At 53.0% G+C, this 57302-nt stretch carries 54 protein-coding genes and 3 tRNA genes (2 of these 57 only partly in view); 42 read left to right on the forward strand and 15 right to left on the reverse strand.

The genetic code is table 11. The features are described from left to right. Positions 1 to 728, reverse strand: partial view of a phosphoenolpyruvate carboxylase gene (locus tag FCN51_RS23850; protein ID WP_160257040.1) — the start only. The gene continues 2071 nt to the left of window position 1, outside the view; only the first 728 of its 2799 coding nucleotides appear in the window; it begins with the start codon at positions 726 to 728; its stop codon lies off the left edge, out of view. A 169-nt stretch (positions 729 to 897) separates the two neighbouring features. Here FCN51_RS23850 and FCN51_RS23855 point away from each other — a divergent pair, with 169 nt between their 5' ends. The 9 genes from FCN51_RS23855 (at position 898) to FCN51_RS23895 (ending at position 8908) form a co-directional block, all read left to right on the forward strand. Continuing rightward, positions 898 to 2196, forward strand: coding sequence for a DUF445 domain-containing protein (locus FCN51_RS23855; RefSeq protein WP_035362284.1), 1299 nt, complete (start codon positions 898 to 900; stop codon positions 2194 to 2196). 123 nt (positions 2197 to 2319) lie between these two features. Continuing rightward, a complete protein-coding gene (locus FCN51_RS23860; protein ID WP_003624091.1) occupies positions 2320 to 2784 on the forward strand; it encodes an SUF system Fe-S cluster assembly regulator in 465 nt (154 codons plus the stop codon). 3 nt (positions 2785 to 2787) lie between these two features. Beyond that, positions 2788 to 4278, forward strand: coding sequence for a Fe-S cluster assembly protein SufB (sufB, locus tag FCN51_RS23865; RefSeq protein ID WP_003624092.1), 1491 nt, complete (start codon positions 2788 to 2790; stop codon positions 4276 to 4278). A 13-nt stretch (positions 4279 to 4291) separates the two neighbouring features. Continuing rightward, positions 4292 to 5062, forward strand: a complete 771-nt coding sequence (gene sufC, locus FCN51_RS23870; RefSeq protein ID WP_019088379.1) for a Fe-S cluster assembly ATPase SufC — start codon at positions 4292 to 4294, stop codon at positions 5060 to 5062. Between the two features lie 17 nt (positions 5063 to 5079). After that, the gene (sufD, locus tag FCN51_RS23875) at positions 5080 to 6342 is read left to right on the forward strand and encodes a Fe-S cluster assembly protein SufD (protein WP_201762633.1); all 1263 of its coding nucleotides are present in this window, start codon (positions 5080 to 5082) and stop codon (positions 6340 to 6342) included. Further along, positions 6342 to 7589, forward strand: a complete 1248-nt coding sequence (locus FCN51_RS23880; RefSeq protein WP_003624095.1) for an aminotransferase class V-fold PLP-dependent enzyme — start codon at positions 6342 to 6344, stop codon at positions 7587 to 7589. The genes sufD and FCN51_RS23880 overlap by 1 nt, the downstream gene beginning before the upstream one ends. Then, positions 7586 to 8038: a Fe-S cluster assembly sulfur transfer protein SufU gene (gene sufU / locus FCN51_RS23885; protein ID WP_160257042.1), complete on the forward strand. Its 453-nt coding sequence runs from the start codon at positions 7586 to 7588 to the stop codon at positions 8036 to 8038. Before FCN51_RS23880 ends, sufU begins: the two co-directional genes overlap by 4 nt. Beyond that, complete coding sequence (locus FCN51_RS23890) at positions 8025 to 8513, forward strand: SUF system Fe-S cluster assembly protein (protein WP_003624097.1); 489 nt, start codon at positions 8025 to 8027, stop codon at positions 8511 to 8513. Before sufU ends, FCN51_RS23890 begins: the two co-directional genes overlap by 14 nt. Positions 8514 to 8539: 26 nt before the next feature. After that, complete coding sequence (locus tag FCN51_RS23895) at positions 8540 to 8908, forward strand: HesB/IscA family protein (protein ID WP_003624099.1); 369 nt, start codon at positions 8540 to 8542, stop codon at positions 8906 to 8908. On the opposite strand, the gene FCN51_RS23900 is transcribed toward FCN51_RS23895, so the two are convergent. The 3 genes from FCN51_RS23900 to FCN51_RS23910 form a co-directional block, all read right to left on the reverse strand. Next, positions 8862 to 10160 carry a class I SAM-dependent RNA methyltransferase gene (locus FCN51_RS23900; RefSeq protein ID WP_003624102.1) on the reverse strand — a complete coding sequence of 433 codons (1299 nt, stop codon included), beginning with the start codon at positions 10158 to 10160 and terminating at the stop codon, positions 8862 to 8864. The genes FCN51_RS23895 and FCN51_RS23900 overlap by 47 nt on opposite strands. A gap of 8 nt (positions 10161 to 10168) precedes the next feature. After that, the gene (locus FCN51_RS23905) at positions 10169 to 12079 is read right to left on the reverse strand and encodes a DEAD/DEAH box helicase (RefSeq protein ID WP_003624104.1); all 1911 of its coding nucleotides are present in this window, start codon (positions 12077 to 12079) and stop codon (positions 10169 to 10171) included. A gap of 179 nt (positions 12080 to 12258) precedes the next feature. Continuing rightward, positions 12259 to 12714 carry a hypothetical protein gene (locus FCN51_RS23910; RefSeq protein ID WP_003624106.1) on the reverse strand — a complete coding sequence of 152 codons (456 nt, stop codon included), beginning with the start codon at positions 12712 to 12714 and terminating at the stop codon, positions 12259 to 12261. A gap of 158 nt (positions 12715 to 12872) precedes the next feature. On the opposite strand from FCN51_RS23910, the gene FCN51_RS23915 reads away from it, so the two are divergent. The 28 genes from FCN51_RS23915 (at position 12873) to FCN51_RS24050 (ending at position 41610) form a co-directional block, all read left to right on the forward strand. Then, positions 12873 to 14348, forward strand: a complete 1476-nt coding sequence (locus FCN51_RS23915) for an NAD(P)H-hydrate dehydratase (protein ID WP_160257043.1) — start codon at positions 12873 to 12875, stop codon at positions 14346 to 14348. Between the two features lie 40 nt (positions 14349 to 14388). Next, positions 14389 to 14473: transfer RNA gene (locus tag FCN51_RS23920), tRNA-Leu, on the forward strand. An 89-nt stretch (positions 14474 to 14562) separates the two neighbouring features. After that, on the forward strand, positions 14563 to 15897 hold the full coding sequence (gene tig / locus FCN51_RS23925) for a trigger factor (RefSeq protein WP_003624109.1): 1335 nt from the start codon (positions 14563 to 14565) through the stop codon (positions 15895 to 15897). A 174-nt stretch (positions 15898 to 16071) separates the two neighbouring features. Beyond that, positions 16072 to 16734 carry an ATP-dependent Clp protease proteolytic subunit gene (locus FCN51_RS23930; protein ID WP_014456951.1) on the forward strand — a complete coding sequence of 221 codons (663 nt, stop codon included), beginning with the start codon at positions 16072 to 16074 and terminating at the stop codon, positions 16732 to 16734. Positions 16735 to 16854: 120 nt separating this feature from the next. Next, a complete protein-coding gene (gene clpX / locus FCN51_RS23935; RefSeq protein WP_014456950.1) occupies positions 16855 to 18120 on the forward strand; it encodes an ATP-dependent Clp protease ATP-binding subunit ClpX in 1266 nt (421 codons plus the stop codon). A gap of 198 nt (positions 18121 to 18318) precedes the next feature. After that, positions 18319 to 20841, forward strand: a complete 2523-nt coding sequence (gene lon / locus FCN51_RS23940; protein WP_003624115.1) for an endopeptidase La — start codon at positions 18319 to 18321, stop codon at positions 20839 to 20841. 145 nt (positions 20842 to 20986) lie between these two features. Further along, the gene (locus FCN51_RS23945) at positions 20987 to 21274 is read left to right on the forward strand and encodes an HU family DNA-binding protein (RefSeq protein WP_003624117.1); all 288 of its coding nucleotides are present in this window, start codon (positions 20987 to 20989) and stop codon (positions 21272 to 21274) included. Between the two features lie 86 nt (positions 21275 to 21360). Then, positions 21361 to 21435 (forward strand) — tRNA-Val (locus tag FCN51_RS23950). Positions 21436 to 21673: 238 nt separating this feature from the next. Next, positions 21674 to 21748, forward strand: a tRNA-Val gene (locus tag FCN51_RS23955). 233 nt (positions 21749 to 21981) lie between these two features. Then, positions 21982 to 22347 carry an NADH-quinone oxidoreductase subunit A gene (gene ndhC / locus FCN51_RS23960; RefSeq protein WP_003630526.1) on the forward strand — a complete coding sequence of 122 codons (366 nt, stop codon included), beginning with the start codon at positions 21982 to 21984 and terminating at the stop codon, positions 22345 to 22347. Positions 22348 to 22365: 18 nt separating this feature from the next. Further along, entirely contained in the window at positions 22366 to 22926 is a 561-nt protein-coding gene (locus tag FCN51_RS23965) for a NuoB/complex I 20 kDa subunit family protein (RefSeq protein WP_003625270.1), read from the forward strand. Then, complete coding sequence (locus tag FCN51_RS23970; RefSeq protein ID WP_014456948.1) at positions 22919 to 23578, forward strand: NADH-quinone oxidoreductase subunit C; 660 nt, start codon at positions 22919 to 22921, stop codon at positions 23576 to 23578. The genes FCN51_RS23965 and FCN51_RS23970 overlap by 8 nt, the downstream gene beginning before the upstream one ends. After that, positions 23578 to 24858 carry an NADH-quinone oxidoreductase subunit D gene (locus tag FCN51_RS23975; protein WP_014456947.1) on the forward strand — a complete coding sequence of 427 codons (1281 nt, stop codon included), beginning with the start codon at positions 23578 to 23580 and terminating at the stop codon, positions 24856 to 24858. Before FCN51_RS23970 ends, FCN51_RS23975 begins: the two co-directional genes overlap by 1 nt. Continuing rightward, positions 24855 to 25496, forward strand: coding sequence for a complex I 24 kDa subunit family protein (locus tag FCN51_RS23980; RefSeq protein ID WP_160257044.1), 642 nt, complete (start codon positions 24855 to 24857; stop codon positions 25494 to 25496). The genes FCN51_RS23975 and FCN51_RS23980 overlap by 4 nt, the downstream gene beginning before the upstream one ends. A gap of 11 nt (positions 25497 to 25507) precedes the next feature. Next, on the forward strand, positions 25508 to 26836 hold the full coding sequence (gene nuoF / locus FCN51_RS23985) for an NADH-quinone oxidoreductase subunit NuoF (RefSeq protein WP_160257045.1): 1329 nt from the start codon (positions 25508 to 25510) through the stop codon (positions 26834 to 26836). Positions 26837 to 26841: 5 nt separating this feature from the next. After that, positions 26842 to 28920, forward strand: coding sequence for an NADH-quinone oxidoreductase subunit NuoG (gene nuoG / locus FCN51_RS23990; RefSeq protein WP_160257046.1), 2079 nt, complete (start codon positions 26842 to 26844; stop codon positions 28918 to 28920). A gap of 5 nt (positions 28921 to 28925) precedes the next feature. Then, on the forward strand, positions 28926 to 29954 hold the full coding sequence (gene nuoH, locus FCN51_RS23995) for an NADH-quinone oxidoreductase subunit NuoH (protein ID WP_160257047.1): 1029 nt from the start codon (positions 28926 to 28928) through the stop codon (positions 29952 to 29954). Beyond that, positions 29954 to 30442 (forward strand): NADH-quinone oxidoreductase subunit NuoI, encoded by a 489-nt coding sequence (gene nuoI, locus FCN51_RS24000; RefSeq protein ID WP_003625281.1) that lies wholly within the window; start codon positions 29954 to 29956, stop codon positions 30440 to 30442. Before nuoH ends, nuoI begins: the two co-directional genes overlap by 1 nt. A gap of 18 nt (positions 30443 to 30460) precedes the next feature. Beyond that, complete coding sequence (locus FCN51_RS24005; RefSeq protein ID WP_080713392.1) at positions 30461 to 31192, forward strand: NADH-quinone oxidoreductase subunit J; 732 nt, start codon at positions 30461 to 30463, stop codon at positions 31190 to 31192. Beyond that, entirely contained in the window at positions 31189 to 31512 is a 324-nt protein-coding gene (gene nuoK, locus FCN51_RS24010; protein ID WP_003625283.1) for an NADH-quinone oxidoreductase subunit NuoK, read from the forward strand. The genes FCN51_RS24005 and nuoK overlap by 4 nt, the downstream gene beginning before the upstream one ends. A 6-nt stretch (positions 31513 to 31518) precedes the next feature. Next, positions 31519 to 33459, forward strand: a complete 1941-nt coding sequence (nuoL, locus tag FCN51_RS24015; RefSeq protein ID WP_160257048.1) for an NADH-quinone oxidoreductase subunit L — start codon at positions 31519 to 31521, stop codon at positions 33457 to 33459. 72 nt (positions 33460 to 33531) lie between these two features. After that, entirely contained in the window at positions 33532 to 34974 is a 1443-nt protein-coding gene (gene nuoN, locus FCN51_RS24020) for an NADH-quinone oxidoreductase subunit NuoN (RefSeq protein WP_020944123.1), read from the forward strand. Beyond that, entirely contained in the window at positions 34971 to 35714 is a 744-nt protein-coding gene (locus FCN51_RS24025) for a biotin--[acetyl-CoA-carboxylase] ligase (RefSeq protein WP_160257187.1), read from the forward strand. The genes nuoN and FCN51_RS24025 overlap by 4 nt, the downstream gene beginning before the upstream one ends. A gap of 2 nt (positions 35715 to 35716) precedes the next feature. Continuing rightward, positions 35717 to 36526 carry a type III pantothenate kinase gene (locus FCN51_RS24030; protein ID WP_003625287.1) on the forward strand — a complete coding sequence of 270 codons (810 nt, stop codon included), beginning with the start codon at positions 35717 to 35719 and terminating at the stop codon, positions 36524 to 36526. A 9-nt stretch (positions 36527 to 36535) separates the two neighbouring features. Continuing rightward, positions 36536 to 38179: a ribonuclease J gene (locus tag FCN51_RS24035; RefSeq protein ID WP_160257049.1), complete on the forward strand. Its 1644-nt coding sequence runs from the start codon at positions 36536 to 36538 to the stop codon at positions 38177 to 38179. Positions 38180 to 38325: 146 nt separating this feature from the next. Further along, complete coding sequence (proS, locus tag FCN51_RS24040) at positions 38326 to 39642, forward strand: proline--tRNA ligase (RefSeq protein WP_003625290.1); 1317 nt, start codon at positions 38326 to 38328, stop codon at positions 39640 to 39642. A gap of 5 nt (positions 39643 to 39647) precedes the next feature. Further along, complete coding sequence (locus FCN51_RS24045; RefSeq protein WP_035366220.1) at positions 39648 to 40895, forward strand: lipoprotein-releasing ABC transporter permease subunit; 1248 nt, start codon at positions 39648 to 39650, stop codon at positions 40893 to 40895. Further along, complete coding sequence (locus tag FCN51_RS24050; RefSeq protein ID WP_160257050.1) at positions 40888 to 41610, forward strand: ABC transporter ATP-binding protein; 723 nt, start codon at positions 40888 to 40890, stop codon at positions 41608 to 41610. Before FCN51_RS24045 ends, FCN51_RS24050 begins: the two co-directional genes overlap by 8 nt. A gap of 3 nt (positions 41611 to 41613) precedes the next feature. On the opposite strand, the gene FCN51_RS24055 is transcribed toward FCN51_RS24050, so the two are convergent. After that, positions 41614 to 42102, reverse strand: a complete 489-nt coding sequence (locus FCN51_RS24055) for a glutathione peroxidase (protein WP_160257051.1) — start codon at positions 42100 to 42102, stop codon at positions 41614 to 41616. A 272-nt stretch (positions 42103 to 42374) separates the two neighbouring features. Here FCN51_RS24055 and FCN51_RS24060 point away from each other — a divergent pair, with 272 nt between their 5' ends. Both FCN51_RS24060 and FCN51_RS24065 read left to right on the forward strand, forming a co-directional pair. Then, entirely contained in the window at positions 42375 to 43172 is a 798-nt protein-coding gene (locus FCN51_RS24060; protein WP_003625295.1) for an IclR family transcriptional regulator, read from the forward strand. 21 nt (positions 43173 to 43193) lie between these two features. Beyond that, a complete protein-coding gene (locus FCN51_RS24065; protein WP_160257052.1) occupies positions 43194 to 44027 on the forward strand; it encodes a DUF3108 domain-containing protein in 834 nt (277 codons plus the stop codon). A gap of 44 nt (positions 44028 to 44071) precedes the next feature. On the opposite strand, the gene glmS is transcribed toward FCN51_RS24065, so the two are convergent. Together glmS and glmU are read right to left on the reverse strand one after the other, a co-directional pair. After that, positions 44072 to 45895, reverse strand: coding sequence for a glutamine--fructose-6-phosphate transaminase (isomerizing) (gene glmS, locus FCN51_RS24070; RefSeq protein WP_020944118.1), 1824 nt, complete (start codon positions 45893 to 45895; stop codon positions 44072 to 44074). Continuing rightward, positions 45895 to 47271, reverse strand: a complete 1377-nt coding sequence (gene glmU / locus FCN51_RS24075; RefSeq protein WP_160257053.1) for a bifunctional UDP-N-acetylglucosamine diphosphorylase/glucosamine-1-phosphate N-acetyltransferase GlmU — start codon at positions 47269 to 47271, stop codon at positions 45895 to 45897. Before glmU ends, glmS begins: the two co-directional genes overlap by 1 nt. 82 nt (positions 47272 to 47353) lie before the next feature. Here glmU and FCN51_RS24080 point away from each other — a divergent pair, with 82 nt between their 5' ends. After that, on the forward strand, positions 47354 to 48052 hold the full coding sequence (locus tag FCN51_RS24080; RefSeq protein WP_160257054.1) for an HAD family hydrolase: 699 nt from the start codon (positions 47354 to 47356) through the stop codon (positions 48050 to 48052). Between the two features lie 13 nt (positions 48053 to 48065). Here FCN51_RS24080 and mobA read toward each other — a convergent pair whose 3' ends face one another. Genes mobA through FCN51_RS24105 form a run of 5 tightly spaced genes read right to left on the reverse strand, consistent with a single transcriptional unit; the run spans position 48066 to position 52891 of the window. Next, on the reverse strand, positions 48066 to 48872 hold the full coding sequence (gene mobA, locus FCN51_RS24085; protein WP_160257055.1) for a molybdenum cofactor guanylyltransferase: 807 nt from the start codon (positions 48870 to 48872) through the stop codon (positions 48066 to 48068). Next, positions 48869 to 49657: a sterol desaturase family protein gene (locus FCN51_RS24090; protein ID WP_003625306.1), complete on the reverse strand. Its 789-nt coding sequence runs from the start codon at positions 49655 to 49657 to the stop codon at positions 48869 to 48871. Before FCN51_RS24090 ends, mobA begins: the two co-directional genes overlap by 4 nt. Beyond that, positions 49654 to 50748, reverse strand: a complete 1095-nt coding sequence (locus FCN51_RS24095) for an LptF/LptG family permease (RefSeq protein WP_201762575.1) — start codon at positions 50746 to 50748, stop codon at positions 49654 to 49656. Before FCN51_RS24095 ends, FCN51_RS24090 begins: the two co-directional genes overlap by 4 nt. Further along, complete coding sequence (locus tag FCN51_RS24100) at positions 50745 to 51944, reverse strand: LptF/LptG family permease (RefSeq protein WP_160257057.1); 1200 nt, start codon at positions 51942 to 51944, stop codon at positions 50745 to 50747. The genes FCN51_RS24095 and FCN51_RS24100 overlap by 4 nt, the downstream gene beginning before the upstream one ends. After that, positions 51941 to 52891, reverse strand: a complete 951-nt coding sequence (locus FCN51_RS24105) for a metallophosphoesterase family protein (protein ID WP_201762634.1) — start codon at positions 52889 to 52891, stop codon at positions 51941 to 51943. Before FCN51_RS24105 ends, FCN51_RS24100 begins: the two co-directional genes overlap by 4 nt. 95 nt (positions 52892 to 52986) lie before the next feature. On the opposite strand from FCN51_RS24105, the gene FCN51_RS24110 reads away from it, so the two are divergent. Then, positions 52987 to 53967 carry a diacylglycerol/lipid kinase family protein gene (locus tag FCN51_RS24110; protein WP_160257059.1) on the forward strand — a complete coding sequence of 327 codons (981 nt, stop codon included), beginning with the start codon at positions 52987 to 52989 and terminating at the stop codon, positions 53965 to 53967. Positions 53968 to 53991: 24 nt separating this feature from the next. Then, positions 53992 to 54945: a hypothetical protein gene (locus FCN51_RS24115; protein ID WP_160257060.1), complete on the forward strand. Its 954-nt coding sequence runs from the start codon at positions 53992 to 53994 to the stop codon at positions 54943 to 54945. 5 nt (positions 54946 to 54950) lie between these two features. Here FCN51_RS24115 and spt read toward each other — a convergent pair whose 3' ends face one another. From spt to FCN51_RS24130, 3 genes are all read right to left on the reverse strand, one after another. Next, positions 54951 to 56165 (reverse strand): serine palmitoyltransferase, encoded by a 1215-nt coding sequence (spt, locus tag FCN51_RS24120; protein WP_003625318.1) that lies wholly within the window; start codon positions 56163 to 56165, stop codon positions 54951 to 54953. A 6-nt stretch (positions 56166 to 56171) separates the two neighbouring features. Further along, a complete protein-coding gene (locus FCN51_RS24125) occupies positions 56172 to 56423 on the reverse strand; it encodes an acyl carrier protein (protein ID WP_003625320.1) in 252 nt (83 codons plus the stop codon). 132 nt (positions 56424 to 56555) lie between these two features. Further along, positions 56556 to 57302 carry the 3' portion of a fatty acyl-AMP ligase gene (locus FCN51_RS24130; RefSeq protein ID WP_035362397.1) on the reverse strand. The gene runs 1020 nt beyond the window's last position, so 747 of the gene's 1767 nt are visible here — the last part of the coding sequence; the start codon falls outside the window, past its right edge; its stop codon occupies positions 56556 to 56558.

The following is a 57302-nucleotide window of genomic DNA, read 5'->3' on the forward strand; positions in this document are numbered from 1 at the left end:
TGGAACAGTTTCATACGCAAGCGCAGGCGCAGGGTGTCCCACCAGCCAATATCAGTGCGGCCATCGGTATCATAGCCAACCCAACTGGTTGCAATAACCGGGCAGGGCTTCAGGCTTGTCCATTCCTGCGGCCAACGTGTGGCGGCTTCTTCCAGCAGGGCAGTGGCCAGCAGATCCATGGCATCCCGAGCACGGGTTATGGCTTGCGCGGCCAGTGTAAATTCTTCTTCCAGCGTGGGTGGGGCAGCGCGTCTGTGCGTTTCAAAAAACGGTGCTTCCTGCGGGGGAATGGCTTGAGATGCACTTTCTGCCAAAGCCGCATACACAGGGTTGCTCAGGGCAAACGTGGGGTGCGCAGTAAAAACCGCGGCAAACTGAATGGCGGAGATGCGTGCCTGATACTCTGCAAAAGAACCGGTTGGGCATGCTTCGGCTATCGCACGTGCAACATTGCGGAGCTTCTCTTTAGTGGCTTCCGTTGTCGCGCCACCTACATAGCGATGCAGCTTACGGGCGCGCGCCAGAAAGGCTTCATCGCGCAGCTTTTGCACAAGGCTTGTAATATCTGTTTGCGAGATTTCCTCGCGGCTCAAAGCTTCTCCAAGTCGGAGCGCAATGCCCATTACAGGATTTGTGCCTTCAGCTGCTGTGCCAGCATCTGGGTGCGCAGTAGCGGACGCAAGGACACTGTCCAAACGGGAAGGAGAAGATGTGTTATCCATAGTCATAAGGGCGTCCTGAAGGTTCCTGTAATAAAACAGTTATAAAGCCGGAATGAATCGAAATAACAACGAAATAGCTTGAAAAGAGTGATGAACAACTTTTCACGTCTATGTTTTGTATGCAACCAGCTCACGCACTCTTGGGGGTGTTTGCGCACAGTGCTATTGAGGGGTTATGACATCTCATCCTCATCAGGACGCGGATTTCGCTGCCCGCCAGACACTGCGGCGATACAAAAATGCAGCTACAGGGCTGGTTGGCCTTATGGCTGGGGTAACGGTGCTGGGTTACGCAGCACCAGCCGCCGGATGGGTGAGGGACGGATTCTGGCTTGAAATGCTGCGGGCTGGTGCGCGGGCTGGCGTTGTAGGCGGTCTGGCGGACTGGTTTGCCGTGGTGGCGCTGTTTCGTCGGCCTATGGGGCTGCCCATTCCGCACACTGCTATTTTACCTGCGCAAAAGGATAGGCTTGGCCGGGCATTGGGGCGGTTTGTTGCCGGGCAGGTATTTACCCAAAAGGAAGTTGAGCGCGTATTGGGGCAGGTAGATCTTCCTGCTTTTATGGCGGATATGCTGGATGACCCCGGCACGCGGGATGCCTTGGTAAAATCCATAACACGCTCTTTGCCCCAGATGCTGGACAGGCTGGAAGATGGTCGCGCCAGCAACGCGGTTGCTCGGGTTATGCCCAAGCTGTTGGGGGGCAGTAATCTGGCGCCTATTATTGCGCGCGCCCTGCGTAGCCTTGTGGATGATGACAAGCATCAGGAAGTGCTCTCCTTCCTGCTTGAGCAGATCAAAGACGCGCTACAATCCAAGGAAGGCGCATTGCGCCAGATGATTGAAGAACGCGTGCGTGAGCAGGGTGGGCGTTTACTGGGGTGGGCCATAGGCGGTTCCATCGCCACCAAGGTTCTGTTGGCAGCGGCCAAGGAGCTTGAGCGAATCGACCCACAGAACTCCAGCATCCGTGAAGGCTTTACCAGTTGGGTGCGTGGTCAGATTGACCGCATAGAAACAGACCCGGAAAAGGGCAAAGAGTTTTCCCAAACCATCATGGGCGTGCTCTCCCATGAAAGTGTTGTGGGCTGGTGGGGAGATATCTGGCAGCGCTTCCGCCGCATGGTGGAAGCGGATGTGGAAGATCCGGAAGGTCGCATTGCATCGGTAGTGCAGGATGCACTTGAACGCATGGCTGCCCAGATGCGCTATGATCAGAACATGCGGCAACGGATTATGGATAGCGTGAACCGCACTGTTCTGAAGATGCTGCCGTTCCTGCGTGAGCGTATGGCGGAGTTTATTTCCCGCGTGGTTTCAAGCTGGAATGCTGTTGAAATAGCTGAAAAACTGGAACTTCGGGTTGGTAAGGATCTGCAGTTTATCCGGTTTAATGGTACCCTTGTTGGGTTTGGTGTGGGGGCGCTGCTTTTTGCCGTGTTACGGCTTCTGTTCGGGCTGAATGCCCAGTAGGGCGATCGATCACGTTTGCGCTGGATGCTTTTGTGCGCTTGTTTTGGGTTGACGCAAGGGCAGTGTGTCGCCATGTATCCGAAACAGGACCGCTCAGGTCTTTAATTGGGTCAAGGGCAGATAATGCTGAAACTTTCCCGCCTGGCGGATTATGCAATCGTCATCTTGGTGAAACTGGGTGAACAGGAAGGCGTTGTTACGTCTCCAACACTTGCAGCCATTACAGGGGTGCCAGAGCCAACAGTGGCCAAGGTGCTTAAAGTGTTGTCTGCACATGGTTTTGTGCTTTCCCAGCGCGGGGCAAAGGGCGGGTATCGCCTTGCCAGACCGTTGGCAGATATTTCTGTAGCCAGTGTTATTACAGCCGTGGATGGCAAGATTGCGCTAACAGCCTGTGTAGATGGCGGAGAGTGTGATACCGGCGTGTCGTGCGGTCTGTGTGGCAGCTGGGATACCATCAATCAGGCCATACGAACCACGTTGGAGGGCATTTCCTTGGAAAGCATGCGCAGCAAGGCATCGTGTTTTTCAAACATGCCACGATCCAATACGCAGCCCAGCGCTGCTATGCCACGTGAGGGGATCTGAACCATGCCGGCAGTTACTGAAACCCGCGAAGCGGTCGAAAAGCTCGGCCAGTCCACCTACAAGTGGGGCTTTGAAACAGATATTCAGATGGACCTTGCCCCGAAAGGGTTGAATGAGGACATCGTACGCCTGATTTCTGCGCGTAAGAACGAACCAGAATGGCTTCTGGAATGGCGGCTGACGGCATTCCGCAAATGGCAGTCCATGAAAGAGCCTACGTGGGCCAAGGTTTCTTACCCGCCGATTGATTATCAGGATGCGCATTACTATGCCGCTCCGCGCAAGAAAGAAGGCCCAAAATCTCTGGATGAGGTTGATCCGGAACTTCTGAAAACCTACGAAAAACTGGGTATTCCCCTGCATGAGCAGGCTCTGCTGGCTGGTGTGGAATTGCCTGAAGGTGAAACAGCACGTCCGCCAGTTGCCGTAGATGCGGTGTTTGATAGTGTTTCCGTTGTCACCACCTTCCGCAAAACGCTGGAAGAAGCGGGCGTGATCTTCTGCCCGATTTCTGAAGCCGTGCAGGAACACCCAGAACTGGTGCGGAAATATCTCGGCAGTGTGGTGCCAGTGGCAGATAACTTCTACGCCGCACTGAACTCTGCCGTGTTTACCGATGGTTCCTTTGTTTACGTGCCCAAAGGGGTGCGTTGCCCAATGGAGCTTTCCACCTACTTCCGTATCAATGCGCGCAACACAGGGCAGTTTGAACGCACCCTGATTGTGGTGGAAGATGGGGCTTCCGTTTCCTATCTGGAAGGCTGCACAGCCCCCATGCGGGATGAAAACCAGCTTCACGCAGCTGTGGTGGAACTGGTGGCAATGGAAGATGCCTCCATCAAATACTCCACAGTGCAGAACTGGTACCCTGGTGATTCCGAAGGGCGTGGCGGTATCTACAACTTTGTGACCAAGCGTGGCGCATGCCGTGGGGCACGCTCCAAAATTTCCTGGACACAGGTGGAAACAGGTTCTGCTATCACATGGAAATATCCATCCTGCATTTTGCAGGGTGATGGATCTGTGGGTGAATTCTACTCCGTGGCTGTTACCAATAACTGCCAGCAGGCAGATACGGGCACGAAGATGATCCACATCGGGCGCAACACCCGTTCTACCATCATTGCCAAAACGATCAGTGCAGGGCGGTCAGATAGCACGTATCGTGGTCTGGTGCGTGTGCAGCCCAAGGCTTCTGGTGCACGTAACTTCACTCAGTGCGATAGTTTGCTGATTGGCGATGAATGCGGCGCGCATACTGTGCCGTATATCGAAAGCCGGAACATGGCAGCGCGTATTGAGCACGAAGCCACAACATCCAAGATTTCAGAAGATCAGCTTTTTTATTGTCGCCAGCGCGGCCTGTCTGAAGAAGACGCGGTCGGGCTGATTGTAAATGGTTTCTGCCGGGATGTTCTTAAGGAACTGCCCATGGAATTTGCTGTGGAAGCACAGAAGCTGTTGCAGATCAGCCTTGAAGGCAGCGTAGGTTAAGGGAGTACAGAACATGAGCCAGTTTTTGGAAATTTCCGGTCTGTGCGCCCGGATTGATGCCGATGGGCAGGAAAAGCAGATCCTCCGCGGTGTGGATCTCACCATTCCGCCGGGTGAAGTGCATGCCATTATGGGGCCAAACGGGTGCGGCAAATCTACCCTTTCCTATGTTCTGGCTGGGCGTGAGGATTATGAGGTCACGGCCGGGGCCGTCACTTTCAAGGGGCAGGATCTGCTGGCTATGGAGCCAGAAGAGCGTGCCGCGGCTGGCCTGTTTCTGGCATTCCAGTCTCCTATCGAATTGCCGGGTGTAAATAACGCCAACTTCCTGCGTACGGCGGTCAACGCAGTGCGCCGCGCCCGTGGGCTGGAAGAACTGGATGCTGTTGCGTTCCTGAAAATGGCGCGTGAGGCAGCCAAGTCTCTCTCCATGGCGCCAGATATGCTCAAGCGTAACGTCAATGTCGGTTTCTCAGGCGGTGAAAAGAAGCGCAATGAAGTGTTGCAGATGACACTTCTTCAGCCTTCTTTCGCCATTCTGGATGAAACCGATAGCGGGCTGGACGTGGATGCCCTGCGTATTGTGGCGGAGGGGGTGAACCGTCTGCGCTCACCAGATTTCTCTGCTCTGGTTATTACACATCATCAGAAGCTGCTGGATTATCTGGTGCCAGACCGCATTCACGTTATGGCCAAAGGGCGGATCATTCTGTCTGGTGGGCCAGAACTGGCCAAGAGAATTGATCAGGAAGGCTACACCAAGTTTCTGGCGGAGGCGGCGTGAACGCGATCAGCAAAGATATGAGCGGCCCTCTGTCTTCGTTCGCGCAACGCCTGAACGATGTTGAGGGGGCAGAGCGGCAAGCAGCCATTGGCGCACTGCTCAGAACCGGCCTGCCAGACAGGCATGTAGAGGCATGGAAATATACCAGCCTACGCCCGTTGTCGGCGCAGGAATTTCAGGCTCCGCCCGCGCAATATGATGCAGTTCAGGCAAAAAGCCTGCTGGATAACCTCCTCAGCCAGCACGATGCCGTGCAGGCTCTGCCGCGCATTGTGTTTGTAAATGGCCGGTTTGTAAAAGACCTTAGCCTTCTGCCTGAAGGTGTGGATGTTTCCTTTTTCAGCCAGAATAGTCTGACATCAGATGTGCAAGCCAGCCCGGACAGAGATCCTCTGGTCGCACTGAACACGGCTTTGGTGGATGATGGGGCTATATTGCATGTTGCCAAGGGTGCGGATGCAGGGCGTGTGCTCCTGATCTCCTTGGGTGTTGCCGGGGATTCTGCCATTTCTTTCCATCCACGCCATAACGTGGTGTTGGAGGAAGGGGCGCATCTTGCCTTGCTGTCACTCAGCGCAGGCGTTGGGCCGTATTTCCATAACCCGGTTACGGAAGTAACGGTGGGGGAAAAGGCTAAGCTCTACCACACCACTTTGCAGACCGAAGGGCCGCAGGCCATAGCACTGGCAACAACCTATGTGCAGGTTGCTGGGCATGGCGTTTACAATAGCTTTGCCCTTGGTTTGGGGAGTTTGCTGTCTCGGCATGAAGTGCATGCACGGTTGAATGCACCCCATGCTCAGTTGCATGTAAATGGTGCGCAAAACCTTGCTGAACATCAGGTAGGGGATATTACCAGCGTCATCACCCATGCTGCTTCGGACTGCATTTCCCGCCAGACTGTGCGGAATGTGCTGGATGGTCATGCACGAGGTGTTTTTCAAGGTAAGGTGCTAGTTGAGCAGGTTGCCCAGAAAACCGATGGTTACCAGATGAATCAGGCGCTTCTGCTTTCTGAAAACGCAGAAATTGACGCAAAGCCTGAGCTTGAAATCTACGCGGATGACGTGCGTTGCAGCCACGGGGCAACAGTGGGTGCGTTGGATGATGACCAACTGTTTTATATGCGCAGCCGTGGTGTGCCAGAGGCACAGGCCCGCCATATCTTGATTGCAGCGTTTCTGGATGAAGCTCTTTCTCTGATTGAAGATGAAACGGCGCAGGAATATTGCCGCGCCATGCTGGCAATCCGTTTTTCTGCTGAAAGGAAGGCCGCGTAATGTCTCATCCTTCTATTACAGACACATCCGGGCTGGATCTGGCTGCTATTCGTAAGCAGTTTCCTATTCTGTCCGAAAAAGTGCACGATCGCCCACTGGTGTTTCTGGATAGCGCTGCTTCGGCCCAAAAGCCGGATGCCGTTATCAATGCCATGGTGCACACAATGCACCATCAGTATGCCAACATTCACCGCGGCCTGTATTGGCTAAGTGAACGTGCGACCGAGGCCTATGAAGCTGTAAGGGATCAGGTTGCGGGCTTTCTGAACGCACCGTCGCGGGAAGAAATTGTTTTCACCCGTAACAGCACAGAAGCCATCAATCTGGTTGCGTATTCCTTTGGTTCACTGCTTACGCCGGGGCAGGCTGTGGTTATTTCCGAAATGGAACACCACGCCAACCTGGTGCCGTGGCAGATGCTGCGCGACCGCATGGGCATTGAGTTGCGCATAGCCCCGATTACCGATGCCGGTGATCTGGATATGGAAGCGTTCGGTCAGCTTTTGTCTGATGGCAAAGTTGCGCTTGTTGCCATCACCCATATGTCCAACGTGCTGGGCACCATTACGCCAGCGCGCCAGATTGCCGATATGGCGCATGCAGCCGGAGCGCTGGTGCTGTTTGATGGGAGCCAGGCAGTCGTCCATCATCGGACAGATGTGCAGGCTCTGGGGGCAGATTTTTACACCTTTACCGGGCACAAGCTGTATGGCCCAACTGGCATTGGCGTTTTGTGGGCGCGGCGTGCACTGCTGGAAGATATGCCGCCATTCATGGGTGGGGGAGATATGATCTCCACCGTGACGTTTGAAAAATCCACATGGGCCAATGTTCCGCACAAGTTTGAAGCGGGTACCCCTGCAATTGTTGAAGCTATTGGCTTGGGTGCTGCCATTGAATGGGTGGAAAAGTTTGGTTTTGATGCCATTGCGGCGCACGAACAGGCTTTAACCAGTTATGCACTCCAGCGTCTGGCTACTGTTCCAGGGCTGAATGTTGTTGGGCAGCCCAAAGAGCGTGGGGGAGTTATTTCCTTCACCATGGCAGATGTGCACCCGCACGATATTGCCACTTTGCTGGACCGTAACGGTATTGCCGTGCGTGCAGGCCATCATTGTGCAGAACCGCTTATGCGGCGTTTGGGGCTAACAGCCACAGCACGCGCCAGCTTTGGTATTTATACCTTGCAGGAAGAAATAGATGTGCTGGCCGATACGTTGGTGCGTATCCGGGAATTTTTTGTGTGACACAAACCGTGCCGGATTCTGATGCCCTGTATGACCGTATGATTGTGGAGCGTGCACGCGCTCCACAATATGCGGGTAAACTCGAAGCACCTTCTGTGCAGGGCGAAGGCAAAAACCCCATGTGTGGGGACAAAACACGGGTGGATATCGCGCTAGATGCAACCCATATCCAGAGTGTGCGCCACACCACACGAGGGTGCGCCATTTGCGCAGCAGCAGCTGATTTAATGGCGCAACAGGTTTCTGGTTTGGATGTTGCGCAAGCTGTCAGCCTATCTGGTCGGTTTTCTGCCATGCTGGTGGGGGAGGCTTCTCCTGCAGCAACGGCGGATACTTCATTAGGGCCGTTAGAGGTTTTCCAGCCTCTGCGGTCTCACAAGGCACGGATACGATGTGCCGAACTGCCTTGGATTGCGTTAAAGGAGGCGCTTTCTCATGCCGACGTCTGAAGACGTGCATGCTCCCGTTCTGCCAGAGGTAGAAAAGGAAGCTAAAACAGCAGAGGCTTCTGCCGATGTGCTGCATGCTGATCATGCGCCTGCCGGAGATGAAGCCGGAAAAGTAGAAAGCTGGACACCGGATGAAGGGGCAGAACAATCTGCCAAGCCTCCGGCTGCCGGTGCTGTTTCGGAAGATGCGGTGATTGAGGCGATTGCCACAGTGCATGACCCGGAAATTCCGGTAAACATTTACGAACTCGGCCTGATTTACGCGATTGATCTGTATGATGATGGCCGCGTGCGTATTGAAATGACACTGACAGCCCCCAACTGCCCCAGCGCGCAGGAACTGCCTGTGCAGGTAAAGGAAGCAGTGGAAAAAGTGCCGGGCGTGAAATCTGCCGAAGTAGAAGTGGTGTGGGATCCGCCGTGGGATATGTCGCGTATGAGTGATGAAGCCCGTCTTGCGCTGAACATGTTCTGAACCGCAAACTCAGGTGAGGGTATAAAATGTCTCAGAAAACGGCTGCGGCTCCCATAAAGCGGGAGCTTCCTCCTCTTATGCGGGTGTCCCAGGCTGCGGCAGACCGGTTGCAGCATTTGTATGCTACGGCACATGCGGGCCAGTTGCTGCGTATTTCTGTAAGCACCAAAGGCTGCTCCGGCAAAGCATATGACATGCAGTTTGTAGATGCACCGGGCGCAGGGGACGAGGTGGTGAAAGACCACGGCGTAACTCTGCTAGTAGATCGCAAAGCTACGCTTTACCTGATTGGGTCTGAAATGGATTATCAGGAGGGTGATCTGGAAGCAGGGTTTGTGTTTGCTAACCCTAACGAGAAAGGCCGTTGCGGCTGCGGCGAGAGCTTTCACGTTTAAAGCTGCAAACAGCTTCAATTTCTGCAGACCATAAAAACTGGTCAATTACCGTCACATTTTCCACTGTATATCCGGCTTTGGCCAGCAGGCTAGCATCCTGCGCCAAGGCTGCCGGGTTACAGCTTACGTACACAATGTGGTTAGGTAACCCTTGCGCAATCTGGCGCATTTGCAGCTTTGCCCCTGCATGTGGAGGATCCAGCACAACCACAGCAGAGGCTGCTATTTCCTTAGCCAGCAGAGGCTGATGGTTCAGATCTCGGCAGAATGGGCTGATACGTGTGCCGCCAGTTGCCTTTTTTAGAGCCTCTAGGGCCGGAGCATAACCTTCGTAAGCGTTTACGCGGGCATGTTCTGCCAATGGAAAGGTAAGGGTGCCACAACCAGCATAAAGTTCGGTGATAACATCCCGACGGTTCAGCTTGGTTGGCAGGCTTTTGACAACTGCTTCCTGAATATATTGTTCGCTCTCACGCGTTGCCTGAAAAAAAGTTCCGGCTGGCGGCGCAATTTGGTGGGAAGCGATTGTCTGAACAACAGAGCCCGATTGTGCAGCAACTTCCGGCAACCCTGTATCTTTAATCTGCTGCCAGCTAATGCGCGGAATATGCTGTTCTGTAGCTAATTGCGCCAAACGGACACGATCTGGCGCGGTCAGTGGTCCATCTGTTTGCAGCAGAACATCCAGCCCGGAATCCAGCAGATTGATATGCAAATTGGCTTCACGTCGAATGGCATTTAAGCTGCGGAGCGTGGCCCGAAAAGCGGGCAGGGCAGCCAGAATATCGGGGTGCAGCACAACGCAGGTAGTAAGATCCGTAACCTCATGGCTGTTGCGTGCATGAAGCCCAATCATAATGCCATCAGGCTGACGTCTTACTGCCAGATCTGCTCTACGGCGTGAATGCGGCTGTACCTGTTTGGCAGAAAAAGCCGGAAGGTTACTAAAACCGGCCTTTTGCAAAGCGTGTTGAACGGTAGCCACTTTCCACTGCAAAATAGCAGCGGGCTTTACGTGTTGAAGCGTACAACCACCACAGTGTTCGAACAGAGAACAGGGCGGTATTTGCCGGTCTGGTGAAGGCTGAAGCACTTCAGCAAGTCGCCATTTTCCCTCTGAATCTTTCGTCAGACGGATATGCTCACCAGCAAGGGTTTCTGGAATGTAGGCCATGCGCTCATCTGGTGTACGCACGGCACCATCGCCCTGCGTTGCCAGATAAAGAACGTCCGTATCGTAGGTTTCAGTCACAGACGTGTTCAGGACTGTACGTCTGTACTGCGTTCAGCAATAGCATCTGCTCCTGGTGAGGCCGGCCTTACAGAACTCCGCCGAGGCAGCAGCATGAATGCTGGTACCATATCGCCAAAACCCTGTACGTCACCGCCAGGTGCGGGAGGGATTTCATCCCGCTGATGGCGTGTATTACGCGTAGGCTGACGTTCTGGGCGTGCGGCCTGCTGGGGCTTGGTTTCTGGCTGCTGTTCACGCGGCGTGGGCACTGCATTTTCACGCTCCCGCTGCGGTGTGCGGGGTTTCCGTGTGCGGCCTGCTGGTGGCCGTTTTTCATCAGACCATTCAAGCTGCTTCACGCCATCCAGCGCCATGCGCGGAATTTCTTTGCCCGTCAGCTTCTCAATAGCTTCTGCCAGCGCTTTATCGTACGGCGTTGCAATGCTGTAGGCGTGGCCTTCACGCCCTGCGCGGCCAGTGCGTCCGATTCGGTGCACGTAGTCTTCCGCATGGAAAGGCAGATCGAAATTGAAGACGTGGGAAAGGCCGCCAATATCAATGCCGCGTGCAGCCACATCGGAGCACACAAGCACTTTCAATTCATCATTCTTGAACTTTTCCAGAGTGGAAAAGCGCACGGACTGAGGCAGATCACCATGCAACGCAGCGGCAGAAAAGCCATGCTTCACGAGTGATTTGGTGAGAATATCTACATCGCGCTTACGATTGCAGAACACGATAGCATTCTGCAGCGCCGGATCTTTCAGCAGCTGACGGAGCGTTTCGCGCTTGCTGTATTCATCCACCACCACAATGCCAGTTGTAATGGTTGTGGCGACAGAAGACTGCCGCGCAACCGTAATTTCCTTGGGAGAATGCAGGAACGCATCTGCCAGTTTACGGATGGTGGGCGCCATAGTGGCGGAAAACAGCAGTGTCTGCCGGTTAGGTGGCAACAGCCCGACAATTTTTTCAATATCAGGAATGAAGCCCATATCCAGCATACGGTCAGCTTCATCAATTACCAGAATACCAGTGTGGTTCAGCATCAAGCCGCCGCGTTCAAACAGATCAAGCAGGCGGCCGGGGGTGGCAATCAGCACATCCACGCCACGGTTCAGCACTTCTTTCTGATCCGCCATGCTTTCCCCGCCAATCAGCAGAGCATGGTTGAGTTTGAGGTATTTGCCGTAATTCACAAAGTTTTCTGCAACCTGCAGCGCCAGTTCACGCGTGGGTTCCAGAATAAGGGAACGTGGCATACGTGCCCGTGCCCGCGAATCGGACAGAATCTCCAGCATGGGCAGTGTAAAGGACGCAGTTTTACCTGTTCCCGTTTGTGCAACGCCCATAACATCCCGCGCCATCAGAATGGCCGGAATGGCTTGTTCCTGAATAGGAGTGGGGTGTGTGTAGCCCATGTCCGAAATGGCACGCAAAATCGGCTCGGACAGTTCCAAGTCAGCAAATGTGACGGAATTGGTATCTTCTGTTGCTTCAACCGTAATTTCGGCTGTTTTTTCAGCAGGTGCCGGTTCAGGGGCTGCCGTTTCTTCAGCTTCGGCCTTCGGAGCAGCCTGCTTTTCAGAAGGCGGCTCAGGCGTAACTTCAGGGGCTTGCTCAACAACTTCAACAGCAGAAGCTGTGGCTGCTACGGGAGCAGGCGTTTCAGCTTCTGGCGTTGCTTCTGCCTCTTGTGGTGCAGCTGCTGGTTCTTCAGCTTTTTCCACCTTTTCAGCTTTTGGCTTCCGGCGTCTTACAACACGTTTTTTAGGGGCAGGTTTTGCCTCAGCTACAACTGCTTTTTCAGCAGGAGCTTCAGTTGCTGCGCCCGTATCTTCCGTGGCGTCTGCGGCGCTCACAGGGGCAGGGGTAGCCGTTTTTTTGCGGCTACGTGTTGTTGTCTTGCGGGGGGAGGCGGGCGTTTTAGCTGTCAATCTGCTCTCGGAACCGTAGGTCTGTCTGTTGTCAGCACTGGCTGAAGAGCCTGCCCGTATCGGGGTGCCTCAACTAAAGTGACTGAGGCACCGATTCACGTATCTACCCGGTCAGGCGTTAGTTCCGATAAAGCTGTTTTGGCCTGAAATCAAGTTTTTGCCAGAATGTGTTGCATTTCTTAGGCAAAAGGATGGCCAAGGCAGGCAGAAAGCACAGCCAGCACACCCAAGCCTACAATAAGCAGCACGCGGGAGCGAATGGAGTCGAACACAGAAGGCTGCGGGCGGATGGAGCGGCGGGCTTTCTGATAAGGGCCTGTGTACATCATGACAAACAACACAGCCATGATAATGCCCAAAAGCTGCATGAGGTTGGTTGTCCACGGTGCGTTGGCAAATCCACCTTCATGAATAATCAGCAGCCAGCCGGTAATCAGCGCCGTAGGGATAACGTGCGTTAAAACCTTAAAAAAGCGGGCCAGTGTCTGCAAATGCACAGAATTGCGTTGCGTTGCATCCAGCAGGCGTAGGCTGGGGCGCAAAATGATAACGGCGTAAGCACCACCACCGATCCACAGGATGATGCTGACAAGGTGGAGGGTGAGAACAAGGCTCCAGAGAATGGAATGGGGCATGCTGAACTCCGCTTGGCGTTAATGCAGGAAAAAGGCGCGGGGCGGGGAAGGGATCATCGTCCAACGCTTGTCTGCTGCCTGATTGCCAAGGGGACGGACACTGCGCAAGGGGCTATATTTGCACAGATCATCGTCTACTCTGTGTGCGGAGGCTCGATATGGCAGCAATATATCCTTCACTTCTGAGCGTTTATTCTCCTGACGAAATGGGGAAAATTGACCATATTTCGGCGCAAACAGTGCCTGTTTCCGTATTGATGGAAAATGCTGGCCGCGCCGTAGCCCGCGCTATTCTTCGGTATGAAAAGCCAGCCCGTGTGCTTGTGCTCTGCGGGCCCGGGAATAACGGAGGAGATGGCTACGTGGTGGCACGGCATCTTTATGATGCAGGTTGGCCTGTGGCCGTGGCGGAAATGGTGGCGCCCAAGCCCGGTGGCCCGGCCGCAGAAGCCTCAGCCCGATTCCGTGGTGTCCGTGTACCGTTTTCTGCACAGGAATCTGCAAGGGCGGATTTGGTGGTGGATGCCGTATTCGGCGCAGGACTAAGCAGAGATGTTGCAGGTTTGCCTGTTGAAGTTCTGCAAGCTGCGCGGCGTGTTGTTGCCGTTGATATACCTTCCGGCGTGGATGGCGCGACGGGCTTGGTGCGCGGATATGCTCCGAAGGCTGTCATGACGGTAACGTTCTGCCGGTTCAAGCCGGGGCATTTGCTGTATCCGGGAAGGGAATATCTGGGGCGGTTGATTCTGGCTGATATCGGAATTCCGCAAACTGCACTTGATCAGGTGCAGCCAACAACATGGCAAAATGAACCCGGCTTGTGGCATTTGCCGATTCCCGGTCCTGAAAGTCATAAATATACGCGCGGCGTGGTGAGTATTTGTGCTGGCGAATCCATGCCGGGCGCAACGCGATTATGTGCTGGTGGTGCACGCGCTGCTGGCGCTGGTTTGGTGCGCGTAGCCGCTGGGGCAGGTGCAGCGGCGTATAAATTGGGTGCGCCCGGCCTTATTATAGATGACGCGCCGTTGCCGACATTATTGGAAGATAAACGTCGCCGTGTGTGGGTTTGTGGGCCCGGCCTGACGGAAGCCGAAGTGCAGGCTACACTGCCTGTATTATTGGCTGCAGGAAAAAGCGTTTTGGCGGATGCTGGCGCTTTAAGTGCTTCTGCTGGTGACCCTGAAAAACTTAAGGGTGTTGCAGTTATAACACCGCATATTGGGGAATTTACCCGCGTATTCGGGCCGGTAGGCAGCAACCCGCCAGAGCATGTCCGGCAGGCTGCTCAGCAAATTGGCGCGGTGGTGGTTCTAAAAGGCGCTTCCACCATGATTGCAGCGCCAGATGGGCGGCTTGCCATCAATAATCATGCAACCCCTGCATTAGGTACGGCTGGTTCTGGCGATACACTTTCTGGTGTCATTTCAGCCCTGCTGGCTGCTGGCATGCCAGCGTGGGAGGCCGCATGTGCTGGCGTGTGGTTGCACGGAGAAGCCGGGCGGCAAGCTGGGCCGTGGCCTGTGGCCGAAGATTTGGACCTTCATTTGGGTGCTGCACGAGAAAAAGCAGCTCATATGCAGAAACAGAGGGTGAACTCGCACATCGGCATCTTGCCGTGGACGCATGTTTGAGTTAAGTCCACCCAACTCGTGACGGTGAGCACGTTAATGCGCGGGTGTGGTGGAATTGGTAGACACGCCAGATTTAGGTTCTGGTGACGCAAGTCGTGGGGGTTCAAGTCCCTCCACCCGTACCAATTATTTTACGATCATGCTCCCGTCCTGGTCCGCGACGGCCTTTGCGTAGCGGGTGTTTGAGTTTTGTACCGAAAGGAAGGCCTGACCGATGCAGGTTACCGAGACCCTTTCCGAAGGGCTGAAGCGTGGTTTTACCGTAACAGTTCCAGCGGCGGAAATTGCCAGCAAGCGTGATGCGCGGCTGAAGGAAGTTGCAGCAAACCTGAACCTGCCGGGCTTCCGTCCGGGTAAGGTGCCTGTTTCTCTGGCCAAGCAGCGTTACGGCGAAAGCGTGTGGGCAGAAGTTCTGGAACAGACGGTATCTGACGCTCTGCGTAACGTTTTTGATGAACGCGGTATCCGTCCTGCTGGTCAGCCTAAGGTAGATCTGGTTTCCGGTCAGACCGACGATGGAAAAGATCTGGAATTCACGGTTGAAGCAGAAATTCTGCCAGAAATTGCTGTGCCGGATCTGTCTGACCTTACGCTGACACGCCTGAAGGCAAATGTGAGCGATGAAGCCATCAACAAGGTGCTGGAAGATATCGCCAAACGCGGTCGCACCTTTGAAGTGGTGGAAGAAGTTCGCCCCGTTGCCAAGGGTGATGTGGTTGCTATCGACTTCGTTGGTAAGCGCGATGGTGTGCCCTTCGAAGGCGGTTCTGCTGAAGACGTGAACGTTGAAATCGGCGGCGAAGGCTTTATTCCCGGATTTGCTGAGCAGATCGAAGGCATGAAGCCGGGTGAAGAAAAAGTTATCACGGTAACTTTCCCCGAAGATTACGGCGCAACCGAGCTGGCAGGCAAGGAAGCAACCTTCGATATCAAAGCCAAGCAGATCAAGAAGCCAGTTGATGCGCCGATTGATGATGAGCTGGCCAAAAAGATGGGTTTTGAAAGCCTTGATCAGCTGAAAGACCTGATTCGCAAGCAGGTTGAAGGCGAATACGATCAGCTTTCCCGTCTGCGTATCAAGCGCGAACTGCTGGATGAACTGGCAAAGAAAACTGATTTCACTGCGCCAGAAGGCATGGTGGATGCAGAATTCAACCAGATCTGGGCACGCGTCGAAGAAGACCGTAAATCCGGTCAGCTTGATGACGAAGACAAGAACAAAGACGAAGAAACCCTTCGCGCTGATTACCGCAAAATTGCGGAACGTCGCGTAAAGCTGGGCCTGCTGCTGGCTGAAATTGGCCGTAAGAACAACATTACGGTAACGCCGGATGAACTGGGACGTGCGGTGCGGGCAGAAGCCATGCGCTACCCTGGGCAGGAAAAGCAGGTGTTCGAATTCTTCCAGAAGAATCCGCAGGCAGCGGAATCTCTCCGGGGGCCGATCTTTGAAAACAAGGTTGTCGATTACCTGATTGAACTGGCCAAAGTGACCGATAAAGAGGTCACACCAGAGGAACTTTCAGATATTCCACCAGCGAATATCTAATAAGAAAAAGGCCGTGTCCCGCCAGTGTGAACTGGCGGGACATTCTTTTTGGGCATGTTTTTCTTTTCCGGGGTGGCATCTTTCCACTTTATCTCTATCTTGAACCAGAGTGCCTGAGCTTTCTTGTGTTCGCGCAGGAAGGCAGGAAAGGCTAATTCAGTTTTTTATACGGGAATGAGTGGTATGAGGGATCGTGATCCCGTTGAGATTTTCAGCAATGCGCTGGTACCGATGGTGGTCGAACAGACCTCTCGCGGTGAGCGGGCGTTTGATATCTATTCCCGCCTGCTTCAAGAGCGGATCATCTTCCTGACTGGTCCCGTGTACGATCAGGTTGCTTCCTTGATTTCCGCGCAGCTTCTGTATCTGGAAAGCGTGAATCCTAACAAGGAAATCTCCTTTTACATCAACAGCCCGGGTGGTGTGGTTTCTGCCGGTTTGGCAATTTATGATACCATGCAGTACATCCGCAGCCCCGTAAGTACGGTGTGCATCGGGCAGGCAGCCTCTATGGGCTCCTTGCTGTTGGCTGGGGGAGAAAAGGGGCGTCGTTTCGCACTGCCTAATGCCCGCGTTATGGTGCATCAGCCTTCAGGCGGCGCGCAGGGGCAGGCAAGTGATATCGAAATTCAGGCGCGTGAAATTCTGATCATTCGTCAGAAGCTGAATGAAATCTACCGTGAACATACAGGTCGCACGCTGGAGGAAATTGAGCAGAAGCTGGAGCGTGATACTTACATGTCCGCTCAGGAAGCTCAGTCCTTCGGAATTGTGGATGAGGTGATCAGCCACCATAAAGCGACAGAAACAGGCAAGAAGGATAAAAGTCATCCTTAATCTGGCGTACAGTAATCTTCCTGTTACAATAGGGAAGACGCCTGCCGTAAGGCAGGCACACACGTTCTGGGACTCGGCTCTCGGTGCGATGGGGCCTGGGATGATCGAGGGAGTGGGCTGATGAATACGAAGTCCGGTGATTCCAAGAACACGCTTTACTGCTCGTTCTGTGGAAAGTCACAACATGAGGTTCGCAAGCTGATTGCCGGCCCCACGGTGTTCATTTGTGATGAGTGTGTTGAACTCTGCATGGATATCATCCGTGAAGAGAACAAGACTTCCCTTGTTAAATCGCGCGAGGGTGTGCCAACGCCGCGGGAAATCTGCAAGGTGCTGGATGATTATGTTATCGGGCAGGCTCAAGCCAAAAAGGTTTTGTCTGTTGCCGTGCATAACCATTACAAGCGCCTGACACAGGTTGCCAAAGCTGGTGATGTTGAGATTGCAAAATCCAATATTCTGCTTATTGGCCCCACAGGTTCTGGTAAAACCCTGCTGGCTCAGACACTGGCGCGTATTCTGGATGTGCCTTTTACAATGGCAGATGCCACAACCCTGACAGAAGCAGGGTATGTGGGGGAAGATGTTGAAAACATCATTCTCAAGCTGTTGCAGGCGTCTGATTACAATGTGGAACGCGCACAGCGTGGCATTGTGTATATTGATGAAATCGACAAGATTTCCAAAAAGTCAGACAATCCTTCCATTACGCGTGATGTAAGCGGTGAAGGTGTGCAGCAGGCGCTGTTGAAACTGATGGAAGGTACAGTGGCTTCTGTTCCTCCGCAGGGTGGGCGCAAGCATCCGCAGCAGGAATTCCTGCAGGTAGATACCACCAATATGCTGTTTATCTGCGGTGGTGCCTTTGCCGGGCTGGACAAGATTATTTCTGCCCGCGGTAAGGGAACCAACATTGGCTTTGGTGCTGATGTGCGTGCTCCGGATGAACGCAAGACAGGTGAAATCCTGCATGATGTGGAACCGGAAGACCTGATGAAGTTTGGTCTGATTCCAGAATTTATCGGGCGTCTGCCAGTTATCGCAACGCTTGGTGATCTGGATGAAGCGGCACTTATCAAGATCCTGACGGAACCCAAAAATGCGTTGGTGAAGCAGTATCAGCGTTTGTTCCAGATGGAAAATGTGCAGCTGAACTTCACGGATGATGCACTCAAGGCCATCGCAGATCGCGCTATTGTGCGAAAGACGGGTGCGCGTGGGCTACGTTCCATTCTGGAAAGTATCCTGATGTCGACCATGTTCGATCTGCCGGGCCTCGAAAATGTAGAGGAAGTGGTGGTTAACCGGGATGTTGCGGAAGGCAAGGCCAGTCCGGTCTATGTCTACGGGAAAAAGAAAGAGATCCCGGCAGAACAATCTGCTTAAGTTGGGAAATGTTCACAAAACAGCGCTGGCGGCACATGCTCCAGCGCTGTTTTTGTCACTGTCCCATTGTGTAACACGCTGTGAATAACGACATAAGGATAGACTAAAGAGCTTTCATCGCGTTGGCTCTTGTACGGAACAGGGTATGCCGCAAGGTGGGTGCCGTGTCCGGATCGTCCTTGTCAGGAGGTCATCATCATGGCTGATAACGAAAAACCAGTGAAACGCAGACGCCGGACTGCAACAAAAACCAAGCCGGAAGTGGTCGCAGAAGCCACGCCTCAAACCACACCAGTTGCAGAAGCTGCTGCAGAGCCAGAAGTTCAGGAAGCTAAAGCTCCGGCACATGTGGCTGTGCTGCCACTGCGCGATATTGTGGTGTTCCCGCACATGATCGTGCCTCTGTTTGTTGGGCGCGAAAAATCTGTAAAAGCTTTGGAAACGGTCACAAAAGATGACCGCCACATTCTGCTGGTCGCCCAAAAAGATGCGGCGCAGGATGATCCATCCGCCGATGACATTTATCGGGTTGGCACGCTTTCAACCATTCTGCAGCTCTTGAAGCTGCCAGACGGCACCGTGAAGGTGCTGGTGGAAGGGGTGAAGCGCGTACGCGTAAAAACCTTGCACGAGGTTGAAGGTCACTTCGAAGCCGATATTGAGGATATGCCAGAGCAGCCGGCTGAAGGGCCAGAAGCCGAGGCGCTTGGGCGTTCTATCGTGTCTCAGTTTGAGCAGTATATGAAGCTCAACAAGAAGATTGCGTCTGAGGTACTGGTATCTCTGAACCAGATCAGTGATCTGGCAAAGCTGGCGGATACCGTAACCAGCCATCTCAACCTCAAGATTGCGGAAAAGCAGGAAATTCTGGAAGCGCCAACAGTGATGGCGCAGCTGGAAAAGGTTTTTGCGCATATTGAGGCGGAAATTGATGTTCTTCAGGTAGAAAAGAAGATTCGCAACCGCGTTAAGCGCCAGATGGAAAAAACGCAGCGCGAGTACTATCTGAACGAACAGCTCAAGGCGATTCAGAAGGAACTGGGTGAAGGCGAAGACGGCAAGGATGAAACATCCGAGCTGGAAGAACGCATTGCTAAAACCAAGCTTTCTAAGGAAGCACACGAAAAAGCTGTAGCGGAGCTGAAAAAGCTGCGCGGCATGAGCATGATGTCTGCCGAATCTACAGTTGTGCGGAATTATCTGGATTGGTTGCTGAGTATTCCGTGGAAAAAGCGGACCAAGGTCAAACATGATCTGACAGAAGCAGAAAAAATTCTGGATACAGATCACTACGGACTGGAAAAAGTTAAAGAACGGATTCTGGAATATCTGGCTGTTCAAAGCCGGTCCCAGAAGCTGAAAGGCCCGATTCTGTGCCTGGTAGGTCCTCCGGGGGTTGGTAAAACATCTCTGGCACGTTCTATCGCTAAGGCTACAGGGCGGCACTATGTGCGTATGTCGCTGGGTGGCGTGCGTGATGAAGCTGAAATTCGTGGCCATCGGCGTACGTATATCGGCTCCATGCCCGGCAAGATCATTCAGGGGATGAAGAAGGCGAAGGTCTCGAATCCATTGTTCCTGCTGGATGAAATTGACAAGCTGGGGTCTGATTGGCGCGGAGATCCGGCATCTGCACTGCTGGAAGTATTGGATCCGGAACAGAACAGCACATTCGCAGATCATTATCTGGAAGTGGATTACGATCTGTCTGACGTCATGTTCGTAACAACGGCCAATAGCCTGAACATGCCGCAGCCTCTGCTGGATCGTATGGAAATCATTCGTCTGTCCGGTTACACGGAAGATGAAAAGGTGGAAATTGCCAAACGCCACCTTATTTCCAAGCAGACGCAGGCCCATAATCTCAAGCCGGGTGAATGGTCGATTACAGATGACGCTGTGCGGGATCTGATTCGCTATTACACGCGTGAGGCTGGTGTACGTAATCTGGAACGTGAACTTGCAGGGCTTGCCCGTAAGGCCGTGAAGGAAATTGTTACCGGCAAGGCCAAGAAAGTTTCTGTTACCCCCAAGAATCTGGACAAATACGCAGGTGTGCGTCGCTTCAGCTATGGGGAAACCGAAGCAGAAGACATGGTTGGTGTTGTAACCGGCCTAGCCTGGACCGAAGTGGGTGGGGAAATCCTGACCATTGAAAGTGTTATGGTGCCGGGCAAGGGCGGTATTGTTGAAACTGGTAAGCTGGGCGACGTGATGAAGGAGAGCATCTCTGCTGCATTCTCCTTTGTGCGGAGTCGGGCAACCAGCTTTGGCATTGTGCCCACCTTGTTTGATAAGCGCAGCTTCCATGTGCACGTGCCAGAAGGTGCGACTCCCAAAGATGGGCCTTCCGCCGGTGTGGCGATGGTCACATCCTTGGTAAGCGTGCTGACAGGTATTCCCATCCGTCGGGATGTGGCCATGACGGGTGAAATCACCTTGCGTGGGCGTGTGCTGGCTATTGGTGGCTTGAAAGAAAAGCTGCTTGCGGCCCTGCGTGCGGGCATTCGTACTGTGTTCATTCCCAAGGAAAATGAGAAGGACCTTACGGAAATCCCTGACAACGTGAAGAAGAAACTGGAAATCGTTCCTGTCTCTCATGTGGATGAAGTTCTGGCGCGTGCATTGGTGCGTCAGCCCCAGCCAATTGAGTGGGAAGATGTGCCAGATCCACTGCCAGCGGCTGGTGGAGAATCCGCTCTTCCGGTGTTGCCACACTGAATAGAAGGGATAAGAGCCCACGAAGTTGCGTTTGCTTGGTTGACGTGGCGGAAAACGGCTTCATAGTGCGTTCAGGTAGCGGACAGGCGGACGAAATAGGCCGCCCGCCGTTCCGAACAGATATAAGAAATAGAAAGGCGTAAGGATGGAGAAGCCGCTCAACAAGCAGGAACTCGTTTCAGCAGTGGCTGAAGCTGTTGACCTGCCCAAGGCAAAAGCCGGTGAAGTGGTCGATGCCGTATTCGGTGCGATCGAAAAGGCCCTGTCCACAAAGCAGGAAGTACGTCTGGTTGGTTTTGGCACATTCGTGACCGCAACCCGCAAGGCAGCTAAAGGCCGCAACCCACGTACGGGTGAAGAAATCGATATCCCTGCTTCCACCTCTGTCCGCTTCAAGCCGGGCAAGGCGCTGAAGGATGCCGTCAGCGGTTAATTCCGTCAGGAAATTTTTTCTGAAAAAGGCCGACAATCTCAAAAAAGGGGGTTGTCGGCCTTTTCTGTTTATGGCACATAGGGCGCGGGCAATTAGCTCAGCGGTAGAGCGTCTCGTTTACACCGAGATGGTCGGCGGTTCGATCCCGTCATTGCCCACCATTTTCCCCAAATGGTAACCCACATGCACAATGGACTTAGTTCCATTGCTGCCTGTGTGTGTTTTCGCCAGAGCATTATCTGGCCTCTTAATTTCTCCCTGAAAATTCGGCCTTCACAAGAAAGTGGTCCATGCCCAATACGTTCGTGCATATCCGTGCGCAGGATGTTGGGGTTAAGATTGCTGCTTGAAACGTGTGAAGGGGTTGTCGGCCTTTTCTATTTATGGCACATAGGGCGCGGGCAATTAGCTCAGCGGTAGAGCGTCTCGTTTACACCGAGATGGTCGGCGGTTCGATCCCGTCATTGCCCACCATTTTCCCCAAATGGTAACCCACACGCACAATGGACTTAGTTCCATTGCTGCCTGTATGTGGTTTTCGCCAGAGCATTATCTGGCCTCTCAATTTATCTCTTAAAATTCGGCCTTCACAAGAAAGTGCCCCATACCCAACGCGTTCGTGCATATCCGTGCGCAGGATGTTGGGGCTAGGGTTGCTGCATGAAACAAAAGCCACTGCGGCTTGAAACATGTGCAGGAACCACACCATGCAGTCTGTTCTTGGTGATTATGCGCCAGTTCTCGTGTTTGGGGGCATGTCGGTTATTATTGCCGCCGCCATGTTGGGTATGGCGCTACTAAGCGGCCACCAGAAACCGTATTCCGAAAAACTCACAGCTTATGAATGCGGTTTTGAAGCGTTTGATGATGCGCGCCGTCGGTTTGATGTGCGCTTCTATCTGGTTGCCATCCTGTTCATCATTTTCGATCTGGAAGTTGCGTTCCTGTTTCCCTGGGCCATCAGCCTAGGGCGCATTGGGCTGTTTGGCTTCCTTTCCATGCTTGGGTTTCTGGCCGTGCTGGGCATTGGCTTTTTGTATGAATGGCGCAAGGGCGCGCTGGATTGGGATTAAGGTGAGGGAGATACAGCCATGACAACCAACCAGCAGGATGCGGTCTTATGGAACCGCGAAGCGCTTCCGCCCGGCCCAGAGCAAGATGCTGTTGTGCGAGGCATTACAGGGGTTCTGGCCGAGAAAGGCTTTGTTGTTGCCAATCTGGATAAGTTGGTGAACTGGGGGCGCACAGGCAGCTTATGGCCTATGTCCTTTGGGCTGGCTTGCTGTGCGGTGGAAATGATCCACGCATATATGCCGCGGTATGATCTGGACCGTATGGGTATTATCCCGCGTGGCTCTCCGCGCCAGTCTGATGTCATGATTGTGGCTGGCACGCTTACCAACAAAATGGCGCCTGTGCTGCGCCGGTTGTACGAGCAAATGGCCGAGCCACGCTGGGTTATTTCCATGGGCTCCTGCGCCAACGGCGGTGGGTATTACCACTATTCGTATTCCGTTGTGCGTGGGTGTGATCGCATTGTGCCGGTAGATGTGTATGTGCCGGGCTGCCCGCCTACGGCAGAGGCTTTGATCTACGGCATCATGCTGCTTCAGAAAAAAATACGTCGGACAGGGACCATTCTCCGTGGCTGAACTTCCTGTAAATCCTCGGCAGGGGCGCCTTGAAGGGCGGCTGTCTGCCATGGCCTTTACCTTTATGGCAACTGTGCCTGCAGTTTCTTATGCAGCAGTAGAAAAAGGTGAGTTGGTTGTTCGCATAGAGCGCGATCACTTATTGCATTTTTTCGAGTTGCTGCGGGATCATCCATCATACCGCTTTGAGCAACTGATGGATTTGTGCGGGGTAGATTTTCCAGAACGACCGCAACGCTTCGAGGTTGTTTATAATCTGCTGTCCGTCACGCATAACCACCGTATTCGCGTGATCGTGCAGACAGATGAGGTAACCCCCGTACCTTCCGTGCACCATTTATGGCCCTGCGCCACATGGTGGGAGCGTGAATGTTACGATCTGTTTGGAGTGGTCTTTTCTGGCCAGCCAGATATGCGGCGTATCCTCACAGATAATGGGTTTGAAGGGCACCCGCTGCGCAAGGACTTCCCGTTAACGGGCTATGAACAGGTTCGTTACGATGTGGAGCGCAGGCAGGTTGTGAAAGAACCTGTTTCCTTGACACAGGATTTTCGAGATTTCGACTTCGTTTCCCCATGGGAAGGCATGCTGACTTTGCCGGGAGACGAAAAAGCGCATGAAGTCAGACAGGGCATGAAGAGGTCCGGCTGATGACTGAATTGAAAAATACTTTTATCGAAACAGCAGATACTGTGCTGCGGCAAGATGTTCCAGAAAGCCTTGTGCCTGAGAAGGTGGCAGAAGAAGAGCCCCGCAAGGTTGTGGAAATTGATTCTCACGCGCTAAATTTTGGACCCCAGCATCCATCTGCGCATGGTGTGTTGCGTTTGGTGCTGGAGATGGAAGGCGAGGTGGTGGCGCGTGCTGTGCCCCATATTGGCCTTTTGCATCGTGGCACAGAAAAACTGATAGAATACAAAACCTATCAGAAAGCTCTGCCGTATTTTGATCGACTGGATTACGTTTCTCCGATGTGTGAGGAGCAGGCATTTGCTCTGGCAACGGAAAAACTTCTGGGTATTGATATTCCAGAACGCGCCAAGTGGCTGCGTGTTATGTTTGCAGAAATAACACGTGTTCTGAACCACATTCTCAACCTTACAGCGATGGGGTTGGATTGCGGGGCCGTTACGCCCGCTTTGTGGGGGTATGAAGAGCGCGAAAAACTTCTGGAGTTTTACGAGGCAGCATCCGGAGCACGATTTCATGCCAATTATTTTCGGCCGGGTGGTGTAGCGCGTGATGTGCCGGCTGGCTTGGAAGATAAAATAGGCGCATGGGCCAAAGAGTTTCCAAAATGGATTGATGAACTTGAAGGCTTGCTGACTGAAAACCGTATCTGGAAACAGCGCACGGTTGGTATTGGCGTTTTTACAACAGAACAAGCATTGGCATGGGGCTTTAGCGGGCCATGTTTGCGTGCCTCTGGTGTGCCGTGGGATCTGCGGCGTAATCAGCCCTATGACAATTATCACAAAGTTGAGTTCAATGTGCCGGTAGCGCGGCAGGGTGATTGTTATGATCGTTATTTGGTGCGCGTTGCGGAAATGCGTGAAAGCGTCAAGATTATTGAGCAATGCCTAACCCAGATACGTCCTGGGGACGTAAAGGTGCAGGACCCTAAGTTTAGCCCGCCACCACGCGCAGAAATGAAGCGTTCTATGGAAGCGCTCATTCATCACTTCAAGTTGTTCAGCGAAGGGTATCACGTACCCCCCGGCGCAACCTATACAGCGGTGGAAAGTCCTAAAGGAGAGTTTGGGGTGTATCTGGTTGCTGATGGAAGCAACCGGCCTTATCGCTGCAAAATTCGCCCAACAGGATTTGCTCATCTTCAGGCCATCGATGAATTGTCCCGCCGCGGGATGCTGGCAGACATGGTGGCCATTATTGGATCGCTTGATCTTGTGTTCGGGGAGGTTGACCGATGAACACCACCTGGGCCCCGGCAGAACAGCCGGAAAGTTTTGCTTTTGATGATGAATCTGAAGCAGAAATTGTAAATGTTCTTAAAAAATACCCAGAAGAACGTAAAGCCAGTGCGGTTATGCCGCTTTTGTATATTGCACAGCGTCAGATGGGCCGTGTAACCGGCAGTGCATGGATACCTCTTGTCGCAATGGATGACATTGCCAGCAGGTTAGAGATGGCACCCATACGCGTGTATGAGGTTGCCTCTTTTTACACCATGTTCAACACAAAGCCGATTGGGCGTTATCACCTTCAGGTTTGCACAACCACACCCTGCTGGTTGCGTGGTTCGGATGCGGTGACAGAGGCTTGCCGTAAGGCAACGGGTATTCATCATTTTGGTGAAACCAGCGCAGATGGCCTGTTTACTCTAACAGAAGTGGAGTGTCTGGGTGCATGTGCCAACGCACCCATTCTGCAAGTTGATGATGATTACTACGAAGATATGGATGGCCCACGCACAGAAGCATTGATTGCAGATTTGCGTGCAGGCAGGAAGCCAGAAGCTGGGCCAGCTATCAACCGTATGTGTTCAGCACCGGAAGGGGGCAGAAAAACCCTTTTGGAAACGTCTGCATCATCCCCGGATCAGAAATAGGAGAAACGGCCATGCTTCAGGACAAAGACCGTATCTTCACCAATCTTTATGGACAGGATGATTGGCGTTTGCCCGCAGCCCGGAAACGGGGAGACTGGGAGAATACAGCAGCCATTATTGCAAAAGGGCGAGATGCAGTAGTGGCGGAAATGAAAGCTTCTGGCCTGCGTGGACGTGGAGGGGCGGGTTTTCCCACTGGGCTAAAGTGGTCATTCATGCCCAAAAAGTCTGATGGCCGCCCGCATTATCTCGTTATCAATGGGGATGAATCAGAACCCGGCACATGTAAGGACCGCGAAGTTATGCGGCATGAGCCACATAAGCTGATAGAGAGCGCAATGATTGCCTCTTTCGCTATGGGTGCGCATGCGTCCTATATTTACATTCGTGGCGAGTTTTGCAGAGAAGCCGAGCGCCTTCAGGCTGCTATAGACGAAGCTTATGAGGCGGGTTTGCTCGGTAAAAATGCTGCAGGTAGCGGATGGGATTTTGATTTCCGTATTCACCGTGGTGCTGGCGCATATATTTGCGGGGAAGAAACAGCTCTGCTGGAAAGTTTGGAAGGTAAAAAAGGCCAACCCCGTATGAAGCCCCCATTCCCGGCAGGGGCGGGGTTATATGGTTGCCCAACCACAGTGAATAATGTGGAAAGCATAGCTGTTACATCCACCATCATGCGGCGTGGGGCTGCTTGGTTTTCTGGCTTGGGCCGGCCCAATAATGCAGGCACAAAACTTATGGCTATTTCTGGCCATGTGAATACACCTTGTGTTTTTGAAGAAGAACTGGGTGTTCCGCTTAAAGAGATTATTGAAAAACACGGCGGCGGTGTGCGCGGTGGGTGGGATAACCTGCTGGCCGTTATTCCTGGTGGTTGCTCTGTTCCCGTGTTGCCCAAATCCATCTGTGAAACTGTATTGATGGATTACGATAGTTTGCGTGCAGAACGTTCCGGATTGGGTACGGCTTGCATGATCGTAATGGATAAATCCACAGATATTATTGAAGCCATTGCACGTTTTTCAAAGTTCTTTAAACACGAAAGCTGTGGCCAGTGCACGCCATGCCGGGAAGGCACCGGGTGGATGATGCGTATGATGAACCGCATGGTGCAGGGCACAGCCGAAATAGAAGAGATTGATCTGCTGGAGCAGGTCACCAAGCAGGTGGAAGGCCATACCATTTGTGCGCTGGGTGATGCCGCTGCATGGCCTATTCAGGGGCTTATCCGGCATTTCCGACCAGAAATGGAAGCGCGTATTCGGCAGTACAAGGCTGCGCATGGCGGTACGGGCTTGGTGCAGGTGCCTAGCGGCGGTGTGCCAGTGGCGGCGGAGTAAGAATAATGGTGAAGGTCATTGTTGACGGTACACCGGTAGATGTGCCCGCAGGTTTTAGTGCTTTGCAGGCCTGCGAGGCTGCCGGAAAGGAAATACCACGTTTTTGTTATCATGAACGGCTTTCCGTTGCCGGTAACTGCCGTATGTGTCTGGTAGAAGTGGCGCGTGCGCCCAAGCCTGTTGCATCCTGCGGTTTTCCTATTTCTGAAGGAATGCAGATTTTTACGGATACAGAGGTTGTGCGCCGTGCACGCCGTGCCGTTATGGAATTTTTGCTGATTAACCACCCGCTGGATTGCCCTATTTGTGATCAGGGCGGGGAGTGTGATCTGCAAGATCAGGCTTATGGGTATGGATCTGGTATTTCACGCTATCATGAAGAAAAACGCGCTGTAACAGATAAAGATCTTGGGCCGTTGGTTAAAACGGCTATGACACGCTGCATCCAGTGCACACGTTGTGTTCGGTTTAGTACGGAAGTAGCTGGCACGCCTGAGCTAGGTATGGTCTCGCGCGGTGAAAATGCTGAAATCACCACATATGTGCAAAAAGCACTGACATCAGAGCTTTCAGGAAATCTGATAGATGTTTGCCCTGTAGGTGCCCTTACAGCCAAGCCATCGGCGTTTCATGCGCGTTCATGGGAATACAAAAAAACAGACAGCATTGATGTGATGGATGCGCTGGGCACCAATATCCAGATTCAAGCCCGCGGTGGTGAAGTCATGCGCATTGTTCCGCGCGTAAATGATGAAGTGAACGAAGAATGGCTTTCTGACAAAGGACGTTTTTCGGTTGATGGGCTCAAGCGTCGGCGGCTTGATCAGCCTTGGGTACGTGTGCACGGTAAGTTACATCCGGCCACATGGCAGGAGGCATTTGTTTCTCTGGCGCGTAGGCTGGAAGGCGTGTCTGGTGAAAAGATTGGTGCCATTGCGGGTGATTTATGTGATGTAGAAAGCCTGTGTGCTCTTAAGGATTTTTTGAATAGCCTTGGCTCATCAAACTTGGACTGCCGACAAGATGGCGCATGGTATGATTTGAGCGCACGCGCAAACTACCTGTTTAACAGCGATATTGTCGGAATAGATGAGGCAGATGCCTTGTTGTTAATAGGGGTAGAACCACGGCGTGAGGCCCCAGTTTTAAATGCCCGTATTCGTAAGCGATATCTGGATGCAGGGCGAGGCGGCTTTCCCATAGCCAGTATTGGTCGGTTTGTTTCTGATCCAACATATCAGGTTGATATTCTGGCGGATGGTCCGACTGCGTTGGATGCTCTGTTAAAAGGGGAAAATGCTTTTGCAGAGGTTTTGCAAAAAGCATCACGCCCCATGATCATTCTTGGGCACGGGGCTTTAACCCGTCAGGATGCTCCAGCTATTTATGCTGCTTGTAAACAGTTGGCAGCAAAAACAGGTGTTGTTGTGGATGGGTGGAACGGGCTGAATGTTCTGCACACAGCGGCATCCCGCGTGGGGGCATTAGATATTGGGTTTGTGCCCGGCCCGCATGGATGCGCTACTGCCAGCATGCTGCGTGGTGGTGTAGAAGTTTTGTGGTTGATGGGCGCAGATGAACTTCCCATTGATCGTATCTCGCCAGATACCTTTGTTGTGTATCAAGGGCACCATGGTGATGCGGCAGCCAAGCGGGCAGATATTATTCTGCCTGGAGCGGCTTATACGGAAAAATCCGGCACATACGTAAATACCGCAGGGCGTGTGCAACGTGCTTTTCGGGCCGTGTTTGCTCCGGGAGATGCGCGAGAAGATTGGCGTATTATCAGGGCTTTTTCAGAAGTGTGTGGGCATACATTGCCGTATAATACGGTGGAGGAATTGCGTGCACGTATGGCGGACGTAAACCCTGTGTTTGCACATGTTGGGCATGTCACAAGGCTTGCGGCTCCTCAGGCAATTGCCTCACAACAGGAAAAGGACGAGGATAAAAGCTTTATGTCCGCACCTTTCAGGTCTGTCATTCCTGATTATTACCAGACCAATGCTATCAGCCGTGCCAGCCCCACTATGGCGGAATGTTCAAAAGTTTATAGCGTGCCTCGCGCAATAGCAGCGGAGTAAGGCCAATGGGACAGTTCTTTTACCATACCCTTGCTGGCCAGATTATTCTGATGCTGCTGGAAACACTGGCTGTTCTGGTGCCGCTGCTTATTGCTGTTGCGTATCTTACGCTGATGGAACGCAAGGTAATGGCCGCCATGCAGCGCCGCCGTGGGCCGAATGTGAATGGCCCATTTGGTCTGCTTCAGGCTTTTGCTGATGCCATCAAGATGATTGTGAAGGAAACAATCATTCCAGCGGGAGCAAACCGTGCTTTGTTCTTGTTTGCACCGTTTCTTACCTTTTCTTTGGCCATGGTGGCATGGGCAGTTATTCCTACAGGTAACGGTTTGGCCGTTGCCAATATCAATGTGGGTATTCTCTACCTTCTGGCTATTTCTTCATTAGGTGTTTACGGCATTCTTATTGCAGGCTGGGCGTCTAATTCCAAATACGCCTTTCTTGGTGGATTACGCTCTGCCGCGCAGATGGTTTCTTACGAAGTTTCCATTGGCTTGGTGATTGTTTCCGTATTGCTGGCAGTGGGAAGCCTGAACCTGAACGATATTGTTTTGGCTCAGCGCCATGTCTGGTTCTGCTTGCCAATGTTCCCGATGTTTATTGTGTTTTTTATATCGGCATTGGCAGAAACAAACCGCGCACCGTTTGATCTTCCCGAAGGGGAAAGTGAACTGGTGGCTGGTTTTTTTGTTGAATATTCATCCCTTGCGTTTGGCCTGTTCTTTCTGGGCGAATACGCAAACATGATCCTTATGTCATCTATGGTCAGTATTCTGTTTCTGGGCGGCTGGCTGCCACCATTGGGTATTGCACCGCTTACATGGGTGCCGGGTCCTTTGTGGCTGATTTTCAAAATCCTTTTCTGTCTGTTCGTCTTTATCTGGGTACGTGCCACGTTCCCTCGGTATCGGTACGATCAGCTTATGCGGCTGGGCTGGAAAGTATTCCTGCCATTTTCCCTTTTGTGGATGATCGGAACGGCAGGTTTGCTTATGGCAACAGGCCTGCTGCCCCATATGGGAGGTGTGAACTGATGAGTGCTTTAGGTAACACGCTACGCTCTTTCCTGCTGAAAGAGTTGGTGGGGGGCATGTCATCCACTTTCCGCATGATGTTTCGCCCAAAAGTGACATTAAACTACCCTTACGAAAAAGGGCCGCTATCCCCCAGGTTTAGGGGTGAGCATGCATTGCGCCGTTATCCTAATGGGGAAGAACGTTGTATTGCCTGCAAGCTTTGTGAAGCGACATGCCCAGCAGAGGCCATTACTATTGAGGCAGAAGAGCGGGATGATGGATCTCGCCGCACCACACGCTACGACATTGACATGACAAAGTGCATCTATTGTGGCCTGTGTGAAGAAGCCTGCCCGGTAGATGCCATTGTTGAAGGCCCGAACTACGAATTTGCTACCGAAACGCGCGAGGAGCTTATGTACGACAAAGATAAGCTTTTAGCGAATGGAGACAGGTGGGAAGCGCTGCTTGCGCGGCGTCTGGAATTAGATGCCCCGTATCGCTGAGCAGATGCAGGCCATGACATGGCAGGAGGTTGGCCAATGATGGCACAGCTTGTTTTCTACGTTTTTGCAACGGTGCTGCTGTTTTCGGCTGTAATGGTCATTAGCGCACGTAACCCGGTGCATTCCGTGCTTTTTCTTATCCTTGCATTTTTTAATGCAGCGGGTTTGTTCCTGGTAGCCGGGGCCGAATTTTTGGCCATGCTGCTTGTTATTGTTTACGTGGGGGCAGTGGCTGTTCTGTTCCTGTTTGTTGTGATGATGCTGGATATAGATTTCAGCAGCCTGCGCGAAGGTTTTCAGAAACACGCACCTTTAGGCGTATGTGTTGGGGGCGTTTTGTTTGCCGAGCTGCTTATGGCGTTCAGCAACTGGAAAATGGCGCCAGCCAATATTGTGGCACCTCTTAATCCTGTCCCTCAGCTTACAAATACGGAAGCTTTGGGAACAATTATTTACACACATTACGTTTTTCTGTTTCAGGCATGTGGGCTTGTGCTGCTGGTTGCCATGATAGGCGCCATTGTGCTGACGTTGCGTGAACGCGCTACAGGCCGCCGCCAGAACATAGATAAGCAACACGCACGCACAGTTGAAGAAACGCTGGAGCTTGTGCAACTGCCACTTGGCGAAAACGTGTTTGAAAGCGGTGGTTTCCTTCGGCCCAAAGGCTCCTATTACGAAACAGCAGTTCCCGGTTCCTATGGTTCCGGAAATCAGGCTGTAGCGGAAACAGAGGAGAACAGGCCATGACACCCGCAATCGCTCCCATAGGTATTGGGCCTTATCTTTTTGTTAGTGCGGCACTGCTTGTTCTGGGTGTGTTTGGTATTTTTCTAAACCGCAAGAACGTCATCATCCTGCTGATGTCCATGGAACTCATTCTGCTTTCGGCCAATCTCAATCTTGTTGCGTTTTCTTCTGCGCATGGAGATCTGTCCGGGCAGGTCATGGTTCTGTTTGTGCTTACAATTGCCGCAGCAGAGGCGGCTATCGGTCTGGCTATTGTTACGGTGTATTTCCGTAATCGTGGGTCCATCCAGGTCGAAGACGTGACGATGATGAAGGGATGATTGGCTATGCAGCCCGATCTTAACCTCTTTTCCGCCGCTGTTCTTACACCTCTTGTAGGGGCTACCGTAGCTGGGCTTGGTGGCCGCTTCATGGGTGATACCCTAGCCAAAGCCGTTACTCTTTTGTGCATGGGCATTGCAACGCTTTGCGCCATTGGGGCTTTGTGGGGCGGGTGGCTTGCAGGCTTTGGCCATTCCACAGTGCGTCTTGCACAATGGGTTCATGCTGGTGGGTTTGATGCCACATGGACGCTAAGGTTTGATGCACTATCTGTTACCATGGTGGCAATGGTGCTTGTGGTTTCGTTGCTGGTGCATTGTTACAGCCTTGGCTACATGAGTCATGACTCTATGCCCACATACAGGTTTTTTTCTTACCTTTCCCTGTTCACCTTTGCCATGCTTATGCTGGTTTCTTCCAATGATCTGATCCAGCTTTTTTTCGGATGGGAAGGGGTGGGCCTCGCCAGTTATCTGCTGATTGGTTACTGGTATGATCGTCCATCCGCAACAGCCGCAGCCATCAAGGCGTTTGTGGTCAACCGCGTGGCGGATCTGTTCTTCCTTGTGGGTATCGGGCTGATTTATGTGCTGTTCCATACCGTGCAGTATGATGCCATTTTTGCGCAGGTTCCGCAGGTTTTAAACGCACCATACACGCTGTTTGGCATTTCCTTCCGTATGCTGGAGGTTATCTGCCTACTGCTGTTTGTTGGGGCTATGGGTAAATCGGCTCAGTTGTTCCTGCACACATGGTTGCCAGATGCCATGGAAGGCCCAACGCCTGTATCTGCCCTTATCCATGCAGCCACAATGGTTACGGCTGGTGTGTTTCTTATGGCGCGTATGTCTCCATTGCTGGAGTTCGCGCCTGCAACACGCACGTTCATTATTCTTATTGGTGCAACCACCTGCTTTTTTGCCGCAACGGTGGGTATGGTGCAGCCAGATATCAAGCGCACCATTGCGTATTCCACCTGTTCGCAGCTTGGTTACATGTTTGCCGCTGTGGGTGTGGGTGCGTATCAGGCTTCTGTTTTTCATCTGACAACACATGCATTTTTTAAAGCGCTTCTGTTTCTTGGCGCTGGTTCCGTTATTCATGCCATGCATGATGAACAGAACATGTTTAAAATGGGCGGTTTATGGAAAAAGCTGCCGCTGACTTACACGGTGATGTGGATAGGCAGCTTGGCGCTTGCCGGTGTGTTTCCGTTTGCAGGCTATTGGTCCAAGGATGCCATTTTGAATGCACTATGGTCCACAGGTTCTTCCGCCAGCATGTATGCATGGAGCTTGGGTACAATCACTGCGTTTCTCACGGCTTTTTATAGCTGGCGGCTTATTTTCCTGGTGTTTCATGGTCAGGCAGCAGATGCCCATGCGCGGAATGCCGCGCATGAAAGCCCAGTTGTTATGAGCGTGCCTTTGGTGCTGCTGGCTTTTGGCGCTGTTGTTGCGGGTATTCTTTTGGCGCCATTTTACATTGGAACGCACCAGATCGGTTTCTGGGAAGGGGCCATTTTCAATGCGCCAGATAATACGATTATGGAAAATCTGGAACATGTACCAGTCCTGATTGCTATTTTACCCTCTTTGGCAGGTTTGGCCGGTATTGCTGTAGCTGTGCTGTGTTATGTGCTGAACCCTGCTTTGCCAACCAATATGGCGCGGGCGTGTGGGCCGCTTTACCGCTTCCTGCTGAACAAATGGTATTTTGATGAATTGTATGATGCCATTTTTGTGCGCCCCTACGCTGCAATCGCACGCGTTCTCTGGAAAGATGGAGAAGAAGGCGTGGTGGAAGCTGTGCCGCATGATGTGGTGCAGGCCGCGCGTACAAGTGCAGCGCAAGCCGTAAAGCTTCAAACCGGGTCTATCGCCATTTATGCCTTTACGGTTTTGGCCGGGTTGGTTGTGCTGTTAACCGTGGCGCTGTGTGGCTGAGGAAGAAGCGAACATGATGCGCGAAACGGTTTTTTCCTTTTCTTTCTCCTCCCACCTGCGGGGTATGGTGCAATGAGTATGACCAGCTTTAACTGGACAATAGCAGTGCCAGAAATTGTGCTTGCGTTGTCTGGCATTGTTATTCTGGTGGCCGGTGTGTTGCAGCGGAAAGGGGAGGGTTTTTTCTCTTCTGCCATGTTGAGCATTGCAGCATTTGCCGTATGCGGGTTTCTGGTTCTGCTGTCTCCCACGGGGGAAGGGTATGCAGGCACCTTTGTAAATGATGGCTTTGCCCGCTTTATGAAGATGCTGATACTGGCGGGTGCATTAACCGCCGTGGTGCTAACGTTCAGTTACCGCACGCGGGATAAAACTACCCTGCCGTTTGAAACCCCGGTGCTGATGCTGTTTTCAACATTGGGCGCGATGATCATGGCATCCTCCGCCAATTTGATGACGTTGTTCGTGGGGTTGGAACTCTCATCACTGTCCATTTATATTCTGTGTGCGATGGAGCGGGATAGTGTGCTGTCATCCGAAGCGGGGCTGAAGTATTTTGTGCTTGGGTCTTTGGCTTCTGGTCTGCTGCTCTATGGTATTTCACTTGTGTATGGTTACGCAGGTACTATGGAATATACAGGGCTGGTGGCGGCCATTCGGGCTTCCGGCAATCTGCCAATGGGGCTGATTGTTGGCATTGTTTTTATTGTTACCGGCCTGTGCTTCAAACTTTCCGCTGTGCCGTTTCATATGTGGACGCCAGATGTCTATCAGGGTGCGCCCACTCCGGTAACGGCTTATATGGCGGGGGCTCCTAAATTTGCAGCTTTTGCATTGTTTCTGCGTGTTATGGCCGGGCCGTTTGGTACGGTTGCTCCGCGTTGGCAAATCCTGATTGAAACCGTTTCCGTGCTGTCCATGGTGTACGGGGCTTTTGCAGCTATTCCTCAAGGCAACATCAAACGTCTGATGGCATATTCCTCTATTGGTCATATGGGGTACGCCATGATGGGTTTGGCCGCGGCATCACTAGCAGGTGTGCAGGCTACGCTTATTTATCTAGCCGCTTATTTTGTCATGAATGCAGGTGTGTTTGCCTGCATTACGGCAATGCGGCGGAAAGGGCGGGAGGTTGTCAGCATTTCCGATCTGGCAGGCCTAGGGCGTACAGATCCGGCAATGGCTGCTGTTCTGGCGCTGTTTATGTTCAGCATGGTGGGGGCACCACCGCTGGCTGGTTTCTTTGGTAAATTTTTGGTTTTTGCCGCGGCTTGGCAGTCTGGCCTTTACGTACTGGTGGTAATTGGCGCACTCTCCAGCATAGTTGGTGCGTATTATTATCTGCGGATTGTGAAGGTGATGTATTTTGATAGCCCAGCAGAAGTGCTGGATCGTCCTGCACCCAGCCTGCTATTTGTTTCCGGCAGCATGGGTTTGGCAACAGCCTTGTTTGTTGCAGGAATGGGCCCTCTAATGGCATGGGCGCATCAGGCAGCACTTGCTCTGGGCGGATGAAAGATCAGCCTAGCCCGTGGCGGCTTGAATGCTTTGCAGAACTGGGCTCCACCTCTGATTTCTGTTTGGAACAGGCACGGCAGGGGGCAGATTTCGGCCTTGCGGTTTTAGCTTATAGGCAAACTCAAGGTCGAGGCAGCCGTGGCCGCCAATGGGTGGATGCCGGGCAAAGTCTTGCTTTATCCGTTTTGCTAGATGCACAACAGGCAGGGCAGGATATGCTGGGGGGGTGGCCGTTTGCCGCCTCTTTGGCATTTTATGATGGATTATTGCGCGCCGTGCCTGCTGTGGCAGGGCATCTCATGATAAAATGGCCGAATGATCTTTTATTGGATGGCCAAAAGGCAGGCGGTATCCTGATAGAGCGGGAAGGCGGCCGCCTTGTTATAGGCTTTGGTGCCAATCTCACGCAGGCGCCTTCTCAACAGCAAACAGGACGCTTTGCCGCTTGCTTGGGCCAGTATGGCGCGGTGCCGCCAGCAAAAGATGTTGCCCAATGTATTCTTTCCAGCCTGACACATTGGTGCACTGTTTGGCAGCAAAATGGCTTTGGTGCATTGCGGCAGGCATGGCTTGAACGGGCGCATCCTGTGGGGACGCCTCTTGTCGTTAGCAGCCGAACTACTTATGAACAGGGAAAATTTGCGGGTCTGGCCGAGGATGGCCGCCTGCTGCTGGACACGGAAACCGGTATGAAAACGATCACGACAGGAGATATCCTGCTGGAAGAAGGGGTATAAGGGTGCTGCTTGTTATTGATGCAGGCAACACCAATGTCGTGTTTGCGGTGCATGATGGTGAAAGATGGCGTGGTGTATGGCGCATTACCATGCAGGCCCAGCGCACATCTGATGAATACGCTGTCTGGCTGAATGCGCTGTTGCGCACCCAAGGTATTGTGGCGGATGATATTGACGGTGCGGTTATTGGCACTGTTGTGCCCGCTGCCTTGTATCATTTACGCACTTTATGCAGGCAGTGGTTTGCTGTTGAACCGCTTCTTGCATCTGCCCGGCTGGATTGGGGGTTTGCCATCAAGGTGGATAACCCGGATGAGGTTGGGGTAGATCGGCTGTTGAATGGTCTGGCTGCACACCATATGTATGGTGGACCGCTTACGGTTATAGATTTTGGAACAGCCACAACGTTTGATGTTGTGGATAAGGATGGAAGCTACTGCGGTGGTGTTATTGCTCCTGGCATCAATTTGTCGGTTGAAGCGTTGCATCAGGCAGCAGCACGGTTGCCCCGTATAGGAATAGGGCGGCCAGTAGGAGATTCCGCCATTGGGCGCAACACGGTAACCGCCATGCGGTCTGGCGTGTTTTGGGGTTATGTTGGTTTGATTGAGGGGATTGTCGAGAGGATCAGAAAGGAGGTTGGCCCCATGAAGGTGCTGGCAACCGGAGGTCTGGCTCCACTCTTCTCAGAAGGTACGTCTGTTTTTGAACATGTGGATTCAATGCTCACCCTAAATGGGTTGCGTTTGCTGGCGGGGCGAAACCCCCTGCCAAAACTTACAGTGGACCGAGATTATGTTGCAGAAGGATAAAACACGGAAATGACAGAACAGAACGGCGATCTGGCCTTTCTGCCTTTGGGCGGAACGGGTGAGATTGGCATGAACCTCAACCTTTACCGGTTGGGAGACACGTGGCTGGCGATAGATTGTGGTATTGGGTTTAGTGGCAACGATACGCCAGAAGCCGAAATTCTGGTGCCAGATCCAAGCTTTATTGTAGAGCGCAAGGACAAGCTGGCCGGCTTGGTGATTACCCATGCGCATGAAGACCATATTGGTGCTGTGGCCCATGTCTGGCCCATGCTGCAATGCCCTGTATATGTTACACCATTTGCAGCGGCTGTTCTGCGTCGCAAACTGGCTGAAGCCCGCATTATGGATGTGCCGATTCACGTCATCCAGCCCGGTGCGCGGTTTGATGTGGGGCCGTTTGATATTGAATTTGTGCCGGTAACGCATTCTGTGCCAGAGGCGCAGTCCATGGTGCTGCGCACGCCCTCCGGCATTGTGGTGCACACGGGGGACTGGAAGCTTGACCCAGACCCGTTGGTAGGGCCTGCAACAGATCTGGACAGGCTGGCTGAAATTGGCCGTGAAGGTGTTCTGGCGCTGGTGTGTGACAGCACCAATGTGATGAAGCCGGGGCCGTCTCGTTCAGAATCCGAAGTGCGCCGTAGTATGACGGAACTGGTGGCAAGCCTTAAGGGCCGCATTGCCGTAACGTGCTTTGCCTCCAACGTGGCGCGTGTTGAAACCATCGCCATGGCGGCGCAGGCTGCTGGGCGTACGGTGGTTCTGGTTGGGCGCTCCCTGCGCAATCTGGATACTGCTGCGCGGGATTGCGGTTATCTGTCTGGCGTTCTGCCGTTCCTGACAGAGCAGGACGTAAACGATGTGCCAGATGACCAGATTCTGCTGATCATTACCGGCAGTCAGGGTGAACCTCGTTCTGCTCTGTCTCGCATTGCCATGGATACCCACCCCAACATCGCTTTGGGTGAGGGGGATACGGTTATTTATTCCAGCCGTATGATTCCGGGCAACGAGCGCGCGATTATGGCGGTGCAGGATAACCTTTCACGCCGTGGTGTGCGGGTAATTACGGACCGTGAGCATTTTGTGCATGTGTCTGGCCACGCAACGGGTGGCGATGTGCAGAAAATGTACGAGCTGCTCAAGCCGCAGCATGTTGTGCCGGTGCATGGTGAATGGCGCCATCTGACAGCACAGGCCGCATTGGCGCAGGAAATGGGTATTGCTCCTGTTCTGCTGGAAGATGGCGATATCCTACGTCTTTCTCCGGGTAAGCTGGAAGTGGTGGATACAGCCCCAACAGGCCGTCTGGCGCTGGACGGTAACCGTCTGCTGCCCATGAACGGAGGGGTGTTGGCTGCGCGTCGTAAGATGCTGTTCAACGGTATGGTTATCGGCAGCTTTGCAGTGGATGAAGAAGGCTTTGTGATTGGTGAGCCCAAGGTAAGCGCACCGGGTCTGCTTGATCCGGATGATCTGGAAAGCGTGCGTGTGCGCGAAGAATTCGCCAACGCGCTGGACATTATTCCAGATGAACTGCGTGGGGATGATGTTTCCTTCCGTGAGGCCGCTAAAACGGCCCTGCGTCGCGCATTGGGGCGTAAGCTGCAAAAGCGCCCGCTGGTGGATGTTCACGTGCTGCGTGTCTGATACCTGACAGAAGACGGGGTAAGAGAAAATGCCGGTGTCTCAGGCTTTTCTTTATCCCGTCACTGTTTTACAGCAGATAGTGATTGGTTACACCAAAGCGGCTTTCGTTCAGGAAAAGTCGCTTTTTTTACAAGGCTGAATGCACCATGCGTCTTTCGCGCAGCTTTCTTCCCACTCTCAAGGAAAATCCGGCAGAAGCCCAGATTGTCTCGCACCGGCTTATGCTGCGGGCGGGGCTTATCCGCCAGACGGCATCTGGCATTTATGCGTGGCTGCCAGCGGGGCTGAAAGTGTTGCGCAACATCAGCCAGATCGTGCGGGAAGAGCAGGATCGGGTTGGGGCGCAGGAAGTGCTGATGCCAACCTTGCAATCAGCCGATTTATGGAAGCGTTCTGGCCGGTATGATGCCTATGGCCCGGAAATGCTGCGTATTCAGGATCGGCACAAGCGCGAACTGCTTTACGGGCCGACCAATGAGGAAATGATTACGGATCTGTTCGGTCAGACCGTAAAATCCTACAAGGATCTGCCGCAGGTTCTGTATCATATTCAGTGGAAGTTCCGTGATGAAATGCGCCCCCGCTTTGGGGTGATGCGTGGCCGTGAGTTTCTGATGAAAGATGCTTACAGCTTTGATCTGGACTACGAATCTGCTGTTGCAACCTACCGTCGTATGCTGCTGGCTTACCTGCGTACCTTCCAGCGTTTGGGTGTGCGGGCAGTGCCCATGCGGGCGGATACCGGGCCGATTGGTGGTGAGTTGAGCCATGAGTTCCTGATTCTGGCCCCCACTGGAGAAAGTGGCGTGTTTTACGATGCCGCGCTGGAAGAGCAGGATTGGCTGGATGAACCGGTTGATACCAACAGCCCCGTTGCGCTGGAAGCTTTCTTCAACCGTGTGACAACGCCTTACGCTGCAACAGATGAAATGCACGATGAGGCCGGATGGCAGGCTGTGCCAGCAGAACGCCAGCGCGAAGGCCGCGGCGTAGAAGTTGGGCATATCTTCTATTTTGGCGATAAATACACCCGCTCCATGGATGTAAGCGTAAGCGGCCCGGACGGAAACCAGCTTTACCCGGAAATGGGGTCTTACGGCATTGGGGTTTCCCGCCTTGCCGGTGCAATTATTGAAGCCTGCCACGATGATAACGGCATTATCTGGCCGGATGCCGTTGCACCCTTCCGTGCAGTTATTCTGAACCTGAAAAACGGTGATGAACTGTGCGATGCCATTTGCGAGCGCATCTACAGCACGAACGAAGAAGCCTTCCTGTATGATGATCGTGCAGAACGCGCTGGCGTAAAGTTTGCGGATGCAGACCTTATGGGCCACCCGTGGCAGATTGTTGTAGGCCCACGTGGTGCCAAGGAAGGCAAGGTCGAACTAAAGCGCCGTGCCACCGGTGAACGCCATGAGGTGAGCGTGGATGACGCGCTGGCTCTGGTTCTGGCAGGCTGATAAGCATGTTCGGACCCTTTGAGCGGGCGGTGGCGGGCCGTTACCTCCGTGCGCGGCGAGGGGAACGGTTTGTATCAGTTATTGCCATTTTCTCGCTAGTTGGCATTGCCCTTGGTGTGGCAACGCTCATTATCGTTATGGCTGTGATGAACGGCTTTCAGGCCGACCTTATGGGCCGCATTCTGGGGTTGAATGGGGATCTGACCATTTATGGGCAGGGCCGCACAATCTCCCAATATGAAGATGTCACGCGTAAGGTTCGGTCTGTTCCGGGTGTGGTCAGCGCCACACCTTTGGTGGAAGGGCAGGTGCTGCTCAGCGCCGGTGCCTATAATTCTGGCGGTATGGTGCATGGTCTGACACCTCAGGGGCTGAAAGACCTTAAAGCCGTCAGTTCTTCCATTATTGCGGGATCTCTGGATGATTTTGGCCCGGATGATTCCATCGTTGTCGGCGTTACAATGGCGGAACGGGCAGGGTTGGGCATTGGCTCAGGCCTTACCCTTGTTTCACCCGATGGTGCTGCTACAGCGTTTGGCACCGTGCCACGTGTGCGCAGGTACCGCGTGGTGGCCATTTTTGATGCCGGGGTGAACGACTACAACTCTAGCGTTGTGTTTTTGCCCATGCACGCAGCGCAAATTTACTTTCAGATGCCCAACAAGGCCACGCAGATTCAGGTCATGACCAAGGATGCAGAGCACGTGCGCCCTGTTACCCTTGCCATTGAAAATGCAGTGGGGGATCCGGGCCTGCGCGTGCTGGATTGGACTAACGCCAATAACGCTTTGTTTGGTGCTGTGCAGGTGGAACAGAATGTGATGTTCCTTATCCTCACGCTTATCATCCTTGTGGCGGCTTTTAACGTTATTTCCTCCCTCATCATGATGGTGAAGGATAAAACAGCCGATATTGCCGTGCTGCGTACCATAGGGGCCAGCCGAGGCGCCATCATGCGCATTTTTTTAATGTGCGGCGCTTTTGTAGGCGTAACGGGCACCGTGGCAGGCACGGCACTCGGCGTTGTGTTCTGCATGAATATTGAGCGTATCCGTCAGCTTCTGCAAAAACTGACCGGCACGAACCTGTTCAACCCGGAAGTTTATTATCTGGAGCACCTGCCAGCAAAGCTGGTGTGGGGGCAGGTGGCCGAAGTTATTGTCATGGCGCTGGGGCTTTCCCTGCTGGCAACGCTTTACCCTTCTTGGCGTGCAGCCAAAACAGACCCGGTGGAGGCTTTGCGGCATGAATAATCAGCCAGTTTTAAGTCTTAAGCATGTTCGCAAGGCTTACCGCAGTGGGGATGAGGGTGTTCTGCCGGTTTTGCAGGATATCAATTTCTCGCTGCATGCCGGTGAAATTGTAGGTCTGGTTGCGCCATCAGGCACAGGTAAATCAACCTTGCTGCATCTGGCTGGTTTGCTGGATACGCCAGACGCGGGCGAGATTGTTATTGCGGGCCAGATTACCACTGGCATGGCAGATGCCGGACGCACAGCGATGCGGCGAGACCAGATAGGATTTGTTTATCAATTTCACCACCTTCTGGGTGAATTTACAGCCAAGGAAAACGTGGTGCTTCCGCAGATGATTGCGGGCATAGGCAAGGCACAGGCACGCCGTAAAGCCGAGGAGCTTTTACGCATGTTTGGCTTGGCACACCGTGTAAACCATTTGCCGGGCAAGCTTTCAGGCGGTGAGCAGCAGCGTGTTGCCATTGCACGTGCCCTAGCAAACGATCCGGCTCTTTTGCTCGCTGATGAACCTACCGGCAACTTGGATGTGCATACGGCAGATAGCGTATTTTCTCAGTTGCTTGATGTTGTGCGCCAGAAAGGGTTGGCGGTTTTGGTGGCAACCCATAACCGCGAATTGCTGCCCAGGATGGATAGGGTTGTGACCATGCAGGAGGGCAGGCTGGTTCCTGCCGATTTTAACGGCGATCCACTGCCTGCCTCTGCGGGTTAATTTTTACGATTTGAGAGCCTTTTCCACAGCATGCCTGACACGCCCAGATGTAGGCGGCGTTAGGCTGCTAAACCATGCAACTGGCATACCCTGACGGTTGGTGAGATACTTAAAGAAGTTCCACCGTGGCCGAGCCAGAAACCCAAGCTCACTATCCAGCCATTTAAAGAGAGGAATAGCATCTGACCCTTTTACAGGGCTGCGTGCCGCCATAGGGAAGGTAACCCCGTAATTGATCTGGCAGAAGGAGGAAATCTCTTCCGAAGTGCCGGGTTCCTGCTGGCCAAAATCATTGCTTGGTACCCCCACAACAACTAGTCCGGCTTTTTGGAACTGTGTCCACAAAGCCTGCAAGCCTTCATATTGCGGGGTAAATCCGCATTTAGATGCGGTGTTTACCACCAGAACAGGTTTCCCCCGATAAGCGCTCAGATCAAGGGTGCTTCCATTTAGGGCGGGGAGTTTAAAATCATATATACAGGTCAAGTTCATGCCCTTTTGCTGCTATGGTGCAGGAAAGGCTTTATCTGTAGCGCAGGACGGAAAAGGGAGCGAGATTTTGGTGCATTTATTTACGGCATAATGCCGAAGAAGAGTGGAAGCCCGCTGCCCGTTTTCGGGTTCTTGTTTTTCAGGCTTCCACTATGTCTTCTGCGCGGCAAGATCGGTTCTGATTTTTGTTGTTCATTATATTGAACTCGATCCCGTATTTGGAATAATGAAGAGATCGGACCTCTCTGTCAACAAGGAAAATAAGAAAAAGTATGTCCAAATCGCAGGACACGGTTCCCGCATTGCGGCGGGCCGTTCGTATTCTTGATATGGTGAAGGCTTCCAGCAGGCCGCCCTTGGCCGCAGATGTGGCGCGCCAGCTCGATTTGCCACGCAGCACGGTGCATGGCCTGCTGGCTGTTATGGTGGAATTGGGGCTGCTGGAGAAAAACGCATCTCAGGGCTACAGGCTGGGCACACGCTTGTTGGACTGGGCCGGAGACGTGACGGAAAAGCGCGATCTGGTAACGGAATTCTACCATGTGTTGGAGAATCGTGCCGATCTGGATGCGTTTACGGTAACGCTGACCATGCTGGAGGGGGCAGAGGTTGTTTACGTGGCCTGCCGCAATAGCGCTACAGTGCTTGGGGCCTCTTTTAGGGTGGGTATGCGCTTGCCTGCCATATTTACGGCCACAGGTAATGCCATGCTGGCTGGTATGGATGATACGTCTTTCAGAGAATGGCTGGCTCTTAACCCTGTTTCCACATGGTCAGAACCGCTTACGCCAAACGGTATCTGCTCTGTGACGACATTGGTGCGTGAAATCGCAGAAATTCGTGACAGAGGATACGCGGTGGATGATGAGCAGGTGCATGAAGGGCTATGGTGCTTTGCTGCCTCTGTAAGGGATCATTCTGGGCAGACCGTAGCCGGTATTGGCATTAGCCTGCCTCAAACAGAATTAAGCCGTTTCACCGTTGCGCAATTGGGCAATATGGCTGCGGGGTTGGCGCAGGCTGTTTCTATCCGTTTGGGTTATCGTGGGGAACGGCAGGATTTTTCCTGATGATTCCAAAGGGACTTTCTAATGTCTTTTTTGCATCTGTTATTTAAGCATCGTTTTGCCAAAGCCTGTGCCGTAGGTCTGTTGCTTGGGGCTGGAGAGGTGATGGCAACACCATTTGCGGGCGCGGTTTCTGCCCCGCAAACAGTGGTGCGCTATTTTGTGTACGCGCATGGCCTGCATGTTATGACCATTAACAGTGCTTATCGCCTAAGCGGAAACCAATATAGCGTAGCCGCCCAAAGCAAAACGGGCGGATTGCTTCAGCTTTTTATGAAAACCAATATCAACCTGCGTGCGCAGGGTCATTTTTACGATAGCGGCATGCCTGAGCCAGAAAGCTATGAAAGCGCAGGTTGGTCTCGTGGTAAAAACCGGCATCTATCTATTGCCTATAAGCAGGACATGCCGGATGTGCAGACAATGGAACCTGTAGAAACCGATCGCGAACAGATTTTGCCAGATGAGCGCAAAGGTGCGGTAGATAATGTGGCTATCCTGATGGCGCTTTTGCACAAGGTGCAGGAAGGGCAGGGCTGCGGCAATGGTGAGGTGAAGGTGTTTGACGGTGTGCGCTTAAGCACGTTGCAGGTGCAAACAGAAGGCGTTCAGCCTTTGCCAGACGGCGCATCAAAAAATTGGGGAGAAGATGGCCTGCGCTGCAATTTTGTGGCGCAGCAGATCAAGGGCTTCAAACTGTCCAGCGCAGATCGCAAAGCCAGAAAGCCACAACAGGGACGTGTGTGGTTTGAGAACATTCCCCAGATCGGCATGGTTGCAACCAGAATAGAGGTGGATAGCCCCAAAATGGGCCACATCATGGTGGAGCTGGAAGGAAAACCCCAGCAGCAGCCCTAAGCAGTAAAAAGCCCCTATCCGTGCAGGTAGGGGCTTTTTTGTATTTATTCTACGGTAACCGATTTAGCGAGGTTACGTGGTTGGTCTACGTCTGTGCCTTTCAGCACAGCAACCTCATAAGCCAGCATCTGCACCGGAATGGTTTGCAGAATGGGGGCTACAAAATCGTGCACGTGCGGCAGAACCACCATCTGTTCTGCGATGGCAGAAACACGTTCAGCTCCTTTGGTATCCGTAAACACCAGCAGGCGGCCACCGCGTGCCTTGGCTTCCTGCAGGTTGGAGAGTGTTTTTTCAAACAACGCGTTGGATGGCACGGTAGCAACAATAGGCACTGTGCGATCGATAAGGGAAATCGGTCCGTGCTTCATTTCGCCAGCAGCATATGCTTCTGCGTGAATGTAGGAAATTTCCTTCAGCTTGAGCGCACCTTCCATGGCAACGGGGAACATGCTGCCACGGCCCAGATATAGAACGTCACGCGCTTCCACCACAACTTGTGCCATAGCGCGAATGGCATCCGTCTGGTTGAACACTTCCGCAGCACGGCTGGGGAGGTCTAGCAGGGCACTAACCAGATGTTCTTCTGCCAGTGTATCCAGTTTGCCGCGGGCGCGGGCTGTGGCGATGGTCAGGCACGCCAATACGGTGAGCTGGGCTGTAAAGGCCTTGGTAGATGCCACAGAAATTTCCGGGCCTGCCACAGTGCCCAGCACAACATCGCTTTCCCGCGCCATCGTGCTGTGTTCAACATTCAGCACGGAAACAATGTGGACTGCTTTTTCACGCAGGCTACGTAGGGCTGCCAGTGTATCTGCTGTTTCCCCTGATTGAGAAATCAACAGCCCCAAGGATCCTTCCGTGAGCGGCGGGTTGCGGTAACGCATCTCGCTGGCAACATCTATATCCACGGGCAAGCGGGCAATTTCTTCCAGCCAGTAGCGGCCAATCATCCCGGCAAAAAAGGCAGACCCACAGGCGGTAATAACGGCACGTGGCACTTCTGCCAGATCAAAAGGCAGTTCCGGCAAGATCACACGGCGAGAAGCCGGGTCCACCATGCGCTGCAAGGTCTGGCCGATCACCAACGGATGTTCGTGCAGCTCTTTTTCCATGTAATGGCGGTAACCATCTTTGCCGATGGAACCAGCAGCCAAAGCGGTAAGCTGAATGGTGCGTTCAACAGGTGCACCGTCAAAATTCATGAACTCAGCACCCTTGGGGGTGATAACAACGCAGTCTCCGTCTTCCATGTAGGCAATGCGACGGGTCAGCGGTGCCAGAGCCAGTGAATCGGAGCCCAGAAACATTTCATCATCGCCAAAGCCCACAGCCAGTGGGGCACTGTGGCATGCGCCAATCATCAGCCCTTCATGGCCAGCAAAAATCATGGCAACGGCGTATGCACCTTCTAGGCGGCGCAGCGCGCGGAGAGCAGCTTCCTTGGGTTCCAGACCCTGTTGCAGGTGGTAGTCCACCAGCAGGGCGATGGTTTCGCTATCGGTTTCTGTTTCAAAAACCTGACCAGCAGCTTCAAGCTCACGGCGCAGGGTTTCAAAGTTTTCGATAATGCCATTGTGCACAATGGCCACGCGCTCGGTACCATGAGGGTGCGCATTGCACGCGGTGGGGGCACCATGAGTAGCCCAGCGTGTGTGGCCAATGCCTGTGGTGCCGGGCAGCGGAGATTTTTTGAGCAGTGCCGCAAGATTATCGAGCTTGCCTGCTGCACGGCGGCGTTCAACACGCCCATCTACTAACGTGGCAATACCTGCGGAATCATAGCCCCGATATTCCAACCGGCGCAGACCTTCAAAAACAATAGGGGTGGCATGCCTTCGGCCAACAACGCCGCAGATCCCACACATCAGCCGTTTTCCTTTTTTGCTTGCAGGCGCTCTTTAAAAAGCCTGCCCATTTCAGCTTTATTCACCTGCTGCGCTCGGCCAAAAGCCAAAGCTTCATCTGGCACATTTTGTGTAATGACACTGCCAGCAGCCACCAGAGCGTTGTTCCCAATATTCACGGGCGCTACGATAATGGCATCTGAACCAATAAAGGCTTTGTCTCCAATCGTGGTGGTGTGTTTGAACACGCCATCATAATTGCAGGTAATGGTACCTGCGCCAATATTGGTGCGGCTGCCAATTTCGGCATTACCCAGATATGTCAGATGATTGGCTTTGGAACCTTCACCCAGCGTTGTGGCTTTGAGCTCAACAAAGTTACCAACCCGTGCAGAAGCGCCAATGGTGGTACCTTCCCGAATGCGTGCATAGGGGCCAATAATCGCATTGGCCTGCACTTCGCATCCTTCAAGGTGGCTAAAGGCTCGAATAACAGCACCACTTTGCACGGTTACACCTGGGCCAAAGAACACGTTGGGTTCTATCAGCACATCCGCTTCAATTTGCGTATCAGCACTTAGAAACACAGTTTCTGGCGCAACCAATGTTACACCGTTTTCCATGGCCTTATTGCGCAGTCGTGTTTGCAGTGCGGCTTCTGCCTGTGCAAGTTCCGCACGGGAATTTACGCCGCGTAGTTCATCTTCCGCTGCTTCTACCGCGCGCACCTGCACGTTATCGGCAACGGCCAGATCCACCACGTCTGTCAGGTAATATTCGCCCTTGGCGTTATCATTGCGCACGTTATGGAGCCAACGGCGGAAATCCACGGCATCTGCACACAATACACCGGCATTGCACAGGTCAATCGCACGATCTTCTGGCGTGGCGTCTGCCCATTCTACAATACGTTCTACATTGCCATCTTGGGCAACCACGCGGCCATAACGTGCAGGATCGGCTGGGCGCATTGCCAACAATGCCAAACCTACATCTGGCTTCCGGCGCTCTTCCAATAGACGGTTGAGTGTTTCTGCTGAAATCAGCGGGTTATCCGCATACAGAACGGCCACATCGCCATCGCCAAACCAGGCTTCGGCCTGCAAAGCTGCGTGAGCTGTGCCCAGGCGTTCTTGCTGCACAACCACTGGGTAGGGGGCTGCTAATTCGGCAACCTCTTCCATATCTGGGCCGATTACAACAACCAGCCTGTCAAATACCTCCGCTGCATTGGCCAGCAGATGAGCCAGCATTGGTCGGCCACCAAGAGATTGCATGGCTTTAGGGCGGGAGGATTTCATGCGGGTGCCCAGTCCGGCGGCCAGAAGAACCGCCGTGGCAGGACGTGGTGCGGAAATAGACGTCATAAGAGCATGCGGTAAGCCAAGCTCCGGCATGTGTCAAACGTCTCCACACCGGAAAACAAACATGCCAATATCATAAAAGTTTTCAGATATTTACTCGGCAAGGAAAAACTGCATGTCCACACCTCGTCTTGCTGTTTTTGATATGGACGGCACATTGCTTGATTCCGTGCCAGATCTGGCTGCGTGTAGCCGGGAATTGCTGGAAATCTGCCATCTTCCACCGCTGACAGATACAGAGGTGCGCACCATGATAGGCAATGGCGTGCCTGCTCTGGTGAAACGTGTTCTGAATGCAGGGCGTGAAAAACAGAAGGCCATAACTGCGCAGCCTTATGCCTTACCGTTTACGGAGGCCGAAGCTGTGCAAAGGTTTATGGAGCTTTACACGCCACGGGCCACGCAGCTTTCACGTTTATTCCCCGGCACACAGCAGGCATTGGAACAGTTGAAAGATGCTGGATGGTTGCTGGCTGTATGTACCAACAAGCCAGAGGTGGCCGCTCGACGTATTTTGGATGATTTTGGCCTGGCATCACTTTTTACAGCAATAGGCGGAGGTGACAGTTTTGCAGCCCACAAACCAGATCCTGCGCATTTATTGGAGACAATCAAACAGGCGGGAGGGGAAGTTTCGCGCAGCGTGATGATTGGGGATATGCCGCCAGATTATGGGGCCGCTACAGGAGCCGGCGTGAAGTTTGTGTTTGCTGCATGGGGGTATGGTTCCAGCGCATTGGCAGCACAGGCAGATGGCCAAGCAGCTAGTATGGCGGACATTCCTTCCGCACTGCATGCATTGCTGCCGGTCTAAATCTGAAGAAATTTTATTTCTGTCGTGTTTGTGCGAAAGAACAAGCGGGAAGGGTGGAAGCAAGTTCCTCTGCCAACACAACATCGGCAGGTTTATCTACATCCACAGCAGCGCGGCCATCAGAAAGCGGAACAAGTTCTGCTTTCGCGCTGGTGAGGCGATAGATGCGTTGATACAGCGCGTGGCGTGTCAGCTTGCCACATAGGGCGCGGAGCAAAATACTCGGCCCTAAAACCCATGCAACACGCAAAGGGTGCTTGCGGTTTTTCTCTACATGCCGCCACAGGTCTGCCACGCGGGCAGAAACAGACGTGCGGAATAAAAACAAATTGCAGCCAGAAAAAGCCAGATCAGCCAGCCGAATATAGGTGCGCTGCGTATTGGGCACACCTTGCTTCACAGTTGTTTCTGCCGCAACGGCCACAGCAAGATCGGCTTGTGGATGGCTCTGGCTGAGCAGTTCCTGCACCCAGCTTGGCTGGAGTAGGGCATTATCTGCGGTGGTCACCAACAAAGGTGTGCCATAGCGCGCAAGGCCAGCCAGCACGCTTGCGCTAGGGCCTTCAGGGCGCGCAGGAATAACGTCTATGCCTGCGGGAATGATGGAAGCGATAATTTGCGGGTTTTCAATGCACACAGCAATGCGGGTGACCTGAGGCACCTGTTGGAGTGCATCAATCACCCTTAAAAGCATAGGTACCCCGCCAATAGGCAGAAGCGCTTTGTGAGAAACGCCTCCGGCCAATGCAACGGGATCTGGCTTGCCGGGGCGAGAGCCAGCCAGAATAAAGGCTGTAATGCCTTGGGAGGAAGCGGTCATGCCGCTTTCCTGTTCTCCGCCGCCGGGCGTGCACCATCGGGGCGGTCACGCGGGGGGGCACCAGTCAGATCCATCACCCACGGATACTGTTGGGCTTCCTTAACATCGTAACCTAGATTGAACACCGTGGGGCTACGGGGGCGAGCTTTGGCATCCAGATAATATGAGCCAAATATCCGATCCACGACAAAGCTGGTAATGCCAAAGTTCCCATCTTCATCATGGAAGTGGTGCAGCACATGGCGCGCTTTCATACGCTGGATCCAACTTGAGCGGGGCTTGTAGTTGAGGTGTTGGATGCAGTGGAAGAATTCGTAAATGCAGGTAATGGCAACGCCCGTACCAAACGCTGTGGCCGCAGCCCCAATGCCACCAATAAGATACCCAATGGGGATGGTTACCGCCCCAATGGTTGGCAGTGTTGTAACTGGTGCACCAAACAGAACATCCAGCAGATGCGGGTCCTGATGATGGTCAAAATGGATGCGCTTCCACAATGCAGCCGTCCATTTCATTTTATACAGAATACGGCCATGCAGCACATAACGGTGCAGCAGGTACCATACCACGGGGTACACGATAACAACCGCTACCAGAGAAACCAGCGTTGGCCACCAGCCAGCAAAAAAATACGCAGCCAGCGCAGCAGAAGCAATAACCAGCGCAAAATAGAGCAGGATGGTTGGGTAGGTAAGATATGCCACCCAAAGCTGCCTGAGGTTCATTTTCCCCAGATCAAAGCTGCGCCCGGTTTTAAGCGACGAGTTATTTAGCGTTCCGCTCATCGTGTTTCATTCCTCAGGAGCACAGTAATGGCCCCCAGTGTGAAAATAATCAGTGCGGGTATGGTAGCAATTGCCGGTGGTAGCAACCCCGCATTTCCCATTGCGCGTAGCATACCCTGCACAATAATAAACAACAGCCCGCTGCCCAAGCACCATACCGGCACCCAGCTGCGCGTTCCTGTCCGTGGAGGGATATAGATTGTGGGCAACGCAATCAACAAAAGAACAAGCAGGGATGCTGGACGCAAAAAGCGTTCAAGCAGCCCAGCCTCCAGAAAACCGGGGCTGGTATGGGATGGCAGGCGCCCACGTAACATGCCCAGAATGGTGGTGGAAGAAAGCGGCGGATTTTCGGCAGACAGTCGAATAAACTCCCACGGATGCAGGCTTGTATCCCAGCCCATGTCCTGAACAGAAGGCAGACGTGTGGTTTTTTCGCCCTCCACGGTAATGCTATCAACATTGTGCAGGAGCCAGCCACGCGTATGCGTGTAATCAGCCGATTTGGCGTGAAGAATCTGTTGTAGCCGTCCGCTGGCATCACGGATGTAGATATCTACCTTGGTCAGCATATTGCCGCCATCAGATGTATAACCAATATGGGCAATACGGTTGCTATCATGAAACCAGAAGGCGTGCCCGTTTTCTGGGTGCGGGTCTGTGCGGTTCCACCATGCGGCCAAGGCCTGTTCAGACCGAGGGGTGACCTGATCATCCAGCACAACACCGGCAAAGCCAATAACGAGCGTAGCCGGGATAAGGTATTTATATAGGCCAAAGGTAGAAAGACCGCAGGCGCGTAGGATGGCAATCTCGCTGGCCAATGTCATCTGGGTGAGCATAAGCAGCGCACCAATCAGCACACTTAATGGAAGCGCACCTGCCAACAGAAAAGGCGCGCGCATGGCCGCAAAACTTAGAATACCCTGTATGCCCAAGTGCCGCTGTAAAATAGGTGTGGTTTGTTCAAGCAGAGCCAGAATTTCAAGAAGTCCGACAAGAACGGCACCACAAAAAATCACGCGCGTGAGCAACGCCATGGAAAGATAGCGGAGAAGAACGTGGCGGGGCATGCTTGAAGATTGGCTCATGGCAGGGCTTTTTGGGCAGATGAGCGGGAACGCCAGGCTTTTAACACCTGAAAACTGCCAGACTTATAAAGCAGCAGGAGCGTGCAGCCGACAATAAAGACCAAAGCAGGCCCCCAGATAAGCAGAAGCGATGCCTTTTTTGTGGCAACCATGCTGTGGCCAAACTGGATGATGTGGTCAAACCCAACCATAATAATAAAGGCCAGAGGCAGACCGGCATTGTTGCGTTGGCGCTTGCGCATGAGTGCCAGAGAAGCCGCCAGCAGTGGAATAAAAGGCACAGTCAGGCTGCGCGCCATACGAAAATGCACTTCAGAGCGCATATGTGGCCGGGAAATGGAAGGATCATGCCGGATCAGGCGGCCAACCAGTTCGGGAGATGTCAGTTCTCGCTCATCCTCGCCGCGGGTACGGAATGGGGAGATGTGAGAGGCATGCGTCAGGTAGCGTGTTGAATGATCAAATGTGACCAGACTAGGCACGCCATCCCCTTTATCCGTGACAATCACGCCATTGGTCAGATCAATCTCAACGGTTTCCCCATCTGAACCGATGCGGATATGCCCATTGCGCGCTGTAATATCGCGTTCCTGCTGTTCAGACAGGTCTCTGATAAAAACGTTCTCCAGATCAGAACCGCTTTGAGAGACCTTGTCCGCAACAATGGTGAGTTGGGACGAAGGGCTGGCAAACATGCGGGGCTGTAAACGCGGTGCCCAGCCCGTATGGCTGGCAATATAAAAGGTTGAACGGAAATCATACCGCGCGTGAGGCTGAATAAAGCCATAAAGCAGGAAGGAAAGAACACCTAAAATAATGCCCAGCTGGATATAGGGGCGTGTGATCCGCAGCAGTGAAAGACCACTGCTGTTAATGGCATCAATTTCTTCATTCTGGCTCATGCGGCGGATGACGGTAAATACCGCCACGCAAAGCGCTGCGGGAATAGCCAAGCCAAGATAATGGGGCAGCAAGGCCGCTAGCAGGCCAATAAAGATGCCAATGTGGTTGTTGCCCGCAGCCAGCAGATTGAACAGCACCAAAAGGCGTTCAAGTATCAGGGCAATCATCACCACAGACAGTGCCACCAAAAAAGGCGGCATAACCTGAGCAATCAGGTAACGGTCTAATGTGCCGGGGCGAAGCGAAGCAACAATCCGGCGCAGGAAAGGCACATTGAGCATGCGGGCTGTCATAGCGAGGTTGCGGGCAAAAAGCGATGCGCACGGCACACACGCCTCATCTGGCTGTCTTGCAAGCTTCCATCAGGCATTAAGCTGCGGTGCTGAATGGTGATGTGCCAGATGTCGGGCCGCTTGTGCACGGAAATAGTATTCCAGCCCGCACTTTTTTCCGGTTCATCCGCAATATGGGAAGCCGAAGTGCTGCTGACCGCCAGAATATCTGTGCCCGGAATAGGAGTGATTTGCGCACGATGAGAATGCCCGTAAAGCACAAGTTCAGCACCTTCTGCACGCAATACATCTTGAAACGCCTGAAAGTCATCCAGCCCTTTGCGGCGGCTGACAATACCTTGCGCCGGAGGGTGATGGAGTAACACAATCCGACATAAACCCATAGCGCGCGTGCGGCGCAACAGATCCGCCAAAAGCACAAGCTGAGCTTGCCCTGCCTTGCCAGATGCCAGAAAAGGCAGGGTAGGAATGGCTGTGTTTATTCCAATAAGGGCCACATGCTCTTTGACCAGTAGCGAAGGAGCTGCTGGTTCAGATTGTGTGCGGTTATGTAGCCATTCGGCCCAGAGTGCCTGTTTGACAGCACTGTTCTCTTTTATCAGCGCATCATGATTGCCCGGAATAAGCAGTGCAGGGGGCAAATCCTGCTGTAAAAGCCACTGCCGTGCGTTCTGAAATTCCTTGAGCAGGCCCAGATTGGTCAGATCCCCCGTCAGAGCAACCATATCCGGGTGAAAATGGCGGATATCCTGCATAATTGCCTGCAACGCCGGTAATTTATGCAGATGCCTGCGCCCCAGTTGCCATGACAACAAACTGAGAATGCGCTTGAAGCGGATTTCCTTCAAAGAAGGCAAGCCGACAAGTGGCAGATGTGGGTCAGACAGGTGGGCGATATGAACGCAGGACAAGAAAAACACATCTCCGATGACGGGGTATGGCCCCACGGCATGTGACAAGAGCCATAACAGCCTTTATACCATCGCCCGTAGCCGGGGCAAAAGGCGCTGGCGTTTTTGTTTGTTTATAGCAAGAGTGCTGAATGTCCGATCGTTTTGCCCTGATATACAATCCTCGTAGCCGTCGGAATTTGAAGGCAGATCCCAAGTATCTGGAACTTACGGGCAAAATGTTGGGGCCCTTGTTCTGCTCCCCTAGAACGCATGCTGCACTAAGGCAGCAAGTTTATGCCCTGTTACAGCAAAAAATAAGCTGTCTGGTTGTAGATGGGGGAGATGGCACAGTCGGGCACGTTCTCAGCGCACTGTATACGTCATCTTGCCCACCAGAGCAGTGGCCCAGTATTGTTGTATTACCCTCTGGTAATACCAACCTGATTGCCACAGACGTTGGGTTTGGTAAGCGTGGGGTTGAGGCATTACAGATTTTGCAAGCGCGTCTTGCATCTGGGCGCCTTCTTTCCGATGTGCGGCGCAGGCAGCCTCTGGTTGTCACGCGGGACGGCCAGAAAGATGGGGCGTCTCTAGGCTTCTTCGGTGGTTTAGGTGCTTTTGGGCGCGGGATTGAAATTGCGCATGACCCCAAAATTCTAAAGAATTACTCGCATGATGCCGCTGTTATGGCGACATTGTTTGTAACTGCGTGGCAATTGTTAAGCCCCAAACATAGACGCGGCTGGCTGGAAGGCACAAAAGTTACAGTGGAGCGGGATGGCGAGGTATTGCCCGAACAGGATCATTTTCTGTTTTTATGTACAGCTTTGCATCGCTTGCCCCACGGTATTTGGCCTTTCTGGCAGAATCTGAAAGAAGCAGACCGAGGGATTAGCTATCTGGATGTTGCTGCTTTTCCTCCACATTTGGGGCGTGCAGTCTGGAACTTGCTGCGGGGGAAAGCACCGCAATGGCTACGGCAGAATGCGGCTTATAGGAGCGGTTCGGCAACGGAACTGGTGTTGCGTACAGATCAATCCTTTATTCTAGACGGTGAAGTTCTGCCCCCGGGGCAAGATGGCAGCCTGACTGTTTCTGCGGGTCCCGTAGTTTCTTTTGTGCATGTTTAAAACGTTCTGGTGGAAAAGCAGTTCATGAAGGGTATTCGGCAGGGGCAGAAAGAAATTTTCACCCTTACAGAGCAAGAACTGCATACACCAGTATCCCCTTTGGTTACGGAATTTGTGCATAATCTTTTAGGCGATGCACAACCATTAGGGGTTCTGTTTTATGGATCTGGCCTGCGGGGCGGGATCCAAGATGACACCCTGCTGGATTTTTATATTATCGTAGATAAACAGGCAGACTGGCCCAGAACAAGGCTTTCCTGTCTGGCAAATGCCCTTTTGCCTCCTAATGTTGAATATCATGAATGTAGGGTAGGGGAGCATCTTCTGCGGGCCAAAGTTGCCATTTTGTCCCTTACGCAGTTTCGTGCTCTAACGCGCCCACACACATTGGATACCACGGTATGGGCGCGCTTTTCGCAGCCTGTTCGGTTGGTATGGTGGCGAGATAGTAAAGCGCAAGAAGCGCTGCATGCTTGTGTAATGCGGGCGGTATTGACTGCCGCATGGTGGGCGGCACAGCTTGGCCCGGATTCAGGCAGCGTTCTGGATTATTGGAATGCTTTGTACCGCAATACCTATCGGGTTGAATTGCGCGTTGAAAAAGCAGGCCGTGGGCAAAGTATTGTAGATGCTTATATCCAGCGTTATGCGCAGCTTTTGTTGCCGTGTTGGCAAATGCTGGGCATTCCATATGCATCTCAAGATCAGATTGTAACGCCGCAAATCCCGCAGGAACAAAAGCAACATGCCATTCAAAAATGGGCATTACGTGCGTCTTGCGGGCGGCCTTTAAATATTTTGCGCCTGCTTAAGGCAGCTTATACTTTTACAGGTGGAGCACGTTACGCTGCTTGGAAAGTCCAGCGTCATAGCGGGATAGAAGTGCCGCTTTCTCCGTTTGCAGAAAAACACCCCTTGCTGGCAGCGCCGCCAATTGTTTGGCGGTTATGGCAACAAGGGGCGTTTAAACGCAAATAAGAATTTTATGCTGCGGTAGCCGCGGGGGATACGCCTACTTCTGCGGCAGCTTGCCGGAATATGGCAATAGCCTGAGCAATTTGCTCTGGCGTATGGGTGGCCATTACAGAACAACGCAGCAAAGGCCGAGAATCAGGCGTTGCCGGAGGAAGGCTAAGGTTTACGTACACACCAAGCTCCAGCAGTCTGTTCCACATGGGAATAGCTTCTTCAGCCGTTTCCAGTGTAACAGCAATAACAGGGGTGGCCTGTTTGCTGGCATTTAGCCCGATATCTACAAAACCGGCATGAAGTTGCTGAGCATTGGCCATAAGCTGTTTACGCAGTTCTGGATGCGCCTGCATATCGCCCAAGGCAGCCGTTGTTGCCGCAATAACTTCTGGCGGAAGGGACGCCGTAAACATGTAAGGGCGGCAGTTCAGACGTACAAATTCCAGTTCAGGATGATCGGATACGCAGTAGCCACCAACAGTGCCAAGGCTTTTTGAGAATGTGCCGACAATAAAGTCTACATCAGCTTCCACACCATCGGCTTCAGCCGCACCGCGTCCGTTTTCACCCAACACACCAAAGGAGTGGGCTTCATCTACCAGAAGGTATGCGCCGGTTTCTTTTTTAACGGCTACAAATTCTGCAATCGGGGCCACATTGCCCGTCATGGAATAAATACCTTCAACCACAATCAGTTTGGCGCCGGGTGTGCCATCCATGCGTTTAAGGCGTTTGTAAAGGTTATCTGGGTCATTGTGGCGGAAGCGGATCACTTCAGCAGCACTTAGGCGGCTGCCATCGTAAATACTGGCATGGCTATCTGCATCTAAAAACAGATGATCGCCCTTGCCAGCCAGAGTGGAAATGATGCCCAAGTTGGCCTGATAACCAGTTGAAAAAACCATGGCATCACGGCGGCCAAAAAATGCGGCAATATCTTTTTCAAGCTGCCGATGGAGGGATTGCGTACCATTTGCAATGCGCGAGCCCGTAGTGCCTACGCCACACGCGGCAGCAGCTTCCTGCGCTGCTCGAATAGCGTTTTTGGATTGGCTAAGGCCCAAATAATTATTGGTACCAAAAAGAAGCGTTTCCCGACCTTCAATAATTCCAACAGTTGAAGATACAGGTTTTTCAATAACAACAGCAAAAGGGTTGCGGCCACCAACGGCGATTACAGAACCCAGCGCGCCTGCCGTACCTTCAAATTTGGAAAATAGTGATGTCATCCACGCTCACCCTTTGTTTTTCAGAGCGACAATGCATGCGGCAAGGTCATTGATTGTCCGGATATCGGCCAGTTTGTCGAGCGGGATGGAAACATCCAAGCTGTCTTCAACTTCCATAACGAAGTTCATGACGGCCAAAGAATCAAATGCGAGATCTTCCATGATCTTGCAGTTACCATCAATGTCACGCGGAACCTTCGGGTTGGCGAGGAGCTTTTGAATGATCAGCGCGGAAACGCTTTCAACGGTTTCGCTCATGTCGGATCCTTCATCCCTTAAGGGCGTTTGTTTTGTGCCGAGCTTGTGCTCGCAGTGCCGCCTTATGGGTGAAAAAGGCCAGTTTGACCAGCCTTTCTCCTCATAAAGGGGCGATAAAATCCCGTAGACCGGTCAGGCGACTTCAGACTGCTGCTCAAACGCGCCGCTGAGATACATGGTACGGGCTTTTGCACGGGTTAGTTTGCCAGAAGATGTCTGCGGCAGTGCATGGGGCGGCACCAATACAACAGAAACTTCCACCCCATGAAGGCGGCGGAACAAACTGGTAGCTTCGGCTTTCAGCTTCTCGCGCGTGTCGGTAGCAGAGGCACGGCACTGAATAAGCGCCACGATTTCCTCATGGTCACCTTTTTCCAGCGAGAAAACGGCCACATCTCGGCTGCGTAGAACAGGAATATGCGTTTCGGCAGACCACTCCAAATCCTGTGGCCAAATATTGCGGCCATTAATAATAATCAGGTCTTTGGCGCGGCCCGTTACAACTATCTGCCCATTGAGCATATAGCCAAGGTCACCAGTGTTCAGCCAGTTATCTGCATCCAGCGTTTTGCTGCTTTCTTCCGGCATACGGAAGTAACCGCTCATCAGGCTTGGGCCACGCACATAAATAGTGCCAACTTCTCGGTCACTTAGCACGCGGCCATAACTGTTCCGAACCTCCAGTTCATGTCCGGGCAGAACTTTCCCGCAAATAACAAAGGTGCGGCTTGGCGTATCCGCACTGGCGGGTGGGCGTGCAATTCCTGTGCTTTCTAGCGCGGGAAGGTCAACCGTATCGGTTTCTATGCCCGTATCAAGCGGTGCAAAACTGATGGCAAGCGTAGCTTCTGCCATACCATAGCTGGCCACAAACGCTTT

This window comes from Acetobacter pasteurianus (genome assembly GCF_009914215.2).
Classification (GTDB): Bacteria; Pseudomonadota; Alphaproteobacteria; order Acetobacterales; family Acetobacteraceae; genus Acetobacter; species Acetobacter pasteurianus.

Excerpts from the sequence above, each read along its gene's own strand:
- nuoN (WP_020944123.1), top strand. The coding sequence starts at position 33,532 with ATGAGTATGACCAGCTTTAACTGGACAATAGCAGTGCCAGAAATTGTG.
- FCN51_RS24035 (WP_160257049.1), top strand. The coding sequence starts at position 36,536 with ATGACAGAACAGAACGGCGATCTGGCCTTTCTGCCTTTGGGCGGAACG.
- FCN51_RS24110 (WP_160257059.1), top strand. The coding sequence starts at position 52,987 with ATGTCCGATCGTTTTGCCCTGATATACAATCCTCGTAGCCGTCGGAAT.
- spt (WP_003625318.1), bottom strand. The coding sequence starts at position 56,165 with ATGACATCACTATTTTCCAAATTTGAAGGTACGGCAGGCGCGCTGGGT.
- FCN51_RS24100 (WP_160257057.1), bottom strand. The coding sequence starts at position 51,944 with ATGACAGCCCGCATGCTCAATGTGCCTTTCCTGCGCCGGATTGTTGCT.
- FCN51_RS24025 (WP_160257187.1), top strand. The coding sequence starts at position 34,971 with ATGAAAGATCAGCCTAGCCCGTGGCGGCTTGAATGCTTTGCAGAACTG.
- proS (WP_003625290.1), top strand. The coding sequence starts at position 38,326 with ATGCGTCTTTCGCGCAGCTTTCTTCCCACTCTCAAGGAAAATCCGGCA.
- FCN51_RS24060 (WP_003625295.1), top strand. The coding sequence starts at position 42,375 with ATGTCCAAATCGCAGGACACGGTTCCCGCATTGCGGCGGGCCGTTCGT.
- FCN51_RS23945 (WP_003624117.1), top strand. The coding sequence starts at position 20,987 with ATGGAGAAGCCGCTCAACAAGCAGGAACTCGTTTCAGCAGTGGCTGAA.
- FCN51_RS23890 (WP_003624097.1), top strand. The coding sequence starts at position 8,025 with ATGCCGACGTCTGAAGACGTGCATGCTCCCGTTCTGCCAGAGGTAGAA.
- clpX (WP_014456950.1), top strand. The coding sequence starts at position 16,855 with ATGAATACGAAGTCCGGTGATTCCAAGAACACGCTTTACTGCTCGTTC.
- sufC (WP_019088379.1), top strand. The coding sequence starts at position 4,292 with ATGAGCCAGTTTTTGGAAATTTCCGGTCTGTGCGCCCGGATTGATGCC.
- FCN51_RS23880 (WP_003624095.1), top strand. The coding sequence starts at position 6,342 with ATGTCTCATCCTTCTATTACAGACACATCCGGGCTGGATCTGGCTGCT.
- FCN51_RS24050 (WP_160257050.1), top strand. The coding sequence starts at position 40,888 with ATGAATAATCAGCCAGTTTTAAGTCTTAAGCATGTTCGCAAGGCTTAC.
- FCN51_RS23910 (WP_003624106.1), bottom strand. The coding sequence starts at position 12,714 with ATGCCCCATTCCATTCTCTGGAGCCTTGTTCTCACCCTCCACCTTGTC.
- lon (WP_003624115.1), top strand. The coding sequence starts at position 18,319 with ATGGCTGATAACGAAAAACCAGTGAAACGCAGACGCCGGACTGCAACA.
- FCN51_RS24125 (WP_003625320.1), bottom strand. The coding sequence starts at position 56,423 with ATGAGCGAAACCGTTGAAAGCGTTTCCGCGCTGATCATTCAAAAGCTC.
- FCN51_RS23975 (WP_014456947.1), top strand. The coding sequence starts at position 23,578 with ATGACTGAATTGAAAAATACTTTTATCGAAACAGCAGATACTGTGCTG.
- FCN51_RS24045 (WP_035366220.1), top strand. The coding sequence starts at position 39,648 with ATGTTCGGACCCTTTGAGCGGGCGGTGGCGGGCCGTTACCTCCGTGCG.
- FCN51_RS23860 (WP_003624091.1), top strand. The coding sequence starts at position 2,320 with ATGCTGAAACTTTCCCGCCTGGCGGATTATGCAATCGTCATCTTGGTG.
- glmU (WP_160257053.1), bottom strand. The coding sequence starts at position 47,271 with ATGCCGGAGCTTGGCTTACCGCATGCTCTTATGACGTCTATTTCCGCA.
- nuoI (WP_003625281.1), top strand. The coding sequence starts at position 29,954 with ATGAGTGCTTTAGGTAACACGCTACGCTCTTTCCTGCTGAAAGAGTTG.
- FCN51_RS23895 (WP_003624099.1), top strand. The coding sequence starts at position 8,540 with ATGTCTCAGAAAACGGCTGCGGCTCCCATAAAGCGGGAGCTTCCTCCT.
- FCN51_RS24090 (WP_003625306.1), bottom strand. The coding sequence starts at position 49,657 with ATGAGCGGAACGCTAAATAACTCGTCGCTTAAAACCGGGCGCAGCTTT.
- nuoK (WP_003625283.1), top strand. The coding sequence starts at position 31,189 with ATGACACCCGCAATCGCTCCCATAGGTATTGGGCCTTATCTTTTTGTT.
- FCN51_RS24005 (WP_080713392.1), top strand. The coding sequence starts at position 30,461 with ATGGCAGGAGGTTGGCCAATGATGGCACAGCTTGTTTTCTACGTTTTT.
- FCN51_RS23915 (WP_160257043.1), top strand. The coding sequence starts at position 12,873 with ATGGCAGCAATATATCCTTCACTTCTGAGCGTTTATTCTCCTGACGAA.
- FCN51_RS23930 (WP_014456951.1), top strand. The coding sequence starts at position 16,072 with ATGAGTGGTATGAGGGATCGTGATCCCGTTGAGATTTTCAGCAATGCG.
- FCN51_RS24080 (WP_160257054.1), top strand. The coding sequence starts at position 47,354 with ATGTCCACACCTCGTCTTGCTGTTTTTGATATGGACGGCACATTGCTT.
- FCN51_RS24115 (WP_160257060.1), top strand. The coding sequence starts at position 53,992 with ATGAAGGGTATTCGGCAGGGGCAGAAAGAAATTTTCACCCTTACAGAG.
- sufB (WP_003624092.1), top strand. The coding sequence starts at position 2,788 with ATGCCGGCAGTTACTGAAACCCGCGAAGCGGTCGAAAAGCTCGGCCAG.
- nuoL (WP_160257048.1), top strand. The coding sequence starts at position 31,519 with ATGCAGCCCGATCTTAACCTCTTTTCCGCCGCTGTTCTTACACCTCTT.
- mobA (WP_160257055.1), bottom strand. The coding sequence starts at position 48,872 with ATGACCGCTTCCTCCCAAGGCATTACAGCCTTTATTCTGGCTGGCTCT.
- nuoG (WP_160257046.1), top strand. The coding sequence starts at position 26,842 with ATGGTGAAGGTCATTGTTGACGGTACACCGGTAGATGTGCCCGCAGGT.
- FCN51_RS23855 (WP_035362284.1), top strand. The coding sequence starts at position 898 with ATGACATCTCATCCTCATCAGGACGCGGATTTCGCTGCCCGCCAGACA.
- FCN51_RS24095 (WP_201762575.1), bottom strand. The coding sequence starts at position 50,748 with ATGAGCCAATCTTCAAGCATGCCCCGCCACGTTCTTCTCCGCTATCTT.
- tig (WP_003624109.1), top strand. The coding sequence starts at position 14,563 with ATGCAGGTTACCGAGACCCTTTCCGAAGGGCTGAAGCGTGGTTTTACC.
- FCN51_RS24065 (WP_160257052.1), top strand. The coding sequence starts at position 43,194 with ATGTCTTTTTTGCATCTGTTATTTAAGCATCGTTTTGCCAAAGCCTGT.
- glmS (WP_020944118.1), bottom strand. The coding sequence starts at position 45,895 with ATGTGTGGGATCTGCGGCGTTGTTGGCCGAAGGCATGCCACCCCTATT.
- nuoF (WP_160257045.1), top strand. The coding sequence starts at position 25,508 with ATGCTTCAGGACAAAGACCGTATCTTCACCAATCTTTATGGACAGGAT.
- ndhC (WP_003630526.1), top strand. The coding sequence starts at position 21,982 with ATGCAGTCTGTTCTTGGTGATTATGCGCCAGTTCTCGTGTTTGGGGGC.
- nuoH (WP_160257047.1), top strand. The coding sequence starts at position 28,926 with ATGGGACAGTTCTTTTACCATACCCTTGCTGGCCAGATTATTCTGATG.
- FCN51_RS23965 (WP_003625270.1), top strand. The coding sequence starts at position 22,366 with ATGACAACCAACCAGCAGGATGCGGTCTTATGGAACCGCGAAGCGCTT.
- sufD (WP_201762633.1), top strand. The coding sequence starts at position 5,080 with ATGAGCGGCCCTCTGTCTTCGTTCGCGCAACGCCTGAACGATGTTGAG.
- FCN51_RS24055 (WP_160257051.1), bottom strand. The coding sequence starts at position 42,102 with ATGAACTTGACCTGTATATATGATTTTAAACTCCCCGCCCTAAATGGA.
- FCN51_RS23980 (WP_160257044.1), top strand. The coding sequence starts at position 24,855 with ATGAACACCACCTGGGCCCCGGCAGAACAGCCGGAAAGTTTTGCTTTT.